Source organism: Pseudoalteromonas sp. AS71 (genome assembly GCF_038900275.1).
In the GTDB taxonomy this organism is placed as follows: Bacteria; Pseudomonadota; Gammaproteobacteria; order Enterobacterales; family Alteromonadaceae; genus Pseudoalteromonas.
Window position 1 is genome coordinate 57672 of record NZ_JBBMQZ010000010.1, and the last position, 57671, is coordinate 115342.

Consider the following 57671-nt stretch of genomic DNA (forward strand, 5'->3'; position numbering starts at 1 on the left):
TTTGCATATTTCAACTTAAATGATTGTTCGAAGGTGAGTGTCTACTAACACAAATGCGTTATCCCAAAGTTATCCACAAATAGGGGCAATTATGTCCCTTGCAAAACAACTCAGACCACACTATCTTGTGATCTCTAAATTGAACAACACCAGATATTGTGGCCAAATGTTATTCAATTAAATTCGTCAATACGGTGAAACCTATAATAAATGAGTATGTACCTTGCTTCGGCGAGGTATAAAGCATTGGTCAAAATACATAATTCCCAAGGAATACAGGCAAATGAACCAACAGTTATCTGTAAGCAAACGTGACGGGCGCAAAGAGCCACTTGATCTGGATAAGATCCATCGCGTTATTGAATGGGCCGCCGAAGGTTTAAATAACGTTTCGGTTTCGCAAGTTGAATTAAAATCGCACATTCAGTTTTACGACGGTATTCGTACCAAAGACATCCACGAAACCATCATTAAAGCAGCAGCGGATCAGATTTCAAAAGAATCGCCTGATTATCAATACTTAGCTGCACGTTTAGCTGTATTCCATTTACGTAAAAAAGCGTATGGTCAATTTGAACCACCACGTTTATTTGACCACGTAACAAAAATGGTTGGCGATAAACGCTACGATGCTCACTTATTAGTAGATTACACAGAGCAAGAATTAGACGAGCTTGATGCATACCTTGATCATTCTCGCGATCTTAACTTTAGCTACGCAGCTGTAAAACAGCTTGAAGGCAAGTACCTCGTTCAAAACCGTGTATCGGGTGAAATATACGAAAGTGCACAGTTTTTATATATTTTAGTAGCAGCAAGCTTATTTTCAGACTACCCACGTGAAACACGTACTGATTACATCAAACGTTTTTACGACGCGGTATCATTATTTAAAATATCTCTACCAACGCCAATTATGTCAGGTGTACGTACGCCTACTCGCCAGTTTAGCTCGTGTGTATTAATTGAATGTGGCGACAGCCTTGATTCAATTAACGCTACATCGTCTGCAATCGTTAAATACGTATCACAACGCGCAGGTATTGGTATTAACGCTGGTCGAATTCGTGCTTTAGGTAGCCATATTCGTAACGGCGAAGCGTACCATACAGGTTGTATTCCTTTTTATAAGCACTTTCAAACAGCCGTTAAAAGTTGTTCGCAAGGTGGTGTACGCGGCGGCGCTGCAACTTTGTTCTACCCGCTTTGGCATCTAGAAGTAGAGAACCTACTTGTACTTAAAAATAACCGTGGTGTAGACGACAACCGCGTTCGTCACCTTGATTACGGCGTACAGTTTAATAAACTAATGTATTCTCGTTTAATTAAAGATGACTACATTACATTATTTAGCCCATCAGATGTGCCTGGCCTTTACGATGCATTTTTTGAAGACCAAGCTGAGTTTGACGCACTTTACGTAAAATACGAACAAGACGAGTCTATTCGTAAAAAACGTATTAAAGCCATTGAGCTTTTCTCTATGTTTGCGCAAGAACGTGCAAGTACAGGTCGTATTTATTTACAAAATGTTGATCACTGTAATACACACAGCCCATTCATTTCTAAAGTTGCGCCAATTCGCCAATCTAACTTATGTTTAGAAATTGCATTGCCAACTAAGCCACTTAACAACGTAAATGACGAAGAAGGCGAAATTGCCCTTTGTACACTGTCTGCGTTTAACTTAGGTGCAATAGAGTCACTTGATGAGCTTGAAGAGCTAGCTGAACTTGCAGTACGCGCACTTGATAACTTACTTGATTTCCAAGACTACCCTGTACCGGCGGCTAAAAATGCAACTATGGGTCGTCGAACGTTAGGTATAGGCGTGATTAACTACGCATACTACCTAGCTAAAAACGGTAAGCGTTACTCAGATGGCAGCGCAAATGCATTAACACATAAAACCTTTGAAGCTATTCAATACTACTTGATGAAAGCATCAAACGAGCTTGCTAAAGAGCGTGGTGCCTGTCCTAAGTTTAACGAAACAACGTATTCACAAGGCATTATGCCAACAGATACGTACAAACGTGATTTAGATAAAATTTGTGATGAGCCACTTCACCTTGATTGGGATACACTACGTGCAAATATTAAAGAGCACGGTATGCGTAACTCAACACTAAGTGCGTTAATGCCATCAGAAACATCGTCGCAAATCTCTAATGCAACTAACGGTATTGAGCCACCACGCGGACATATTAGCGTTAAAGCAAGTAAAGACGGTATTTTAAAACAAGTTGTTCCTGAGTATGAGCGTTTAAAAGATCAGTACGAGTTACTATGGGACATTCCATCAAACGATGGTTACTTGCAGCTTGTTGGCATAATGCAAAAATTTGTTGACCAAACAATTTCTGCAAATACGAATTATGATCCAAACAAGTTCGAAGGCGGTAAAGTACCTATGCAAGTCTTATTAAAAGACTTACTAAGCGCGTACAAACTAGGTGTTAAAACCTTGTATTACCACAATACTCGCGATGGCGCCTCAGATTCACAAGAAGATACTCCAGAAGTGGAAGATGATGATTGTGAAGGCGGCGCGTGTAAAATATAACTGCTGATTTTTATTTTAAGCGGGCATTTAGCCCGCTTTTTCTGATAGTTTTTTGAGTGATAAACATGTCTTATACTACTTTTAGCCGAAACCATAATAATCAAATGCAAGAGCCAATGTTTTTTGGCCAAACTGTAAACGTATCTCGTTACGACCAACAAAAATACCCAATTTTTGAAAAGTTAATTGAAAAGCAACTGTCTTTCTTTTGGCGTCCTGAGGAAGTAGATGTAAGTAAAGACCGTTTAGACTTTCAAGCATTACCAGATCACGAAAAGCATATATTTTTAAGCAACTTAAAATACCAAACACTACTTGATAGTGTACAAGGTCGTTCGCCAAACGTGGCTCTACTTCCAATTGTATCACTACCAGAGCTTGAAACATGGATAGAAACGTGGGCGTTCAGTGAAACAATTCACAGCCGCTCATACACGCATATTATCCGTAACGTAACACAAGCCCCTGAACTTATTTTTGATGACATAGTTAGCAACGATAAAATTAGCGAACGTGCTGATGCCGTAACTAAATACTACGATGACTTAATTAACTCTGTTTCGCTTTACAACTTATACGGTGAAGGCAAACACGAGATTAACGGTAAAACAGTTATCATTAATTTATTTGAGCTTAAAAAGAAACTTTACCTTGCAATGATGTCGGTAAATATTCTTGAAGCGATTCGCTTTTACGTAAGCTTTGCATGTTCGTTTGCTTTTGCTGAGCGCGAGCTAATGGAAGGTAACGCTAAAATCATCAAGCTAATTGCACGCGATGAAGCACTTCACCTTTCGGGTACTCAGCATATTTTAAACATTATGCAAGACGGTAAAGACGACCCAGAAATGGCGATTGTTGCTGCCCAGTGCCGCGATGAAGCTATTAAAATGTTTGTTGACGCAGCAGAGCAAGAAAAAGAGTGGGCCGAATACTTATTTAAAGATGGTTCGATGATTGGCTTAAATAAACATATTTTATGTCAGTACGTTGAATACATTACCAATGCACGTATGACTGCGATTGGCTTGCCTGCACAGTTTGAAAATAACAGTAACCCTATCCCATGGATAAACTCGTGGTTAGTGTCTGATAACGTGCAAGTAGCACCACAAGAAGCAGAAATAAGCTCATACCTTGTTGGTCAAATAGACTCGCAAGTTGATGCATCAGAATTTGGTGATTTTGATTTATAATGCGTGACAAGTCTACTGCAAGTGTAACACTTGCAGAAAACAGCCAGTGTATAGAGTTTACCGCTGACTGCCCTTCTCTTTTACACTGCTTAGAATCCATGAAAATAGACGTTGCATTCCAATGCCGTGAAGGCTATTGCGGCGCTTGTAGGGCAACGTTAGTATCAGGTAACGTTGAGTACAACGAAGAGCCACTTGCGTTTGTGCGCGAAGGCGAAATATTGTTGTGCTGCTGTAAACCCAATGGCAATGTAAGTATTAATCTGAAATAAAATTAATACTTACATATACCGTTTATTAAGCGCATCAATACTGTGGAACAAACCGGTAATGCCCTGTAATTTTGTAATCAAAAAGCATGTCACTTTTTTGCGGCCCACGCCCAATATTATGCACAATAAGCGGATTACCTGTATCTTGAGATGATTCATTAATCACCATGCCTATATGAGGTAAATTACCTGGTAACATCCACGTTACTATATCGCCGGTTTTATAATCACTCACTTTGTTGGATTTACTTAACACGTTTGCATGGCGCTCAAAGTAAGCTTGTAAATTTGGAACACGTCGGTGATCTATATTTTTATCAGGCTTATTTAAACCCCAAATACGTTTAGATGGATACAGTGTAAAGTTATTTTGCATGTCTTCATGCACGAGTTTCTGTAAATCGATGCCTAACTTTCTGTAACTTCTAATTATTACATCGGTGCACACACCTACATTCTCAGGTACATCACCACCAGGATAGCCAATAGAGTGATAAGACCCATCGTAGGTAACGTTATGTGTTGTTCTTTCAAGTAACGCAGCCACAATATCGTCATCAAACGATGCCGCATAGGCATTTACACTAAGTAAGCTCAGTAAAAAAACAGTAAAGCGTGTCATATGCAATCCTTTGAAAATGTTAATTAACTACAACGCTTGAACCACGTGTTCAGGCACGTTTATTTTATTGCCATTATTTGTAAAGTGCTTATCAAGACCATACGCCATTACTTCAAGTGGCGCAGCCGCATAACCAACCTGCTGAATTTCGGTTATGTAACGTAACATAAAAGCCTCGGCGCCAAGTTCACTCCATTGGGCTACGTGAACAAGTTCATGAAAATGCACAGCTAAATTATCAGCTACGTAAGGAAGCATGTAATAAGTGTTTTTATATGTAGTACCTGCGGCATCCATGTCAATAAAATCGTCTAATCCCATTTCACGCAAAAAAGGAAAGTTAGGTTTGGGTATTTCATCGACAATAACGTAAAAGGCATTTTTTAAAAATTCGACAGGATAAAACCCTGCAAACTCACTAGCAAATTTCTCACAGCTAATTCTTTGGGTTTTATATTTAATATTTGTTGCATCAATCCATTGTTCTATTTGTTCGAGCACGTCCTTTCTCCAAAATACTAACTTAACATTGTATAATGTGTTGTAAGCCAACAACTCAATTGTAACAAAAGTAAATTAACGAATCTCTTTTTTAAATTACAAAAAGCTGCTAAAAACCACTTACCCTCTAATCAACTATATATTTGGTAATGTGCTTTAAAAACACAGGTATTGTTACTGTGTCCTTATTAGTAGTACTTGTAATTATTAACTGAATGCAATTGTGTAAATAACGGGTCTGGTAAATTAATAAAGCGTCATTGCCAAAAATAACGAGTTTACTTATGCCCATAGATATACAAAAAAATCTTAAAGTAAAACCTGCTCACATAGTCTCATTTATTGTGTTTTTATTAGTTTCAATATCTACACTTACCGCTAAAGTGTACGCCGCTGATGCTGTATGGCCTTCAAAAACCACCTACAAATATGCAAATGTAAACGGTAAAAAAATATTTTACCGAGAAGCTGGCATGCAACATAAGCAGACCATTGTGCTTTTACATGGCTATCCGTCATCTTCACACAGCTACCGAGAATTGATCCCGCTTTTATCAGGTCGTTATCATGTAATTGCACCCGATTATTTAGGCTCTGGTTATAGCGCACGCCCAAACCCAGAAACTCAAAAATATACTTTTGAATTACTAGCTCAATACCTTGAAGGGTTACTAAAAACGCTTAAAGTAAAGCGCTACAGCCTATATATACAAGACTTTGGAGCACCTGTAGGCTTTAGAATGTTGTTAAATAATCCTAATAAACTTAATGCACTTATTGTACAAAATGGTAATGCATATTTAGAGGGGCTAACCGTAGCGAGGCAAGCATTTTTTAAAGCCGCGAATGAGGATAAATCAAAAGCGCAGAGTGATAAAATTTATTCGTTCACGTCTGATAAAGCCATTATTAATAAGCAGTATTTACGAGACGTACAAAGTAACCCAGAAGTGATGAGCCCAGATAGCTGGACGCATGATCTTCACTTTTTACAAACCAAAGCCGATAGAGTAATTCAAGTGCAATTGCTACAAGATTACTACAACAACCTTCTCGACTATCCAAAGTGGCAAGCTTATTTACGCAAGTACCAACCACCAACGTTAATTGTATGGGGTAAAAACGACCCTGCGTTTATAGCCGCAGGCGCTAAAGCATACTTAAAAGATGTACCGAACGCTGAACTACATTTACTCGATTCAGGGCACTTTAGCGTTGAAGAAAAACCAGTAGAAATTGCAAAGTACATTGTCGATTTTATGAATAAGCTAGCTCAATAGTAAGCCTTTTCTTTTGGTTTAGTATTTATAGCGAACATAAAAAAGCGCTGAGGGTATAAACCATCAGCGCTTTATTAAGCTCAAGCTAAATCCACAAAAATCACATTCAATATGGATAAGTTATGCTTTTATGTATTTAACCTTCTTCTTCAATAAGCGACTCTAGTAGGTCGTGTATTTCAGCTTTAAGCTCTTTGTCTTCAATTTTATTGGCGCTGACTTTAGCATTTTGAAGGTTTTTAATGGCTTCATCTTTTTGGCCAAGCTCAAGTTGTAATGTGGCCATTGAAAAAGAAACCGACGACATGTGATCTTTGTTATTAATCGCAATCGACTTTTCTAATGCTTTTTCGTAAGTCGTGATTGCCTCTTCTAACTCTTCGGTAAAATCAGCTAAGGTTTCCCATTGTACAGGGTGATCTTTTGAGGTATTTTCGTTTTCAATACAAATAGCTTTTAACTCTGCAAATAACGATTCAAACTTTTCACGGTTATTTTTATTAGCCGCCGCCATTAAATCTTCTGCAAGGTCGTGTACCGCTTTATATACTTTTGTGTTCATCATCACTGGTTATCCTTTAATGCAGCTAAACTCATTTACTCACTCAATTTAGCTAAAATGTATCATTACAGTCATTATAAAACGTATTTAAACAACTGATTTATTTAATTTGGTGTATAGCGTAATAATACATTAATAATGAACATCGCGTAGGCGTTAAACACTCTGTGATTAAACTTTATCGCAATTACTCTTGGTAAACTTACACACTGAATAAACTTGCAACCCAATCCAACGTAAAGATGGTCGTAAACACTTTGAGTGCAATGACAACTATAAATAATAAGATGATTGCCGCTTTGGCTTTGCTACTTTTAAGATTATTCCAGTACAATAACTTTGCATTAAATTCTGTTTTTAACTTAGTGACAGACTCTTTCATAATAACGCCCTGCTTAGGTATCTGCGCTCAGCAACATTGAACAATCACACAATTGCTCAAGCGGGGTTAGTAACATTTTTCGCTACCTTTAGAGTAAACCATTAAATAAAGCCTGTACTATATAAAATGTAACAAGAGGTTTTAACAAGTTATTGTATCTAACTATTGTTTAAACACCCAAAAATTAAAGGATAGGTAAATTCAGTAGAGCGTTAATAATAAATTTGGTGCTACACTAATAACTAACTTAAATTCGTTAACAGCCAACTAAATTAGCCAATTATGAAAGAATGCAACCAGTGTGGTAAATGCTGTATTAAATATGGCGGCGGCGATTTAAGCGCAACGAAAGAAGAAATAGATTTATGGGAGCTTTTTAACCCCGAAATTTATGAATACGTTAAAAACTACGAAATTTGGTTTGACCCAAAAACAGGCTTAAGACTTCAAGTGTGCCCATTTTTAGAAATTGCGCCCAAAAAAGATCCTCTCGCTAAAAACATGTATACCTGCAGCATTTACCTCGACCGCCCAGAAGACTGCCGCCACTACCCTAGCCTTATTTCGGAGATGATCCGCGACGAATGCGAAATGATTGAATCTGTAGATATAACAAACCAGACAAGAGCGCAGCATAAACTAGATGCGATAATGATAGATAGCCGCTATTAAATATATAGATTTACCAGCTAGGGCTATGAGTTATTCGGCCATATGGATAAGTTTTCTATTCACAAACCTATTATTTGAATTTCTATAATATTGGCTTAATCGCCATTTTTAGATTATTCATCGCAAAACACAAGGTTATACTATAACATTGTTGATTCGTTAATTTTGCGGTGTTATATTATATCACAACATAATAACCACGAACCAATATATCCATGACAAAGTTAACATTAATCTCCTCTGCTATTTTTTCTGTTTTATGTTCTCAATCAGCTTTGGCTGCAACTGTTACTGGTAAAGTAATGGATGATAAAAATCAGCCAATTAAAAATGCCTCTATCCATGTTCATGGCAAAAACCAAAGCGTAAAAAGTAATGATGTAGGCGAGTTTGCTATCGAAATCGATGCAAACAGCCAATTACATATTAGTAAAGACAACTACATAGACTCTCGTATTGCTGTTACCGAATCTTCAAACAGTCTGTCTGTGTCACTTAAACCAACATCGGTTGAAACAGTGGTTGTTTATGCCTCTGCACTTCATAAAAACAGCTTAGAAATGATATCGCCAGTAAGCGTGCTCTCAGGTGATGAATTAAGAAATAAATCTAAACCAACACTTGGCGAAACTCTTAAAGGTTTACCCGGCGTAAATGCAAGTTACTTTGGCCCAGTATCATCAAGCCCGATTATTCGCGGTTTAGATGGCCCTCGCGTTAAAATCACACAAAATGGATTAGATGCCAGCGATGCATCGCGTATTGGCCCAGACCACGCGACATCAAGCGACAGCCTAGCGGCAGAACAAATTGAAGTATTACGCGGTCCAAGCACCCTACTTTATGGCTCTGGTGCAATTGGTGGCGTTGTAAACGTGGTTGATAACCGTATTCCTACTAGCAATATCGACGAGCTTACAGGTGCAGCTGAATACAGCCACGATACTGTATCTAACGCAAATACAGTTGCTGCAAAACTTGAAACCGGTAATGAGGGTTTTAACTTTCATTTTGATGGTACAAAACGCAGCGGCGATGATTACCAAACACCAAACTTTACTATCACCGATGATGATGGCGATGTCGAAAAAGAAGATTCAGTAGAGAATACCTTTATTGATAGCGAAACGCTTAACTTTGGTACTAGCTATGTTGGAGAGCACCTAACGGTTGGTTTTTCTTACGGTAGCATTGATACCGATTACGGGATTCCGGGACATGAACATCACCACGAGCATGATCACAAAGGCGAAACTGAAGAAGAACACGAAGAGCATGAAGATGAAGAGGCTGAAGAAGCCGTTTATGCACATTTAGAGCAAGACCGGTGGCAGGGTTTAATAAGCTATGCACTGCATAACAATTGGATTGAAACCATTAACCTACGTGTTGGCTATACCGATTACTCGCATAGCGAAATTGAAGACGGTGCTATTGGTACAACTTTTACCAATAAAACCACTGAAGCACGCTTAAATGTAGAACATAAATTTGCTGATTGGCATGGCATGGTTGGCTATCACTACAGCGACTCTGATTACGATGCAATTGGTGAAGAAGCATTTACACCAGCAAGTGTAACGACAACTAATGCACTTTATTTATTAGAAGAACGTGAATTTGGTGATGTAACCGTTGAACTTGGCGCGCGTATCGAAGATTACAAAATAGAAAGCCAAATTTCGGAAGTTGAGCATGGTCATGATCACGACGATGACGAAGCTGAAGAAGAACACGACGAAGAAACACTTGGTTACAGTCAAAGCTTTACTAATTTAAGTGTATCAGCGGGTGCAATATGGCAGTACAAACCGGGCCATAGTATTGCGACAAGTATTTCTCATTCAGAGCGAGCTCCACTTTCTGCAGAGCTTTTGTCAAATGGTTTACACATTGCAACAGGTACGTATGAGCTTGGCCTTGGTTACAACATTGAAGGTAATGAAGCGCATTTTGAGCCTGAAAATATTAAGCAAGAAACTTCAACTAACTTAGATTTAAGCTTTAGACGTTTTAGCGGTGATTTTGGTTACACAGTTAACTTTTTCTATAACGATATTAAAAACTTCTACTTCCAAGAAAATACAGGTTTAGTTTACGATGAAGAAGATGGTTTAGAATCGGCTATTGGTGCACATGATGATGCCGTTGCGGTTTATCAGTTTACCAGCAAAGATGCAGAGCTATATGGTATTGAATTTGATGCTCACTATCAAATTACATCAAGCGCTATGGTTAAAGTATTTGGTGACTCAACTCGTGCAAAACTTAAAGATGATGAAGGTAACCTACCGCGTATTCCAGCCAATAAATTAGGCTCGGAGCTGCAATATGATTTAGGTGATTTACAACTAACGCTTACAGGTACTCATTACTTTGATCAAAACGATGTAACTGCGTTTGAAACACAAACCGATGGTTATACGTTATTTGACGCACAAGCTAATTACCAACTTGATTTAGGTGCGGTAGATGCACAACTTTATATAAATGTAGATAACATTACCGACGAGTTAGGTTTTGTACATAGCTCATTTATTAAAGATAAAGCACCGTTACCTGGCAGAAACTTTCGCTTTGGTATCCGCGGTTATTTTTAATAGCTAACAAATACCTCTTTACTTTATATATTTAAAAACCGCATTTTATTAATGCGGTTTTTTATTTTTAGCATACATAAAGTTCTTAAATTACAGACACAAAAAAGCCGCGTTCAAATTGAACACGGCTTTTTAAATTCTTAATTAATATTTAAATTAAGAAAGGATTTCGTGTAACTCAACATCAAATACAAGCGTTGAGAAAGGTGCGATTGCAGCACCTGCGCCACGTTCACCATAAGCTAGCTCATGAGGAACGTAGATACGCCATTTAGTACCTACAGGCATCATTTGTAATGCTTCAGTCCAACCTTTGATCACGCCACCAACTGGAAATTCAGCAGGTTGACCGCGCTCGTATGAGCTATCAAAAACAGTACCGTTTACTAGTGTACCGTGGTAATCAACACGTACTGTAGACTCAGCTGTTGGCTTTTCGCCTTCGCCAGTTGCTAATACTTCATATTGAAGACCAGACTCAGTTACTGTGATTTCAGGACGTTTTGCGTTTTCTTCTAAGAATGCAATACCTTCCGCAGAAAGTACTTTTGACTCTTCTTCACGACGAGCTTGAATCTCTTCGTTAATTTTTTCGAATGCAGCTTGGATCTCAGGGATCTCAACTTGAAAAGCGCTACCAGCGTACGCATCTTTCATGCCTTCAAATACTGAATTTAGGTTTAAGCCTTCAAAAGGATTAGACTTAAGTTGCTCACCCATTTGTAAGCCAATACCGTAACTTGCTTTTTCAGCATCTGTAGTAAAATTATCTGACATAATGTGTTTTTCACGTTTTGTTAGTTAAAAGACGCATATATGCTATCACAAAATAAACCGTGTTTGGGGCTAGTTTTTGCTGAGTTTCACCTTAATTAGGCCAACAATGTAGCTACAAAGCGGTAAACTGAATAAAATTCCAGCAAGTAAAGGAATTGCTAGCAATGCTGACTCACCAAACAGTAAATAAGGTACGCCAAGGAGTCCTACACAACCAATAAAAATAGAACCGATTACCGGCCAATGTTTGTCGTATTTGGTAATTAAATGAGCAGCTAAAATATTAAAGCCCACACAATAAACTAAAGCGGTAATAAGAGAATTTTCTGGCTGTGCGTCACTCGCCATTTTGACTAATAAAGTAATGGCACTTTGATAGCAGTAACCAAACACAGTCCATAATAAAACATGCTTTATTAATTGCTGCGAGGTTGAAAGGTTTCTTGCTTTTGTCACTTACTAAACTCCACAAAGCAAAAAACCGCCCATAAGGCGGTTTTTTTAAATAATGGTGGAGAGATAGGGATTTGAACCCTAGATGGGCTATAAACCCATGCCGGTTTTCAAGACCGGTGCATTCGACCACTCTGCCATCTCTCCGCACGGCGCGAATAATATGGCTAAATACGTAACTTGTAAAGAGCTAAATATAAATTAATATAAAATATTAATTTATTGGATGAAATACATCCACTTTGTTATTTTATTAAGCTATTCACTTTAATGAAAGTCTAGTTAATGGACTAAAATGAAACGCATTAATAATATTGTTTTGGTCTGCGAGCAATCCAAGAACAAATTAAACAAGCCAATATACTCAGTGCAGTAAAGGTAACGCCTTGAAAAATTAAATCAAATCGATTTAAATCATCACTTGGTACTACAACAAACATAAAAGCAGGTAGCACACTAAGCGATAAAACGTAGCAGCATACTTTAAATGCACGCCCGAAGTCGAAACGTTTGGACTGGTGCATCCACCATGTTAACAACACAAGCATACCCATTGCTGAACCGGCTATGAAATGTGATGCGTTTGTGCTCATTGCAACATACAGTGTTACAAAAGCACCAATGATTCCCCAAATTGACCATGCTAGCCAATTCTCTTTTTCACGTAAAAATAAATTTCCCATAGTTTTCGTCTTCTTTATCGTTATTTTTATTAAGACTTTCCATAATGTATCAAAAAACAACCGATTAAAAAACAAACTGAAGAAGATTTAGTAAATTTAGTGCTTCCAAGCGCTTCTTACAGCCAAGCCATTAACTTTTGAATAATACTCTTTGTAACCTTAATGAATTATGACTATGTAAATTGCGCAAAGTTCATACTATTTCACAAATTACTAAAATAGTGTTCTGGCTTATGGCGAGGCGACTTTTTACAATCGACTTCTGGTGTACCTATATATAAATACCCTACTATTTCATCTTGCTCATGTAAGTTAAGCGCTTTTTTAACTGCTGCACTTTGTGCAAAGTAGCCTGTACGCCAAACACCACCTAATCCTTGAGCGAATGCAGCTTGTTGCATCGCAAGTACGCTGCACCCTGCGCTTTGTACTTGTTCTATTCGAGGAACTTTTGGGTGTTCTTGATATTTAGCAATTGCTATTACAATCATAGGCGCACGAAGGGGAAGCTCTTTAGCACGATTAATTACTTTTTCTGCCTGTTGCTCTGCTACCGCACTTTGATGGTAAATTTCACCTAGTTTATCGCGTGCATCACCTTGAGCAACAATAAACTGCCAAGGGGCAATACAACCATGATCGGGAACGCGTAACGCTGCTTGCTTAATTATGTCGAGCTGCTCAGGCGTAGGACCCGGCTCTGTTAGTTTAGAGTCTGATTGGCGGGTAAGTAAAAGCTCGATAGCGTTCATAACGATTCCTCAAAATTCAAAACGCTAGAGTAACATTTAAAACCTTAATAAATAAATACTGGGAGTCTAAAACGTAAAACAGCCGCACAAAATGGATTTATGCGGCCTTTTTAAATAGGTTTAGCGCTATTGATTTAAAATATTTCGCTTTAACCAGTAATCAATACTAACAAAGCGCCCTCCTCCCATAAAAAATAAGCTAAGGAGCATTGCAAAGTATATTGCCGAAAACTCTATACCATTATTTAAAATAGAGGGTTTGCCTTTTTCGTAGAGATAATCAGGAAAGCCGTGTTCTTCAACTAAGCCACGAATTTTTCCTATTCGCTCTTGTACTTCTAATGAGTTTTCGAGGCTTTCTTTAGCGCCCGGAATTGATAACCAATCGAGTACTTGTGCAGCACTTGTTTCAGGATTAGTTGGCGCAATTGCAAACCAACCATTATGCCAATGTACTGATGTTGCAGCAACGACCATTGTGAACATAAGCGGAATACTGACCAAACGAGTTAAAAGGCCAAGTAATAAAAACCAACCCCCTAAAAACTCACTCCAACCCGCTAAAAAGGCTAGTAAGTCTGGAAACGGTAATCCTAAACCCCATTCATTATTACCAAACCATTGAACTACATCTGGAGATGCTAAAAAGTTATCGAAAAAACCTTCTGCTTCACCGCTTATAGCAAGTTTGTTATAACCTGCAATGATCATAACCGGGGCTAAAATTAAGCGAAATAGCAATGCAGGTAAACCATCTAAAAATGATAATTTACTCAATATTGCATCGTAAAGGCTGGTTAGTTTATTCATGCGTATCCTGTGTGTTCAATGTTTATTAAGTTATAGACTATAAACAGCAAAGACCGCACGAATTAATAAACTATTTCAACTTGTTTACAAAGCTTAAATACTTCTAGCTACCTGAAGTGCTTCAAAAATAGCGCGTTTGGCATCAATAGCAGCAGCTAGTTTAGCGCCGCCTATAACATGTACCTTTGCGTTATCTGCGTAATTTTCTAGCACTTCGTTATTAGAAACCTGACCAATACAGGCAATAACCGTGTCTACTGGCAGTACTTGAGTTTCGCCAGCAACATTAATAGTAAGTCCGCTTTTATCAAAGCTTTGGTATTGGCAATCAGCAATTTGCTTCACGCCATGCTGCTTAGCAACTTGGCGATGTATCCAACCCGTTGTTTTACCAAGCTCGCTACCAAAACGACCCGCACTGCGTTTTAACATATACAATTGGCGTTCGTCTTTATGTGGTTGGGCTTCACACTCAATACCCCATTGCGTTTTAAACTCGCTAATAGTTTGCGATTTGTGCTCGCTTAAAAACGCAACCATATCAAAACCTATACCACCGGCACCTAAAATGGCAATTGATTTACCAAGCTCTACTTCGCCGCGTATAACTTCGTCATAAGCAAACACACGCTTGTTATCACTACATTTAATTGATGCTTCACGTGGGCGAACGCCAGTTGCAAATACAATATCGTCATAGTTTTTAAGCATTGAATCGTCGTAAGCTTTGCCAAGCTCTACAGTTACTTTTAATCGTTCGAGTTCATTAGTAAAGTAAGTAAGTGTATGGTTAAAGTCTTCTTTACCCGGTATTTGCATAGCTAAATTAAATTGGCCACCCATTTGCGATTTTTGGTCAATTAGCGTGACGTTATGCCCTTTTTGTGCCAAGTAACAACTTGCCGATAAACCAGCAGGGCCTGCACCGACTACTAATACATTTTTAGCTCTGGTTGCTTGTTCTAACGGATAATCTAGCTCAAATGCAGCTTGTGGATTAACTAAACACGTTGCACGTTTATTTTTAAATACGTGATCTAGACAACCTTGGTTACACCCTATACAAATATTAATTTGCTTGGATTGATTATTCGCATATTTATTAAAAAACTCTGGATCGGCAAGTAGCGGCCTTGCCATCGAAATTAAATCGGCTTCGCCTGCATTTAAAATATCGTTAGCAATTTCTGGAGTATTAATTCGGTTAACAGCAATAACTGGCACGCTCACCACGTCTTTTAAGCGTTTTGATGCTTCTTTAAATGCACCCGGAGGTACCATACTCGCAATAGTCGGTACACGCGCTTCGTGCCAACCAATGCCTGTGTTAAAAATATCAACGCCCGCTTTTTCAAGCTCGGAAGCTTGAATGACAACTTCCTCTGGCGTTGAGCCGTTTGGAATTAAATCAATGACCGACAATCTAAAAATAATTAAGAATTGTTCAGATACTTTTGCTCTTACAGCTTTCACTATTTCAAGCGCAAGTCGCATTCTATTTTCTAAGCAGCCACCAAATTCATCTTCACGTTTATTGGTGTGCGGCGCCATAAACTCATTAATCAAATACCCTTCAGAACCCATAACTTCAACGCCATCGTAGCCGGCTTTTTCAGCCATATAGGCAGAATGCGCAAAGTCTTTAATTGTTTTTTTAATCGAGCCAAGCGACATCGCTTTAGGTTTGTAAGGATTAATCGGTGCTTTTATTGCACTTGGTGCTTGATTGAATGGATGATACGCATAACGTCCAGCGTGCAATAATTGCAAACAAATTTTTCCGCCGTGTTTGTGCACAGCATCTGTGTAAGCGCGATGTTTGAATACATCGTAATAGCTATTAAATGAAGATGAAATAGGTGTTAATTTGCCACGTAAATTAGGGCTATATCCACCCGTAATTAACATTGCGGTGCCGCCTTTTGCACGTGCTTCATAAAATGCACGTAAGCGTTTGCGGTTATGCCAGCCCTCTTCAAGGCCTGTATGCATTGAGCCCATCACTAAGCGGTTACGTAATTGTGTGTGTTTTAATTGTAATTGTTGTTCTAACATCCTGTGCCCCGTTAACTGGTCTAACCTGTATACCTTAGCTAATTCTGCTTTAATGGCAAGCAATAAGCAATATGTGCCTTCATTTAATTAAAAAAAGCCGTAAAACCATGTATTAATAGCACCTCATAAACACTTCGTTACGATTTAGCAGTTAAATTTATTTTTATTCTAGGCTAAGATGGAACTAATGTATTAACTGTACCAAATTAAGGAGCTATTTTGATAGCAAAGGTATTTAAAGGTATTTGGGCTGGAATTAACTTTTCTCGTCGTTTAATACTCAACATTCTGTTTTTATTACTGGTAATTGTTTTCTTAGTGTCACTCTCAAGTGACGACGATAAAATAATAGTTGAAAATGGCTCTGTGCTTAGGCTTAACCTAAATGGCCCTATTGTTGAAGAAAAAACATACATAGACCCGGTCGAAGCTGCAATTAGTGATGCGACTTCTGGTTCTGAAGCGCCAAGCGAAATATTACTCGATGATATTGTTGAAGTAATAAACGAAGCAACTAAAGACGATCGCATTACGGTGATACTGCTTGATTTACAAGAAATGCCTAAAGCGCATTTAAACAAACTTAAGCAAATTACCAATGCTATTGATGCATTTAAACAAGCTGGCAAAAAAGTGATTGCATCGGGTTATTACTATACCCAAGCACAATACTATATTGCATCACATGCTGATGAAATAGCTATGCACCCATACGGTAGCGTAGGTATTGAAGGTTACGGCATGTATCCGCTTTACTTTAAAGATGCACTTGAAAAGCTTGAAGTAACGCAGCATATTTTCCGTGTTGGTACCTTTAAGTCAGCAGTAGAACCTTTCATTCGTAACGACATGTCTGAAGCAGCCAAGGAAGCTAACCGTGTTTGGTTAGGTGCTCTTTGGAGCGAATACAAACAAGATGTTGCTGCGGTTCGCCCATTTGATGAGTCAAATTTTGACGAGACAATGGACGTATATCTTGCAAAAATGAAAGCTGCTGATGGCGATGCAGGTAAATATGCACTTGACCACCAGTGGGTTGACTCTTTAAAAACAAATCAACAAGTTCGCCAACAGTTAATAGACTTAGTAGGCGCGCAAGAAGATGGCAAAACATTTAAGCAAGTTTCATTTCGTGAATATTTAAGCTTGGTTAAACCACCTATTGAATTTGATAACCCTATTACCGAAAAAGTCGCCGTTGTTATTGCTAAAGGTACGATTGTTGATGGCGAGCGTAAAGCGGGCGAAATTGGTGGCGACTCTACAGCAGCTCTACTTCGTAAAGCACGCCTAGATGACAAAGTTAAAGCGGTTGTACTACGCATTGATTCAGGTGGCGGTAGTATGTTCGCCTCTGAAGTTATTCGTGCAGAAGTATTAGCGCTTAAAGCTGCTGGTAAGCCTGTTATTGCTTCAATGAGCTCTGTAGCTGCATCAGGTGGTTATTGGATTGCCTCTGCTGCAAACGAAATTTGGGCAGCACCAAGTACAATTACAGGCTCAATTGGTGTATTTGGTACGTTTATGACATTTGAAAAAACTTTATCTAAGATTGGTGTTTATTCAGATGGTGTTGCAACAACCGAAATGGCTGGCTTTTCAATCACCCGACCTCTTAACGAAAAAATGGGTGAAGTAATTCAAATGAGTGTTGAAGAAGCATACGGTCGCTTTTTAAATGTTGTTGCTGATGCACGTAATATGACGCCTGAGCAAGTTGATAAAATTGCCCAAGGCCGCGTATGGATTGCATCTCAAGCACTTGAACTAGGTTTAGTAGACAAACTTGGTGATAAACAAGATGCTATAAAAGCAGCTGCTGAACTTGCTAAACTTAATCATTATGAAGTTAAAACCATTAAACAAGATTTAAGCCCGCAAGAAAAAATGATTCAAGACATTTTTGGTAACGCGTCTATTAAATCTATGCTTGGTTTACAAACACAAAAAACATCAGTGCTGGCAACGCAAGCTAACTTGCAAAGCGTTATAAACCAATTAAGTACTGAAGTAGAAAACCTTAAAGATTACAACGATCCACAAGGCGTATATGCTCGCTGTTTAGTGTGTAACGTTGCACAATAAAAGTGCATAGCTTCACCTAATCAGCTGTATTTAAAGTTACTTAACGTTATACTAACCCCAGTTTTTTTACTGGGCTTTTTTTTATGAAACGTAAACGCATTTATATCGCTTATACTGGCGGTACTATAGGGATGAAAAAATCGAGCCGAGGCTATATACCGGCTGAAGGTTTTTTAACAGAAACAGTGGTTAATAACGCAGAATTTAACCGTGATGAAATGCCTTTATTTGATATTCACGAATATTGCCCGCTTATAGATTCTTCAGATATGTCTCCTGAGCATTGGCAACTTATTGCTGATGACATTAAAAACAAATACCAAGATTATGATGGTTTTGTTGTGCTTCATGGCACCGATACCATGGCATATACAGCCTCAGCGCTATCGTTTATGTTTGAAAATTTAACTAAACCTGTGATTGTAACTGGCTCACAAATACCACTTTCTCAATTGCGATCTGACGGGCAAGTCAACTTACTCAATGCCATGTATTTAGCAGCCAACTACCCTATTGCTGAAGTAAGTCTATTTTTTAATAACCAACTGTTTAGGGGTAACAGAGCAACTAAAGCCCATGCTGATGGTTTTAATGCATTTGCCTCCCCTAATCTTGATCCCTTAGCGTTATCGGGTATTAATATTCAATTGATTAAAGGCCAACTTAGTCCTTATGTTGAAAATGAGCTTCAAGTTACCCCCATCACACCTCAAGCCATTGGTGTGCTTTATTTATACCCTGGTATTAGTCAAGAAGTGGTTAAAAGCTTAGTCAACGGCAATATTAAAGCCTTGGTGTTACTTAGTTTTGGTGTAGGTAATGCACCGCAAGATCCTAACTTTTTATCAATACTTGAAGAAGCAAGTAAACGTGGCGTCGTTATTATTAATTTAACGCAGTGCTTAAAAGGCCATGTAAATATGGGCGGCTACGCGACGGGTAATGCACTGTTAAATATTGGTGTTATTAGTGGATACGATATGACCCTTGAAGCATGCTTAACTAAATTACATTATCTATTTAGCCAAAAATTAGAGGTCGAAACTATTCGTCATTTAATGCAAGACAATTTACGCGGTGAATTAAGCCGTTAAATTTCGCAGGACTAAAATACAAAAGGCACGCTAAATAGCGTGCCTTTATCGTTTTAAACAACTGTTTATTATCTAACTTTAGCGTCTATATCCACTAGGTCAGTTAAATGGCATGTTTCACCGCTATGGGTTTTAACGCCGTGCTCACCAAAGTAATCACGCTGGGCTTGAACTAAATGCCCATTACTCGGTGTAGTTAATGTTGCTAAATACGTTTGTGTAGCTCCCAATACAGGGAATGCTAAACCAGTCATTATTGCTTGACCGGTAATTTTACGCAAAGAGTTAGACTCTTTCTCAAGGGTATCAATAAATTCAACACCTTGTGCAACGCTATCGAGGTAGTCAGCACGAATAATACAACCCGCGCGCCATGTTTGAAGCGTTTTAGATAAATCAACTTTCCACTGATGAGTACGTGATGCACCTTTAATTAATGCTAAACCTTGGCGATACGCTAGTAAGCTTGCAAGTAAGAACGCTTCTTTTAGTTCTTCTAAATCAATTTCAACATTGTTAGTTGATTTAGATGCGTACGTCATCTCTTGTGCAGCCGTTGTATTACATGCATTAGTTAAATGACGAGCTTGTACAGCAGCAACAAGTGAAGGCACAGCAATACCAAGTTCTAGTGCATTTTGCGCAGTCCAAAGACCAGTACCTTTAGCGCCAACTTTATTATCAATTAAGTCCGCAAGCGGTACATTATTATGATTTTCAAGTGACAATATGTGGCTAGAAATAGACAGTAAGTAGCTATTTAATTGACCTTCTGACCAGTCATTAAATATCTCAGCCACTTCTTTTGGAGAACGATTAGTACCTAAACGAAGTAATTGGTACACTTCTGCAATAAGTTGCATAAGTGCGTATTCAATACCGTTATGAACCATTTTTACAAAATGACCACTTGCTGATTGACCAACACGTGCAAAACACGAGTCGCCATTATAGCTAGCAGCTACTTTTTCAAACCATGGCTCAATACGTTCCCAACCACCTTCAGAACCACTTGCCATCATTGCAGGACCATGGCGAGCGCCTTCTGCACCGCCAGAAATTCCCATAGTGGCAAATTCAAATTTATTTTGGTATTTAAGCTTACGCGTTATACCGTCTTTATAATTACTATTACCGCAATCGACAATCATATCGTCACAGTTAACGCCGGCCTCTACAAGTTCATTACAAACTGTATCAACTAACTCACCGGCAGGAACAAGTAATAAAATAGAACGAGGTGCCTCTAAACGCCTTACCATGTCTCTTAAATCAGAGACAATGTGAAGCCTATCAGCCATGCCTTGAGATTTAGCACAACTTAGTAACTCTTCACCCGCATGTGGGTTTTTGTCATAAGCGACTAGCGTTATCCCTTTTTCAATCAAGTTTAGGGCAAGATTTTTTCCCATAACGCCTAACCCTACTAATGCAACTTGCATCTAGTGTCCTCCTCGGTAACAACTATTTGGTTAGAAAATTCAGTGTATAAATTAAATAATACCGCGTGCATTATACTCATACAGTCATAAAATACTAATCATGAGCTAATACAATATGCTTTTTTATTACAGATAAATAAGCTACGTAATTATATCAAACATCAATGGTCTCGGGGTGACTAAAAGCAAAGCTAATTGAAATTAAGATCATTGACGCATTCTGACACCGGTGTCATAATGATGACACAATAGTTTTGTATAAAATAGTGGCAAACCTTTGAAGTTTGCACATAACTAAAATATTTTATTCTAATATAGATATTTTAATTCAACAAAATAACGTCAACATGCTTTCACCAAGCAAACAGGAGAAATTGATGCTAAGACGCACTAAAATAGTCGCTACCCTTGGACCTGCTACCGATAGAGATAACAACTTAGAAAAAATTATTATCGCTGGGGCTAATGTAGTACGTTTAAACTTCTCACATGGTGTTGCCCAAGATCATAAAGACCGTGCACAAGCTGTACGCGATATTGCAAAAAGATTAGGCAAGCATATTGCTATCCTTGCTGACCTTCAAGGTCCTAAAATCCGCGTTTCTACTTTTAAAGAAGGTAAAGTAACGCTTGCTGTGGGTGCAAAATTTACCCTTGATGCAAAAATGGAAAAAGGCGAAGGCGACATAAACTCTGTAGGTATTGATTATAAAGAATTACCTAACGATGTAAGCCCTAACGATTTACTACTTCTAAACGATGGCCTTATTCAATTAAGTGTTGATGAAGTAGCTGGGCATTTAGTGCATTGTACAGTGACTGTTGGCGGTGTTTTATCTAACAATAAAGGTATTAACCGTTTAGGTGGTGGTTTAACTGCTCCAGCATTTACTGAAAAAGACAAAGAAGATTTAATAACTGCCGCTGAAATTGACGTAGATTACATTGCCGTATCATTCCCACGTAGTGGCGACGATATGCGCTACGTGCGCTCGCTTGCTGAAGCTGCTGGTTCAAAAGCACAGTTACTTGCTAAAATTGAACGTGCTGAAGCCGTTGAAACGCAAGAAGCTGTTGATGACATCATTTTGGCGTCTGACGCTGTAATGGTTGCTCGTGGTGATTTAGGTGTTGAAATTGGTGATGCTGCTCTTATGGGCAAACAAAAACTAATTATTCGTCGTGCTCGTTCATTAAACCGTACTGTAGTAACAGCAACGCAAATGATGGAATCGATGATCGATAACCCTATGCCTACACGTGCAGAAGTAATGGATGTTGCAAATGCTGTTCTTGATGGAACAGATGCAGTTATGCTTTCAGCTGAAACAGCTGCCGGTGATTATCCTGAAGAAACAGTTGCAACTATGGCACGTGTTTGTTTAGGTGCTGAATCGCAAAAAGAAACGCACGTTTCTAAGCACCGTTTAGATAGTCGCTTTTCTAACAATGCTGAATCAATTGCGCTTTCTGCTATGTATGCAGCTAATCACTTAGATTCTGTTAAAGCAATTATCACACTTACTGAATCTGGTAGTACGGCTAAATTAATGTCGCGTATCAGCTCAGGCTTACCAATCTACTCGCTTTCACGTCATGCGAGTACATTAGGTCAAACAGCACTTTATCGTGGTGTTTACCCAGTATTTTTTGATTCTACAAAAACTGAAAAAGACGGTATGGTAAAAGCCGCGCTTGATACTTTAGTTTCTCAAGGGTCTTTACAGTCTGGCGATACAGTAATTATTACTCACGGTGACTCAATGGAAACTGTGGGTGCAACTAACACAATGAAAATTGTAACCGTTGCATAATACCAATGTTTATTAAAAACATGATTATTCTATCGCATTAAATAGCGCTCTCACTGCGTTGAAAATTATTCATATAGAACAACTATATGTCATAATTTTCGCCTTATTATAGCGCTATTTACTTAGCGCTATAATAGATTACTTATTTAACGCAATTGGTATAATTAATTACAAATATAAAAAATGCGAGCTTAGCTCGCATTTTTTGTATCTGTAGTAAAGTAAAGGCACTGGTTTTAACTTGCTAGTGCTGCTTTTACTTTATCACGGTAGCTACGGCTTACTTTTAGCTCTTGTCCGTTTTCAAGTACTAATAAATACTCGCCACTTACCTGCGTAACCAACTTACTAATTTGCTTTGTATTTACTATTGCACTTCGGTGTACGCGTACAAACAACTGAGGGTCCAACTCTTGCTCTAGCTCTTTCATTGTTTTGCGTAAAATATGCGTTTGTCCATCTTCACAGTGTAAACACATGTAGTCACCTGCAGCATCAACCCATTGGATAGTCGCTACTGGCACACGAATAATTTCACCCTGCTCTTTCACTGCAAGTGATTCTGGGTAACGCCTGTCTGTTAGCGTGTCGCCAGTGGCTAATTTTTTAAGTATTTCTTCGCAATTGTTACCAGTAATACCGGCTACAAAACTCGCTAGTTTTTTCTTATGGGCGTTGTCTTGCTGCGTTTTTAAGTAGGTATGCACTTTTTCTACCGCCTGTTTTAGTCTGTTATCATCAACGGGTTTTAAAATGTAATCGAGAGCATGAATTTCAAACGCTTTTACGGCAAACTGATCAAAGGCAGTTACAAACACAATCGCAGGTAATGCTCTTGTACTTTCGCTGAGCGCTCTTGCTACTTCAAAACCATTCATGCCTGGCATTTGAATATCTAAAAAAACCAAGTCGATTTTCTCACTTTGGCACATTTCAATTGCATCAGCGCCTGAACTACATAATTTAATTACTTCAATATCAGAGTATTCTTCCAGCCTTACCGCTAAACCCTTTCTTGCTAACGGTTCATCATCAACAATGAGTGTTTTTATTTTAGTCATTTTTCACAGCCTTCTCAAAAGGTACTCGCAGATTAACTTTTAATCCACTTGGCGTATTATGTGATAATACAAACGAATAATTATTTTCATACAACGTTTTTAATCTATCTTTAGTATTAGCGACACCTACACCTTGAGCGTTAACTAATTGACCATCAAGTATGTCAGTACCTGGGCCGTTGTCGCCCACTTCTAGTAATAATTCATTCGCAAATACTTGTGCTTTTATATCAATTACCCCACCTTCTGTTAGATGGGCAATCGCATATTTAATCGCGTTCTCGATAATTGGTTGCAAAATTAAGCTCGGTACTAAAGCCTCTTTAGCTTGCTCACTTATATCTACATTTACCTTTAATCGCTCATCAAAACGAACACGCTCTATTTCTAAATAAAGCATGAGCGCATGTAGCTCTTGCTCTAGTGGTACTTTTTTAATTGGATCGGTATTTAATGTATAACGTAAAAAGTCACTTAACCTTGCTACCATTAAGTTAGCATCTTTGTTTTCTTTAACCAAAATTAAAGTAGAAATAGCGTTGAGTGTATTGAATAAAAAATGGGGATTGAGCTGATACCTAAGCATTTTTAATTGCGCTTCGTGTGCCATAGTTGTGGCTTTGAGCGCTTTTTGTCGCTCGCTTTGCAATAGTTGGTAATATTTAACGCCAAAGTACAGACCACTCCAACATAAAATAATATAAACAGAATCTAAACCTTGCTGCAGGTAATAAAACCACTCTTCGGGTCTATAACCATGGCGGTATATTTCCCACAAATTAAACTTTTGAACGACAGCCCATAAAGTACCCGTTACATAAGAGGCACCAAATACTACAATCATTAATACCCAAGGCGAGGCATTCCAAATTTTACGGTAAATATACCTAAGCGGTACTGTCATTAAGCAACCAGCGTAAGCATTTAATAAAATAACAAATACGTATATATCACGCATTTCAAATACTTTAGAGCCAATATAATTTACTAACGCATAACCAATCCAGCCTGCAATTTGCAAAAGCCAAAAAAAACGTTGTCTGTTATCGACTAAAGATTGCCAGTTCAAAATAGATGTTTACTCCGTATAGTTAAAGACTAATTCCATAGAATAGGCGCTTGTTATTCATTATTATTTTACCTATGTAGGGCTAATTTTCATAAAATTAGATAATCTTATTATATAGATTTATGAGTTTGCATAGCACTACAGCCTACCTTGCTTTTTAAGAGTCTTACCGCAAACCAATAGTCGAGACACTAAAAAAGCGAAAGGTTATTCACCTTTCGCTTTTTAAATATAAATAGCTTTGTGTAAATTAAGCTAGTTTGTCTGATGCTACTTTGTATGTTGGATCTTCAATCACATTCACTTCAACCAAATCGCGTGCTTTATGCAGCAACTGCGTACAGTCTTTACTTAAGTGACGTAAGTGAAGTTGCTTACCTGCTTTTGTGTACTTATCAGCAAGTGTGTCAATTGCTTCAATTGCACTGTGATCAGATACGCGGCTATGTTTAAATTCAACAATTACATTTTTAGGGTCATTTTTAACATCAAATAACTCTGCAAAGTTTTTAACTGAACCAAAGAAAAGTGGGCCATGTAACTCATATACTTTAGCGCCTTCTTCATCTATATAGTTAGTTGTGTATATGTGCTTAGCATGCTGCCAAGCAAATACTAATGCAGATACAATAACACCTACACATACTGCAATAGCTAAATCGGTAATAACCGTCACACCCGATACAAGTACTATTACGAACGCGTCTGATAGAGGCACACGCTTCATCATTTTAAAGCTAGCCCATTCAAACGTACCTAGTACAACCATAAACATAACACCAACAAGTGCAGCTAGTGGGATCATCTCAATTAAACTTGAAGCGAATATGATGAATGCAAGCAACATCAATGCGGCACTAATACCCGATAAGCGAGAACGGCCACCTGAGTTAATGTTGATCATTGATTGACCTATCATAGCACAACCACCCATTGCACCAAACATACCACAAGTAATATTTGCAGCGCCTTGCCCTATACACTCTTTATTACTATGACCACGGGTTTCTGTAATCTCGTCAATTAAGCTAAGCGTTAATAAAGATTCAATTAAACCAATAGCCGCTAAAATAAGCGCATAAGGAAAAATAATTTGTAGCGTTTCGAAAGTAAACGGTACCATAGGAATATGAAACTCAGGTAAACCGCCAGCAATTGTTGCAGCTTCGTCGCCTGTCATTCCTTTTAAGAAATCAACTACAGTATGCGCTTCTAAATCCAAACCAATAACTAAAGCGGTGACTGTAATAATAGCGACTAATGTAGAGGGCACAGCCGTGGTCAGTTTTGGTAAAAACTGAATAATAGCCATAGTTAAAGCCACTAAACCAAGCATAATGTATAGCGGATTACCCGTCATCCACTCTTGTCCGCCCATACCATCAGGCACTTTAAATTGTCCTAATTGGGCTAAAAATATAACAATAGCTAAGCCGTTTACAAAACCAAGCATTACCGGATGAGGAACCATGCGGATAAACTTACCGAGTTTAAATACACCCGCGAGTATCTGCAGTATGCCCATGAGCAATACGGTCGCAAATAAATACTCAACACCATGATCAAGCACTAAACTTACCATAACAACAGCTAGTGCACCGGTTGCACCTGAAATCATACCAGGGCGGCCACCAAATATAGCCGTAATTAAACCAACGATAAACGCGGCATATAGACCAACTAAAGGTTCTACATTTGCAACAAAGGCAAACGCAACAGCTTCTGGCACTAGGGCAAGCGCCACAGTTAATCCAGATAGAATATCGTTTTTAGCAGAGCTAGGCGCCCTACTGAGTAAGTTAAACATTGAGTTCCTCAAATGGTGTTATGGGTATAAAAAAAGCGCTAAATTCTAACAAATTAGCGCTCAGTTAACAATTGTCATTATGTGGTTAAGCTAAACTAAAAGAGGTTTAGCTTTTAAAGAAGTGCTTTTATAAAGGAAGAGATGTACTACGTTTTACACATGTCATTGTTACATTAGAATGTACTTCTTGTACGTATTCCAAGCTTAGTAAATTATCGCGTACAAAGTGCTCATAACCTTCTATACCTTGTGAAATTATGCGTAGCATAAAGTCCATTGTTCCGGCCATGGTGTAACACTCTGTTACTTGATCATAACTCATTATAAGTTTTTCAAATTCAGCAAGGTTCTTTTTACCGTGATTTGATAAACGCACATGTGCATATACAAGCATATCAAAGCCAAGTTTTTTCTCATCTAAGAGAGCCACTTTGCTTTTTATATAACCATCTTGCTCTAGCTTGGCAATTCGACGCCAGCATGGAGATTGAGACAAGCCTACTTTATCAGCAATTTCTGCGGTTGATAAACTAGCATCTTGTTGTAAAAGTGCCAATATTTGGCGATCTACGTGATTTAGAGACATTTTATTTCTTATTTATCAAATAAACTGGTTAAATTATACAACCATTTTAAAACTCAGTCTGCTTATTTTTAATTTTTATGCAGTTTGCCAAACTTAAAATAAGTAACTTAACCAAACTTACCACTCACAAAAGGATTTGTTTGTTTTTCAAATCCAACCGTAGTGTCGCCCCCATGCCCTGCCAATATTTTAGTATTATCAGGTAAGGTTAGAATATGCGTCTTAATCGACTCTATAAGTTGTTCGCTGTTCCCCTTAGGGAAATCAGTTCGCCCTACTGAGCCTTTAAAAATAACATCACCTACAATAACGCATTCATAGTCTTGTTGATAAAACACAATATGACCAGGTGTATGCCCCGGACAATGCTTCACTAAAAAGCTAAGTTTACCTACGCTCACGGTGTCGTTATGGTTTAGCCAAATATCCGGATAAAAAGGCTCAATGGGTTTAAACCCGAACATTTGTGCTTGCATAGGTAAGTTTTCAAACCAGAAGTACTCATCTTTTTGTGGGCCAATAATTTGTACGTTAAATTGATTACGTAAAATATCAGCCCCACCCACATGGTCTAAATGCCCGTGCGTTAACCAAATAGCACTTAACTCTAGTTTATGCTCATTAAGGGCTGCTACTATTTTATCAGGGTCACCACCTGGGTCTATGACTACGGCTTGTTTAGTTTCACTACACCAAATAATACGACTATTTTGTGCAAATGCAGTGACGGGTATGGTTATAATTTGCATATTAGATTTCTTTATTTTTTTGATCCGGGATAACAACTTCTTCTTCGAATGACATCAGTATTGGGTACTTTAAATACGCTTGATCATAAAATGGGCTTTGCTCATATAACCAGTTTAATCTCGCTTCAGCGTCGCTTGCGAACAATTTATCTTTAAGCTTTTCATCAAACTTAAGCGCTAGCTTTGGATTATCTTTTAGCATTTGGCGTGCAAACGGAATTAGTGCATAGTTTTCCATATACTCAGTACGCTGGAAAATAGTATTAAATTCCCCCCATGCAAAAAACGAATCGGGTGCTTCAGGATGCAATAAATGCACAGCAAGCTCACCTGCTTTTTGTTGAGTATTGACTTGATACCAACCATCTAAATCTACATTTATAGCGGGGACATAATCGAAACTTGCTGACACTCTAAAACGGCCTTCAAATGGTGCTTTATCAAACGTGTAGTCTGCCACCTTTGCTACTTTTAAAGGCTGTGTGTTTGCCCCTTCAAGTTTATTAATAGAGACACCGTGTAACTTTAGTTTCTTAATAATATTGCGATATACAGGCGGAATAAAAAAAGCTTTAGGTACTTCAACTGTATGTTGTACATCTTTTTGCCAATAAATAGGTAAGTCGATATATGTATGTGCTTTACCCAAATACTTCACTTCATTTTGGCCCGAGAGTGCACTCATGCTTGATGAATATTCAATACCTTTAAACTGCGCAATCGTGTCAGCATGCTTGGCATAGCCACGCTTTACTATTAACTGTTTAGGAACAAATTCTTGCTCTTTTTTTACTGCATTAGCTAACTCATGACTATGCTTTGATAGCGCAGTAATAGCACCATCTAAAAACACGTAAGTTCCTAATACACGTTGCTTGTAAGGTTTTAATGAATGATTTTCAACTAAAATAGTCGGTAATGACTTTAAATCACCCCAACCATTTGAAAAGCGCGGTGTAGCAACCCACCCCGCTAATCCTTTTTTAAAGTCACGCTTATCCATAACAAAAACAAGTGGCCCTGGCGTGTGGCCTTGTTCAGCCAGCTTATCGTCAATCAGAGGTTTAAAAAACTGGTTTAAAGCGTCAGATACCGCAGGCGATTCGCTTGAAAATACCGGATTGTAGCCATAAGTCACATCGTATTGGTAATCTGCCCCATCGGTAACATGTACATCAATGTATAAATTTGGGCTGTAGTCGTTAATAACCTTTAAAACACTTCTAACTTCTGGCGTATCAAGTTTAGTAAAATCGCGATTTAAATTAAGGTTGTTTGCATTTGTTCTAAAGCCCATTTTTGCAGGGCCCCGTTGATTGATGCGATTGAATGCACTACTACGTTCGTGTCCATCTACATTTAAAATAGGAATAAATAATATGTTTACCTTTTTTAAAATGTCACGGCGCTTACCTGTTGCTATATCTCTAAGCAGCATAAACATGGCATCTTTACCGTCTATTTCACCAGAGTGTATTCCTGCCTGAATAAAAATAGTTGGCTTAGTGCTATTAGCCATTTGCCTTGCTTCAAAAAAGCCTTGCTCACTGGCAATCAGCATTTTAATTGCACGTTTGCTATTACTATAGCCGATGGTTTGAGATTGAAACTGAGTAGGGTTTGCAGCAACTAACCTATCTACAAATGCCATTGTATTTGCATAATCGGGTGACGCTTCACCTGCTGACAACTCAAAATCAGTAGTTAACGGCCCTTGTTTTTGTAAAAGCTCTACGCTTTTCCCCTGCCACTCAATTAATGGAGGTAAGTGTGCGCCATACGCAACACTTGCAGATAAAACTAGTAAACTTGCAAACATAAAATTCTCTAACAAACGCCTCAATTATATAAATTATATCAACTAATTTTTTTATAATGAGGAAACTGCGGTGATTCAACAAAAAAATGCAGCCAATTACATATCCCCTATTTACAGCTGTATTTAGGGGCTTTATAAACTTATTAAGTCTAGGGCGTGTTGTTCTTTGTCGATTGAAATTCGTTCAATCTAGGGGAGGTTTGATCGCGGTGCGAGGTTTGTACCTGTGGGCTCGATAACTGCTCCTGCATTATTCTACTGGGTTATATCCATTTAAGAATAAGTAAAAGCCGAGCAACAAAGGGTTAATCGTCCCAACATCGGGCTCAAAGGGCAGCATATATTTGGTATTTGCTTTGCTTAAAAGCCAAGCATACTACTGCAAATTCAACACGCCTTGGCAGCTCAATACATTACTATTTATAAGCTTAATTCCAAAAAATGTAAGTTACTAAGTAATAGGCACAAAAAAAGGAGCCATAGGCTCCTTTTTAATACTTATATAAAAAAGCTTAAGCGGCTAGGCCTTCTTTTGCTTTTTCTACAAGCGCTGCGAATGCAACTTGGTCGTAAACAGCGATATCTGCAAGGATCTTACGATCGATTTCTACAGATGTCTTTTTAAGACCATTGATAAAACGGCTGTAAGACAGACCATTTTGACGTGAAGCAGCATTGATACGTGCAATCCATAATTGACGGAAAGTACGTTTCTTCGCACGACGGTCACGGTAAGCGTATTGACCCGCTTTAGTAACAGCCTGGAAAGCTACGCGGTAAACACGTGAACGTGCTCCGTAGTAACCTTTTGCTTGTTTTAAAACTTTTTTGTGACGTGCACGTGCGACAACGCCGCGTTTAACTCTTGCCATTTCTAAAAACCCCTATTAAGCGAACGGTAACATACGTGAAACTAGACCATGGTCATTTTTATGAACCATCATCTTAGGACGTAGGTGTAACTTACGCTTAGAAGTTTTCTTAGTCAGAATATGACGAAGATGCGCTTGTTTACGCTTGAAACCGCCAGAAGCAGTCTTTTTGAAACGCTTAGCAGCGCCACTGTGACTTTTTAGCTTATAAGCCATTGGAATAACTCCAAATTGTATTGCTTTTAAATTAGTAAGCAGGCGTGAGATATATTTCTATAGCTCCACTTTTAGGCCTAACTTACTGCCATGTTCCGGTGAAGACCCAACATAAATGCCGCAATCTTACTTTAATACCGGTTAACTCAGGTGAATATTCGCATATTACTTGCAGACCTGAGCTAATTTCGGTGCGTATTATCGCTTAAAAATTATTTTTTAGCAACAGGCGCCATCATCATAACCATTTGGCGACCTTCAACACGATTTGGGAAAGACTCAACTACTGCAAGTTCTTCTAAATCGGCTTTGATACGGTTTAATAATTCTATACCAATTTCTTGGTGAGCCATTTCACGGCCACGGAAGCGGATCGTAATCTTAGCTTTATCGCCAGCTTCTAAGAACTTACGTAAGTTGCGAAGCTTAACCTGATAGTCACCTTCATCCGTACCAGGACGGAATTTGATTTCTTTAATCTGGATTTGCTTTTGCTTCTTTTTCTGCTCTTTTAGTTCTTTGCTTTTTTCAAAGATGAACTTACCGTAGTCCATGATTCTACAAACAGGCGGCTCAGCGTTTGGACTGATCTCAACAAGATCAACACCCGCTGCATCGGCCATAGTTTGCGCGTCTTGTAATGACTGAATTCCAGCTTGTTCGCCTTCAATGTCAATTAAACGAACTTCTTGCGCTGTAATTTCTTCGTTAATACGATTTTTTTGAGCTGTTTGTTGCCCTTTCTTGCCGCCTCTAATAGTACGTTCCTCCAAGAATATCAATAATATAAGCGTGTAATTGGCTGTTTGTTAATGCCTTACACGCTCGATTTTTACTGTCGATTTTTAATTTCTTCGCTAATTTTAGCTACAAAATCATCAACATTAAATTTGCCTAGGTCTTCACCTGTGCGAGTACGCACTGCTACTTCTTGTTGTTCAACTTCTTTATCGCCAACAACAAGCAAGTATGGAATACGCTTCAGTGTATGCTCACGGATTTTAAAGCCAATCTTCTCATTTCTCAAGTCAGCAGCGGCTCTAATTCCAAGTTTATTTAATTTTTGTACAACTTCTTTAACATAAGGAGCCTGTTTATCGGTAATATTCATAATTACCACTTGCTTTGGCGCAAGCCACGTTGGGAATAAACCAGCGTACTCTTCAGTTAAAATGCCAATAAAGCGTTCGATAGAACCTAAAATAGCACGATGTATCATTACAGGTGTACGACGTTCGTTATTTTCTGCTACATAAGTAGCCCCTAAACGACCCGGTAATGCAAAGTCTAATTGCACTGTACCACACTGCCACGCTCTGTCTAAACAATCGTATAAAGTAAATTCAATCTTCGGGCCATAAAACGCGCCTTCACCCGGAAGATAATCAAATTCAATATCGTTTAGCTTAAGTGCTTCGGCTAAAGCAACCTCTGCTTTATCCCACATATGGTCTTCACCAATGCGTTGTTCTGGGCGAGTAGATAGCTTAACTACAATCTTCTCAAATCCGAATGTCTCATATGTATCATAAACCATCTTAATACATGCTGAAACTTCATCCATTATCTGCTCTTCAGTACAGAAAATGTGAGCATCATCTTGTGTAAAGCCACGTACACGCATTAAACCGTGTAGTGCACCTGATGGTTCATTACGATGACAACAACCAAATTCAGCCATACGAAGTGGTAAATCACGGTACGATTTTAAACCTTGGTTAAAGATTTGCACATGGCCTGGGCAGTTCATTGGTTTAATTGCGTATTCACGCTTTTCAGACTCAGTGGTAAACATTGCTTCTGAATACTTTTCCCAGTGACCTGATTTTTCCCAAAGTGAACGGTCCATCATCATTGGACCTTTTACTTCTTCGTACTCATATTCACGTAATTTTTCACGTACAAACTCTTCAAGCTCGCGGTAAATACTCCAACCATCGTTGTGCCAAAATACCATGCCTGGCGCTTCTTCTTGCCAGTGCCATAAATCAAGCGCTTTACCAATACGACGGTGATCGCGTTTTTCAGCTTCTTCAAGGCGTTTTAAATACGCTTTAAGTTGCTTTTTATCGCCCCACGCTGTGCCGTAAATGCGTTGTAGCATTTTGTTTTCTGAATCACCGCGCCAATATGCACCCGCCACTTTCATTATTTTGAAGTTTTGGCAAAATTTCATGTTAGGCACGTGAGGTCCACGACACATGTCTACATATTCTTCGTGATGATATAACCCTGGGCGGTCATCTTTAGCGATGTTTTCGTCCAAAATTTCTATTTTGTATGTTTCGCCACGCGCTTCAAATGTATCGCGTGCTTCTTGCCAGCTTACTGTTTTTTTCACTACGTCGTAGTTTGTTTTTGCAAGTTGCAACATACGCTTTTCAATTGCTTCAAGATCATCTTGTGATAATGAATGTTCCATATCGATATCGTAGTAAAAACCATTGTCAATAGTAGGACCAATTGCCATTTTTGCGTCTGGGAAAAGTTGCTTAACTGCATGACCAATTAAGTGAGCACAAGAGTGACGAATGATTTCAAGGCCGTCATCGTCTTTTGCGGTGATGATCTCAAGGCGAGAGTCTTCACTAATTAAGTCACATGCATCAACACGGTCGCCATTAACACGACCTGCAATGGTCGCTTTAGCTAAACCAGGACCAATATCGTTTGCAACATCAAGCGTACTTACAGGGTTTTCAAAACTACGTTGACTTCCGTCTGGAAGAGTAATAACTGGCATTATAAATCCTTACTACAGTGGTGACACCTACAATGTATCACGTGTATTTTTATTAAATTAAATGAGAATGGCTCGACAACGCTTTTACGAATAAGCATTGACTAATTAATGTAGATGACGAGTCTGTTCAACTACAAGGATATATTGTCGCGTGCTGTGCATTTAATTACAAGTTTAAAGGGGTGAAATCCTCCCGTTTTGAGCACTAAATGCAGCTTTTAGTGCAAAAAAAATCATTTAGTTAAAATATAAAAGCATCAACGCGCTAATTACGCACCTACAACTATACCTACACTCGCATTTTAATGTGCGTTGCGTATAATACTGCGTAATTAAGTTATTTTAGAGAATAGACATGAGAACATGTGGTGTAGAAATTACCGGTAGTGATGTACTACTTTGTATTTTAAGTAAAGATAATGACGTATTTGATATTCGCGATGTGCGCCAAACACGCTTTACCTTAGGTAACGGTAACGACACTGAAGTAATGCGTAAATTTCAATTCGATTTTGCAAAACTAATGCAAGATTACCAAATTGATTCTGTTGCAATCCGTGAGCGTCAGCCTAAAGGTAAATTTGCTGGCAGCGCGAAGGGATTCAAAATGGAAACTGCGATTCAATTAATCGAAAATTTAGATGTACGTTTGTTTACCACAACTGAAATTAAAGAACAGGTAAAGCGTAATCCTATCCCTATTGATTTTGAAGAAACAGGCCTTAAAAAGTACCAAGAAAATGCATTTGTAAACGCTTACGTTTACATCATGAAAAAAACATACCGCAGCGACGAAATGTAAACTCATTACTCGTTAAAAAACGCGTACTTACATTGTAAGACGTGTTTTTTTGTGTCTAAAAAGTAGTATTAGCTTTTATTAATCTAATAATACATTAGTCTAACTGCACTTCTCTTTGTCGACAATATGTGTTTATTTTAACTTTTTAGTTTACATAACTCACACACATTTTCATGGAGAGAGCAATGCACACACACACTATTGCGGTAAAAGAAGTAGAACAAATAAATCACTTACCGTTATCGCAAAGCTATTTTAAAGGTATACAAAGCACACCTTTAACAAATTCAACCATTGGCGAGTACTTTGACTTTATTGTCGACAAAAACCCAGAGGCGTTAGCTGTTGTAGTTCATCATCAGGGTATTCGTTTAACGTATAAGGAATTTCAAAAAGAAGTTAATCAACTCGCTATGGGGTTGCTGGCACTTGGCGTGAAACCTGGCGAACGTGTTGGTATTTGGTCTCCTAATAATATTGAGTGGTGCTTAACCCAATTCGCAACAGCTAAAATTGGCGCAATAATGGTGTGTATTAACCCTGCATATCGCCCTAACGAATTACAATACGCCTTAAATAGTGTTGAATGCTCCACCTTAATTACAGCATCAAACTTCAAAGGCAGTGATTATATAGAAATGCTTAATTGTTTAGCGCCAGAACTTGCAACTTGCGATAAAAACAAACTTAATTTAAAAGCACTGCCCACTCTTAAAAATATAGTCCGCATTGGCGATGAAGCATCTCCTGGTATGCATTCTTTTAATGATGCTATTAACTTGCCAACAGCAGCACATGAGCGTGAATTAAAAGCAATAGGTGCGCACTTAAATGCTGAGCAAGACATCAATATACAATTTACATCAGGCACGACAGGCAACCCAAAAGGCGCAACGCTCACTCATAAAAATATTTTAAATAATGCGCGATTCGTCGCCGAATCCATGCATTTTACAAGCAATGACAAGTTATGCATTCCGATCCCGCTGTATCATTGCTTTGCTATGGTACTAGGTAGCTTATTATGTGTAAGTAAGGGTGCTGCAGCCATTTACCCAGGTGATTCGTTTGATGCAAAAACAACCCTTGATGTAGTGCAACAAGAAGGCTGTACAGCGCTACATGGGGTACCAACTATGTTTATTAGTGAGCTTGAACTAAGTAATTTTAACGATTATGACTTAAGTACTTTACGCACGGGTGTAATGGCAGGTTCAACGTGCCCTGAGCAAGTAATGCGAAAAGTACAAACACAAATGAACATGCATCAAGTGCTCATTGCTTACGGACAAACTGAGTGCAGCCCCATAAACAACATTACCGAAACAGACTCTTCAATAGAGCGCCAAGTAACGACTGTTGGCCGTGCGCTTGCACATACCGAGGTTAAAATTATTGACGAGTTGGGTAACATTCAACAAATTGGTCAACCTGGCGAAGTGTGTAGTAAAGGTGCAGGTATAATGCGCTGCTATTGGAATGACGAATCTAAAACAAAAGCCACAATAGATGACAGCGGTTGGCTGCACTCTGGTGATTTAGGTGTTATGGATACTGAAGGGTTTGTCACTATAGTCGGGCGTATTAAGGATATGATTATTCGCGGCGGCGAAAACATTTATCCGCGCGAAATAGAAGAAGTGCTTTACACCTACCCAGGCATTCAAGATGCAGCCATATTTGGTATAACAGATGAAAAGTATGGCGAGGAAGTGTGCGCTTGGATCCAACCAAAAGAAGATGCAGTGCTGGATGAGCAAGCAGTTCGTGAGTTTTTGAAAGACAAACTAGCCTACTTTAAAATGCCACGACATATCCGTTTTGTAGAAAACTACCCAATGACAGTAACAGGTAAACTGCAAAAATTTAAAATGCGAGAGCAAATGCAAGAAGAGCTAAGCGATAAGGCTTTCTCTTAATTTCTCTTCTATGGAAAACCTGTATTGCGAATAATAAATTTACCTCAAGCAACTATTAAAAAGCACAGCCGATTGGCTGTGCTTTTTATGTTTTGAATTTATTATAAATCCAACATTCTCTTTTTTAAACGCTCTAAATCAATCGCACTTGAGCGTACTGTTAATTTAATATGGCTGTATTCATATTCTTCTTTAACAACACTCATACTCGATCGAATTTCGCCCACGATACCTTTGGCTGTGTACGGTATAACAATCTCTTCTTCAATCATGTCTTCTTGAGCAATATCAACAATATATTTATGTAGTTTACTAATATCATCAGGGTTACGCGTAGAGGTCATCATTGCATCAGGAAACTCATCCATTAGCGATTGCTGCTGCTCAGTACTTAATTGGTCTGATTTATTCAGCACTAATAATTTTTTGCTGCCTTCCACACCAACTTCTGCCAGTACTTTATGTACTACTTCAAGCTGTGAACGAAAAGAAGGGTCTGATGCATCAACCACATACAAAAGTAGCGACGCATCATGTGCTTCAGCGAGTGTTGAGTGAAACGAAGCAACCAAATCGTGTGGTAACTTTTTAATAAAACCAACTGTATCAGATACGAGTATACGAGGCTGTGTAATGGGATATAACGCACGAACTGTAGTATCTAGCGTTGCAAAAAGTTTGTTTTCGCCTTCCACATCACTGCCTGTAATTGCGCGCATCATTGATGATTTTCCCGCATTGGTGTAACCAATTAAAGCTACTGAAAATAGCTCAGAGCGCTGCGTTCGTCTGTCCATCATTACATCTTGAACACTAACAAGCTCACGCTTTAATTCTGCTAATTGATCGCGCACCTTACGGCGATTTAGCTCAAGGGTGGTTTCACCCGCCCCTTTACCCATTTGGCGTTCTTTATCACCTGTTGATGTTTCACGAAGTCGTGGCGCGACATAATTAAGGCGAGCAATTTCAACTTGTAATTTTGCTGTTTTAGTTCGCGCATGGCGGCTAAATATTTCAATGATTATGCCTGTGCGGTCAAATACTTCTACACCTAATTGGTTCTCAACATTACGTAGCTGAGAAGGCGTTAGATCGCAATCAAATACTACAACATCGGCACACGCAAAATCTAAATCGTCTGATGGGATTTCTGACGGCATGTCAGATAATGGATCGTCATCAAGAACATTTTCATCTTCTTGCTCATCTGCAGCAGACCCTTTATTACCGGTAAGGTGCGCTATTTCTGCTAGTTTGCCTGAGCCAAGTACATTAACCTTTTGGGTAGAACTTTGCTTTTGCGATTGAGTACCTACTACTTTAAACCCTAAAGTAGTGACCAAGCGCGCAAGTTCTGCAAGCGACTCTGTAGCTTCGTCTCCTTTAAACTGTGGTGTGCTAATAGAAATAAGTAAGGCGTTTGGAAGTGATGCTTTTGCAGTTGTTTGCATAAATTTTTGTGTTAATGCACTAAGGTGCAAACCTATTTTTCATTCGAAAGTAAGTTGATCCTACGCTGTTATAGCTCAGCTTTATAGAGTTATAATTAACTAATCACGTTTATAACTAAATCTAGCCACAATTAGATATAAATTTATGGCTAAATTTGGCACTCAATCGTATTTTTTATACTACGCCTTGCTCAATCATTGCATCGGCAACGCGCCTAAAGCCTGCAATATTAGCACCCAATAAAAGGTTTCCTGGCTCACCAAATTCTGTAGCGGTATCGTTGGCTGTCACAAATATATTTTTCATAATTTGCTTTAGTTTCTCGTCAACCTCTTCAAAGGTCCAACTTTGCATACTCGCATTTTGTGCCATTTCTAATTGGCTTGTCGCAACGCCACCGGCATTGGCCGCTTTGCCTGGTCCATACGCAATTTTTGCAGCAATAAAGCAATCAATAGCCTCTTTTGTTGAAGGCATATTTGCGCCTTCACTTACTAATAAACAACCGCCAGATAATAATGCGTTAGCGTCTGCCTGTGTTAATTCATTTTGTGTGGCGCACGGAAAAGCAGCGGCAGCATTAAAGCGCCAAACAGCATGCCCATCTTTAGGGTAGTCATTTACAGCAATATAAATAGCATCAGGATGAGTTTGTTTGTATACGCTCAAGCAATCACGCGATTGCTCTTTCAAACATTTAATAAGATTTAAATCTATACCCGACTCATGATACACAGTGCCACGAGAGTCGCTGCAACTTACAGGTGTTGCACCCATTTGATAAAGTTTTTCCATAGCATAAATAGCAACATTACCTGCGCCCGAGACTAAGCAGCGCTTACCTTGTAGGCTATCACCGCGTGCTTGCAGCATGTAGTCAGCAAAATAAACAGCGCCGTATCCCGTAGCTTCTTTTCGAACAAGCGATCCACCCCACAATAAGCTTTTACCTGTTAAAACGCCTTCATAGCGACCAGTTAAACGTTTATATTGACCAAACAAGTAACCTATTTCTCTCGCCCCTACTCCAATGTCTCCAGCAGGTACGTCGGTTGTAGGGCCAATATGGCGATAGAGCTCGCTCATAAATGATTGGCAAAAACGCATTATTTCAGCATCTGAGCGCCCTTTTGGATCAAAGTTTGCCCCGCCTTTACCACCACCGATTGGTAAACCTGTCAAAGCATTTTTAAATATTTGCTCAAACCCTAAAAATTTAATTATGCTGGCATTTACACTTGAGTGAAAACGTAAGCCTCCTTTATAGGGGCCAAGTGCAGAGTTAAACTCAATTCTGTAGCCTTTATTTACCTGAATATTGCCTTCGTCATCAACCCAAGGAACTCTAAACATAATTTGGCGTTCGGGCTCTACTAAGCGTTGAATAATGGCATTTTTTTTGTATTTTTCTGAGTTTTCTAAGATCGGTTCGAGTGATTCAAGCACTTCTTCAACAGCTTGATAAAACTCGCATTGTGCAGGACTACTATTTTTTAATTGTGCGATTGTGCTATGGATATAATTCATATTTATTCTTCCGTGTTAATAATAAAAGTATTTATCAGATGTTAAAGTAAACGTGATCAAGTTTATGACTCATGCTTTAAGGTCTTAATTTAATATAATTAACTGTTACCTTAGCATGGAAAGTTAAGATATTTAACGTGCAGCACTTGAATTATTTTTGATTGGAAGATTGATTTTTATTTATTAAAGATGAATTTAAATTCACAGCTGTACGCTAATATTCGTACAAGCTAAATTGTAATGTTTTTAAAAGGGAATTTTAGAAGTATTAGATTAGGTGTGGGTTTGTTTAAAAATATAAAAATTAATGGGCTTTATACTGCATTGCGCTCGCAAAAAACCCATTAACTAAAAGCTAATTAGCTAAAACCAGTTACTCAGCAGACTCTTCTGGACGGTGCTGCTTTTGTACGCCAGTTAAAAACAAGCGTAATATTTGATCGTTACAAACACGGTAATGTTTGTTATCTACTTTTCGAGAAAACGCGCTTAACTCATGTTTACTTAAATCAAAATCAACAAGTGCAAGTGTTGCTATAACATCTTCTGCTTTCATGTTTAAAGCAATACGTAGCTTCATAAAAATAATATTGTTGTTTAGCTTTTTCTCAGGCTCTGGTTGCTCACCTTCGCGTTTGCCACGTTGGGTATTAATAAATCCATTTAAAAAGCTAGCAAACTCAGTATCACTTATTGGGGTAAAAGCCTCTTCACCTTCTTTAGTTAACCATGCAATTACTTGCTCTTTGGTAACAGCATGCTCTGCTGATGCAAAAACATTGACCATAGCAGTATCAGTTAAGTTAAAAGTGTAGCGAATGCGGCGTAAAATATCGTTATTAGTCAAAGTAAATCCCAAAGTGAGGTATAGCAACCAAGCAGTTATTGCTTAATTTTAAATAAGCACCTAGTTTAACAGGTTTACTAATACCACCCTATTAATTTTTATTTAAGCTTTATATACCTAGTTACCTAGCACCTTGGCAGGATCTACGCGCGTTGCTTGCCATGCAGGATAAATAGTGGCAAGTATCGCAAGCACAAACGTAACAATTACTGTAATACCAATGTCTTCAAGTACTAATTTACTTGGTAAAAACTCTATAAAATAAACACCTTCAAGCGGATTGGCTCCAAATAATTGGCTTATCCACGTAAAAAGCTCACTTATATTAAGCGCTAACACCACCCCAATTAGTGTTCCTAGTGCCACGCCTACAAATGCTTGCATTAAGCCCTGCATTACAAAGGTGGCTAAAATAGTGCTGTCTTTCGCGCCCATGGTTTTTAAAATAGCAATATTGCCTTGTTTTTCGCGCACTTCCATCACCAAGGAAGACACAATATTAAAACTAGCTACTGCAATAATTAAAAACACCACAATATAAACAATGGTACGTACCATTTGAATATCTTGATACAGGCTGCCTTGCGTTCTAAACCAACTAGAAATATACACATAGTCGTCAATAGTTTGGCCCACTTTTAACGCTATTTGATGCGCTGAAAATACATCATCAACACTTAATCGCAGCCCTGTGACTTGAGTCTCGTCGTAACCCAATGCTTGCTGCGCTTTGTTAATATGTATAAACGCAGCGGTACTATCAATCGGCCCGCCCATTTCTATAACACCTGCAAGATTAAGTGTTACGCGTTTCGGCGCTAATAACGACTGACCTTTTTGACTAATTTGCGGAATAAGTAACGTAATGTTGTCGCCTACTTTGGCATCTAACTGTTTTACTATTTGCTTGCCTAAGATAACGTCATCAAAGCCTAACTGGCTCACTAATTTACCACTGGTAAACTGGTTTACCGCCGATACATTACTCTCGAGCGATGGCTCTACACCACGAATTTCAACTGCTTTTAACTGGTTTTTATATTGCGCCATCCCATTTACAGCAATAAATGGCGCAGCCCCTGTTACATGCGGTTGTGTTTGTAAATCCTCAACCTTTTGCGACCAATTCGCGATGGGTCTACTTGGTGCTACATATTCAACCTGCGGTACAACACTTAGTAAGCGGTGTACTAGTTGCTGCTCAAAGCCATTAATTACAGACAGCGCCACAATTAAAACCGCGACACCTAATAAAATACCAATAGTCGATGCTTTAGCGATAAAACTAACAAAGCCGTTTTTTTCGTCTTTATGGCCTGAGTAAGCTCTAAAGCGTTTACTTAAAAATGCACTAAGCAACATACTGCGACTCTTTAATAGCTAGTTTTCCATCATCTAAATACGCTATTTTACCCAGCTTATCGGCAAGCTCTAAATCGTGTGTAACCACTACAAAACTCGTATTTAAACTTTGGTTTAGCTCGTTAATTAAATCGTAAATTTTAATCGCGTTTTGTTTATCTAAATTACCGGTTGGCTCATCAGCAAGCACAAGCGCAGGTTTAGTAACCAGTGCACGGGCTATTGCCACGCGTTGGCGCTCTCCACCAGAAAGTGCAGACGGTTTATGTGAGCAGCGATGTGCAAGGCCTACTTTTTCGAGCATATCGAGTGCTTGTACTTTAGCCTCTTTTGCACTTAAGCCTTTAATTAATAATGGCATAGCTACGTTTTCTAACGCGCTAAACTCCATTAATAAATGATGAAATTGATAGATAAACCCTAAATTTTGGTTTCTAAATGCGGCTTGCTCTGTTCGCGAAAGTTTTGCAACTTCTTGGTTTTTAATTTTAGCGCTACCCGAACTTGCGGTATCTAATGTGCCAAGTATATGTAAAAGCGTACTTTTACCAGAGCCTGAGCTACCCACAATCGCGAGCATTTCGCCTTGCTGCAAAGCTAAATCAACGCCTTTTAATACTTCAACTTGGTTGTTGCCGTCTTGATAAACCTTACTTAAATTTTCACAACTAATAACTAAATCATTCATAACGTAATACCTCTGCTGGTTTTACTTTTGCGGCTTTACGCGCAGGATATAAGGTAGCTAAAAAGCTCATAGCAATACTGGCAAACGCTATTATTACTAAACTCAAAATATCAAATTTTACCGGAAGCTCTATACCTGCAAGTAAGTTTAAACCCACTAATGCAAGTAACTCATTTATATACAAACTAAATATAACACCTAAAAACGCACCTATTGCAGTACCTATTACACCGTTATATAAGCCTTGTACCATAAATACTTTTTGTACTTGCGAAGGAGTTAAACCTAACGTTTGTAGTATGGCTACCTCGCCTTGTTTTTCACTCACCATCATGGTTAAAGCCGATACAATATTAAACACAGCCACCAATACAATAAGTGCAAGCAACATCGACATAATGCGTTTTTCCATTGCAACGGCTGCAAATAAAGTCCCTTGAGTACTGCGCCAATCACTATAATTATGATCGTTTAAAATACGCTGGCTGGCTTCAATAAATTCATCTAGCTCGAACGGTTCGTGCAACGAGATACTTAAATTAGGGGCGGTGTTTTTATCGAGCTTAAGCACGCGTTGCAGCGAAGCGCCGCTGGTAAACGCAAGTGCCATATCGATTTCAGAGCCGGTTTCGTATATTGCGGCAACTTTAAATAAACGCTGGCTAGGTACTCGCCCAAGTGGTGTATAAGTTGAAGCATTAGGCATAATAACGCGCAGCTTATCACCAACGCTAACGCCTAATTTACGACTCAAATAACGGCTTATAGCAATACTGTAGTTTTTGTTAAGTACGGTTTTCCAATCGCCTTGCACTATTTTGTCGGTAATTTTATATAAAGAGCCGTTATCGTCGTAAAGGCCTTGCAGTAACACGCCGTGTAAATCTTTATTAGTTTGTAAAATAGCTTCTCCGTGGCGATATAAGCTTACATGGTCAACATAGGGAGATTGTTCGAGATCGGTTTTTAGGTCATTCATTTGTGTAGCGGTATGTGCTTCCGCTTTTATTTCAACGTGAGGAATAAGCCCTAGCATGTTCGTTTTTAAGCTATTTTCAAAGCCATTCATTACACTGCTGACCGTAAATAAAGCCATTAAACCAATAGCGATACCGGCAATAGAAAAAAACGATATAAAGGATATAAACGCATTTCCCTTAGAGGAGCGACTGTATCTAAGCCCAATAAATAAGCTAACCGGTTGAAACATATTATTTTTAACACTTATCCTAAAAGTATTTAGCAATAGTAGCACGAAAAAAGTGCCTTTGGGTATGGCGTAAAATGTAAGAAATAATTTAAAAATCTGATACTTGGCTATATTTAAAGCAATACATGTTTAACCATTAATTCGCGGTTAAGTTTTAAGCCCTTTAACTAAATAATCGAGTAAAACGCGTACATTAGTGGCCACAAACTGCCTTGGTGGGTACACGCCCCACACCCCTTCTTGCTGTGGTTGATAAGCTGTTAAAATAGGGACTAATTCTCCAGAGGAAATTTCGTTGCCAATGTAGTAGTCGGGTAACTGTACAATACCAAGCCCTTTTTTAGCGCCATCCACCAGCGCCCAACCACTATTGCACTGTAATCGCCCCGCTATTTTGATGTGTTTATCGCGCCCATTTTCGTTTACGCGCCAGTAGCTACTATTACCAATTAAACATTCATGGCTGTTTAGCTCGCCTAAAGTATGCGGCTCACCAAATCGAGTTAAATACTGTGGTGCCGCGCACATAATAAAGCGCCTTGCACTTAACCTGCGTGCTTTTAAGCTTGAATCTTTTAGATGCCCTAACCTTATTGCTAAATCAAAGCCGCCTTCTAGCAAGTTTTCTTGCTCGTTGCTTAATGTGGCAACAACTTCTACCTCAGGATGGTCATACATAAAGTTATTCACTAAAGGCATTATGAACGTTTCCCCGTACATAACCGGAGCAGTGAGTTTAATTTTACCCTTTGGTGTAGTTTGGTGCGTGGCAAGACCTTGCGTTGCTTCATCCATAGCATATTGTAAATGCTTTATTTGATGTAAATACGCTTCACCCTCTTTGGTCAAAACGACTTTACGGGTTGTACGGGTTAAAAGTTGAGTATTTAAACGTTGCTCAAGCGCTGTAACATGGCGGCTAATATGCGCAACCGAAAGCCCTAGCGTTTTAGCAGCTGCGGTAAAGCTGCCCTCTTCACCTACCGCTATAAACTCATCTATCCCATCCCAACGCGCCATTATTACCATACTGTAAAAGTGTTTTAATAAATCAGAGATTATCATTGTTTGAGAAACAAATACAATACGCGCATCACCCAAGCAATTTGGGTCTACAATTATTTTTTAATAGCCAGTTAAAGGAAATAAAAACATGTCTGAATTTATTAAATCAAAAGCTGCCATTGCTTGGGGTCCTAATCAACCACTTAGTGTTGAGGAAGTTGATGTAATGATGCCTAAAAAAGGCGAAGTAATGGTAAAAATTACCGCTACTGGTGTATGTCATACCGATGCATTTACATTATCGGGTGAAGATCCTGAAGGCATATTTCCTGCTATTTTAGGCCATGAAGGCGCTGGTGTTGTCTATGCCGTTGGCGAAGGCGTAACCAGTGTTGAAGTTGGGGACCATGTTATTCCTCTATACACTGCTGAATGTGGCGTATGTAAAATGTGTACTTCAGGTAAAACTAATCTATGTTCAGCTGTACGCGAAACTCAAGGTAAAGGCCTAATGCCAGATGGCACAACACGCTTTTTTAAAGACGGCCAACCAATTTACCACTACATGGGTACATCAACGTTCTCTGAGTACACTGTATTACCAGAAATTTCACTCGCTAAAGTAAATAAAGAAGCCTCTTTAGAAGAGATTTGCTTACTAGGCTGTGGTGTAACAACAGGTATGGGTGCAGTAACAAATACAGCTAACGTAAAACCTGGTGATACGGTTGCTATATTCGGCTTAGGCGGTATTGGTTTATCAGCCATTATTGGCGCAAAAATGGCTGGTGCGGGTCGTATTATTGGTGTTGATATAAACACCACTAAATTCGATTTAGCAACAAAACTTGGTGCAACTGATTTAATTAATCCAAAAGATTTCGACAAGCCAATTCAAGAAGTTATTGTTGAAATGACTGACGGTGGCGTTGACTACTCGTTTGAATGTATTGGTAATGTTGATGTTATGCGCTCAGCGCTTGAGTGTTGTCATAAGGGCTGGGGCGAATCGGTAATTATTGGTGTAGCCGGTGCTGGCCAAGAAATATCAACCCGTCCGTTTCAACTGGTAACTGGGCGTGTATGGCGTGGCAGTGCGTTTGGTGGCGTTAAGGGCCGTTCACAACTACCTGAAATAGTAGAGCGTTATATGGCTGGAGAATTTGCTCTTAACGACTTTATTACCCATACAATGGGCCTTGAAGATATTAACGAAGCATTTGATTTAATGCACGAAGGTAAAAGCATTCGTACAGTAATTCATTACTAATATTTGCTTAAATACGTTTAATAATGAGCCGTAATACTTCTAAGTTTACGGCTTTAAGGATTAAGTATGTTAGAAAATATTTCAAGTGTAAAAGTGTCTGGCGGTTGGCATAAACAATATACTCACAGCTCGCAAAGTACACATTGCACTATGCGCTTTGCCGTATTTTTACCACCTGGTGCAAGTGAAGCAAACAAAGTACCGGTACTTTATTGGCTATCAGGTTTAACTTGTACTGACGAAAATTTTATGCAAAAAGCCGGCGCATTTAAAAAAGCTGCCGAGCTGGGTATTGCTATTGTAGCACCTGACACTAGCCCACGCGGCGAAAACGTACCCAACGAAGACAGCTACGACTTTGCTCAAGGCGCAGGCTTTTACGTAAATGCTACGCAAGCTCCTTACAATACCCATTTTAATATGTACAATTATGTTGTTAGTGAGTTACCAGCACTTATAGAACAACATTTTCCGGTAACAAGCACAAAAGCAATTAGCGGTCACTCTATGGGAGGGCATGGTGCATTAATGGTTGCACTTAAAAACCCAACTGCGTTTGTAAGTGCCTCGGCTTTTAGCCCTATCGTAAATCCGATTGAATGCCCTTGGGGTGTAAAAGCATTTACTGGTTATTTAGGAAATGATAAAGCGCTTTGGTCACAATATGACAGCTGCGAGTTAATGAAAAGCGCAGAGCAAGCTAATTACTTACCCATGTTAGTGAGTCAGGGTGATGCTGATGGCTTTTTACAAGAGCAACTTAAGCCAGAAAACCTAGTCGCTATTGCTGATAAAAAAGGCTACCCGCTTACACTTGAAATGCAAGCCGGCTACGATCATAGCTACTTTTTTATAAGCAGCTTTATTGACCAACACTTATTATTTCATCATCAGTTTTTAACTGCTTAGATTCAGTAGTGTGTAGAGATGACTTTTCTACCTCTACACACTCTTTCAATACTTTACTCACTTGCCTGCATACTTGTACCGTATTGTTATTGCCCTTACCTTTAATAAATTCAACTATAGCCATATCGGCTTCAACACCGAGTTTAGTAAAGCTAAATCCCTCTTTATCTTTTACAACAGGCCCCGCATTTACTGGGCCAGGTTGAGAGCGCGCTGCCCCATCGAAAATTATACCCGCAGCAGCGCAACCAATTAATACATTTGAAAATAAAATAATCAATAAAGTACGCATTATTAACCCCACCAATATAATTACCTAAATTATATACAATTTTAAAAATAGCATTGTAAAAAAATGTAAGCCTTAGTGCTTAAATTCACGTATGAACTCTTTAATAAAACCCACCAGCTGTAAAATAAAAATAATCAAAAAAGGAAGCGCGCCAATAATAGCAACGCTTCTGTTTAATGGTTCATTGTTTTGTACTAACAAAACAAAAGCGCATAACCCTAGTGCAAACGACCAAGCATACAAACTCCATGTTTGAGCTTCACTTGCACCACTTAACTCACGAATTACCAAAACAGCTGAGTCTGCTGATGTGGCTACAAAAATGAGTAACAGCAATAAACTTGACCAAATTAATAAACCACCTTGCCACCCTAATTGCTCGAAAAATACAAATAGCCCTTGTGTATAATCAGCTTTAATAGCCGCTAAAATACCTGCATTATGCGTTTGATCCCAGGAAATTGCAGAGCCCGAAAACACACTAAACCATATAATAGTCACAAAGGTTGGTACAAATACAACACCTACAATATATTGCCAAACCGGCCGTCCTTGGCTAATTTTTGCCAAAAACACACCAACAAACGGGCCCCAAGCTAACCACCAAAAATAGTAATTGTATGTCCAACCTGTTGCCCATGCAGGGTCATTAAGTACGCTTTCAAACTGCCATGTACCTGTGGTTATAAGCTGAATGTAATCCCATGTACCGCCTATCGCTATGTCTATAATTGGCTGTATAGGCACAAAAATTAATAGCCATGCTATAAGTGCAAAGGCTAAAAACATATTAAACTTACTAAGAGTCTGAATGCCTTTTTTAAGCCCCAACTTTGCAGAAATGGTATAAAGCAGTGCAATTAAAAAAATAATAATAAACCCCGAAAGTAAAGCCGATTCAACCCCTAGCTCAAGCTCAAGCCCTTTACGCAGTAATAAAGTTGAATTAGCAATTGTGCCCACTACACCAAAAAATATTGCAAGTATGGCAATTAATTTAATGCTAAAGCTCAGCTGTAACTGCCAAGCCCGATTAATAACGCCTTTAGCTGCACTGATCACAGGCGCACTAATATCGCCCGCTTTACCACTATTACGAGTAAGCCCACCTAATAACAAGCCAAATACTGCATAGAGCGCCCATGCATGCGCGCCCCAATTAACTAAGGTAAGCGCCAAACCACTTGTTTGGTGGTTGGGATACAAGCTTTGCTTTAAAGGCGAGTTAACCGTGTGTAGTGCAGGCTCTGCTACTCCCCAAAATATAAGTCCTGAGCCCATCCCTGCTGCAAACAACATAGAAAGCCAACCAAAGGTACTAAACTCAACAAGTGCTTGCGCTCCTCCTATTTTTCGTTGCCCTAATGGGCTTATAGCAATAGCTATTACAGAAAAAAGTAACAAGTTTACCAATATAAAAAATGGCGACCCTAAATAACCTAAAATTTTATTAATAGCGGGTTGTAAGTGCTCTGTGAGTAATTCAGGAAATAAAAAAGCAATAACAGATAACCCAACGCAAAATAGTAAGGCAGTTTTTTCAAGCTTAGTGGGTGTGCTTAATGTTTTATTTAAAGGCAAGAGATTCACATAGGTGTCTTTTAGTCTGGATAAAAGAATACGAGGCTTTAAAACTCAGATCAAATTAACTATTGCGTAAAATAGTAATAAAAACATGTAAAAGTTTCTTCAATAATTCTTATTAAATGCAGATATCAAAAATAAGCCATTGATTATTAAGCATTTATACCATGGCTTGCTGTTTGCTTATTATTAACAAAATTAACCAGCACAGGCTCAATAATGGAAATTGATTTACAGTGGAATGAAATCATCGATAATTTAATACATTTAGGTATTGCTTACCTACTTGCACTACCCATGGCTTACGACAGAGAGCGTAGTCATGATGGCGCAGGGCTTAGAACCTTTCCGCTAGTTGCGGTAGCATCATGCGGGTATGCACTTATTGCTATGTCGGTTTTAGATGGTGCAGAAGCTCAATCTAAAATGTTGCAAGGTATAATTACTGGTATTGGTTTTATTGGCGGTGGCGCAATTTTAAAAAATAACCGTACGACCTCAGGCACTGCAACCGCAGCCAGTATTTGGAATATGGGCTTAATAGGTATTGCTGTTGCGTACAGCCGTTACGAAATAGCCATTTTACTTGCCATTATTAATTTTATAACGCTTAGGTATGTAAAAAAGTTTAAGTGATAGTTTTTTAATAAGTATTGCAGCAAAATTTCAATGCATTGTTTGAATAGCCAATACTTATTAATACGATAACTCCCCATAATTTATATGTGGGGAGTTACATTTTTATAAAAAACTTTCACCGCTTTGCTTAAGTGTAATTGTTTGTGCTTGAGCGCTTTTTATTAATAATCCACAACGTAAATCATTTTTCGAAATAACAATTTTATCAATTGTATTAGTGTCATAGTCAACGACTTTGTTTTCGCATCTAAGTTGCACTTTGCTCAGTGGTAATTCTGATTGTAATTTAACCTCAGACTTCGACATCATAGGCATTACAGCTTGCTCTGAAGCTAAACTAAATTGTTGTTCAATATCTCCCGAGTTTTTATAAATATCGTTCACTTGGGTTAACAACTGTTCCTTATTTTGATCTGTAAAAGTTATAGATTCAATATTGCCTAGTGCATCTATTGCATCATAGGCTCGTACATAATCTTGCTTTGATATAAACCACTGTAAAGCATTTTTAATCACACGTTTTTGAATTTGATCAGGTAAGTTACCTCTAAATAAGAACGCTTCGTTGATATGCTGATCAAAGCTCTTCCAATCTTGTACAAAATAACTGTGCTGGCTTTTAAGCCACGCAAGTAAAACAATTTCAACCGTATTTTTGGTATGTTCATTTTCTAGTTCATCAATAAGGCTTTTAGCTTCATCGTATTTCTTTTCATCGATTAATTTACTAGCTTGCTCATAATCATTAAAAAAGCCACGCGATGCCTTATCGTTTGAAAACCCAACATGTAAATTTTGTGAACTTACAGTAATAGTTTTTGCTACAGGTATAGTCTCACCATTTAATTTTGCGCTTTTGTAATTTAGTTTAGATACGTAATCCATTACTTCTCTTTGGTACTTTTTTTGCCCGACCGTAGCTACAATTTCTATATCACTAACCTGCCCGCTTTTATCGACCACGTAACTGCTTAAGTTAATCCCCTCTAACCTCGAAGCGCGCGAGGAAGTATTAGTGAGCTGATCGTAGTTTTTATTAATCACTTCTGCAGGAACAAAGTCGTCTGCAAAAGCAGGAAGTTGAGTAAAAGCAGAAGTTAAAGAAAGCGCTAATATGAGTTTTTTCATCGGTTTTATCCATCCTAGATAGTGTTTATATAATAGAAACAAACGATCAACATAAAAGCAAGTATAAACACAAAAAATAAGTTCAATTAATAAGCTAAATTTGGGGGGTAACAAAAATAATCTAATAGCTACATATATTTTAGGCATTAAAAAAGGCGCTTAAAAAGCGCCTTGCTAACAAGTATGTGTGCTTAAAACATATCTTGATAGGAATTTGTTGTGCTAAACGTAATTGCTTTTTCAAAGCCTGGTAACTGAATACTTTGCTCGTCTATTAAAATGTCATTGTCATCAATAAGTCCGTCGCCAAAGCGGTAAATTAGCTCATACTGGCCTAAATCAGCTTGAGCTTGATACGTTTGTTGCGCGGCTTTAATTGCCACGTTTTTTTGAGCGTAACTAGTCATAACGTCATCGCCGTGGCGCTTAGCGAGCATTTGCATTGTCACTTTTGGTGAAAGTACTATTGCTGTTGCATTGTTACCGCCAAAGCCTTTTGAATTTATAAAAGCTATATCCATTTCACTGCATTCGTAATGGCTGTTACGAATATCAAGATGATCGGTGTAAACATCATCAGCCACTTTATCAATTGTGGTAATGCCCGGCATAATGTTGTGACTAAATACACCGAGAGCTATCGCTAATTGGTCGCCACTTGCAGGAGCTATAGTATGACCAACATAGGCTTTAGGCGCTGTCACTTTCCAATTATCAATAGCGAACGTTTGTGCCACTTTGTGATATATCAGCGACTCTGTTACGCGGTTTAACGGTGTACTTGAGCCATGCGCTAAAATAAAGCTACGTTCTTGCAAAGCTTCTTTGCCTAAAAGGCTCGTTGCTAAAGCAGCCGATTTAGCCATGGTAATGTAGTTACCAGGACCAGGTGACGTAATTGATTTTTTTATACCATCTGCATTTACAAATACATCCGGCACAGAGCCCATTATGTCAGCGCCTAATTCAAGGGCTAATGCATCGTCCATTAAAATAGCAACTTGTGCGCCTTCACCTAATGTAAAGCCGCAGTTATCCCCAAACGGGCGGCTACTTTTGCGATAATCTGGTTCTTCATCATGTGATAAGTTATCTAAGCGACGCAAACCTTCAACATTTGCAAGTGCGCTCATGTTACCAAAGCCTTCAATCACTTCGGGTGTAATAGCACACTCAACACTTGCGACAACCGCAACGCGTGTACGCCCTGCTTGTATGTCGTTTACTGCTGCACGTAAGTTGTATAAAAACGTAGCACAGGCGCCCGAGGTCGAAAACGTAGTTCCCACATTGCCCGTAACATACGCGTTAATAAAATCGGTAGACATTGTATTTAAGCCCAGTGCTAACTGCTTAGTGCTAACACGGTCGCCTTGTTGGCGCGCCTTTACTAAACCGCCTAGGCCTTTGTCGTCCATTTGGCCAATTACCGATGCTGAATAGGTACCAATTTTATCTGGCTCTACGCTATTCATAATGTGTTGCCAATCAAGCCCTGTTGATTTAATCGCATCGGTAGCTGCAAAAATAGTCGCTTGCAAACCACGAGGCTGATAGCGGCTGTTATACATAACAGACGGATCAAACCCAGTCGGAAATTGCCCTGCAGATTTAATTGGGTTATCACGCGTTGAGTCATGCTTAATATCTAAATCGGCTGCAATAGTTACTTTTACTTTTTTGCCTTCAAGTTCTTCAACTTGCCAGCTAGCTGGAACAGGTACCGGTAAGTCGCGAGCGCGAGTTTCAAACACAATAGCGTTATCGCTTGATGCGTTTAGCGTCATTTTTTGCTGCCACGGTGTGGCATCTGCATCAAAGTGTTCTTTTTCAATTTTACGAATAAGTGTACCGGCAATAATTTGCTCACCAAAGCGTGCTTCTATGTCGCTTTGCTCAACATTATTACCTTGTGTATCTTGTAATTGGCCGTTTACAACGCTTACTAGATTCATCAGTGTGGCGAGGCCTAAAAATGTTTCACTGCGATCTTTAGCGTTTAAACTATCTAACACGATACGGCGATAACCTTGATGAAAAGAAGTACGGCCAGCGGCGTTAATGCCACCCATGCCTACTATAACGGGTAATGCAGTCATAATTTACCTTTAAAAAACGTGTTATAAGATGAACACGCAGTTTAAATGGATTACGCACCATACATTGTGCTTTAATAGCCAAATATTCAGCACAAAAGGCCAAAAAGTACTGGTCGGAGCATTTACATGACTGAAAAAAACACTAATCCACCATTAAACATTGCTATAGCGGTTTATCCGCATTTATTAGTGACTAGTTTAACGCTACCTATTGAGATGTTAAGAGCCGGCGAGGCCTTTGCTAAAGGCCATCTTGATAAGCAAAATTTTAGACCGCTTGCTATAAATTTAGTGGCTAAAAGTGCAGAATCTATAGCTACTCGCGCAGGCCTTGCGATAGTTCCTGATTGCATAACAACTAATGCGCCCTACAGCGATTTAATTATAGTCCCGGGTATTTGGCGAAACCCGCGCCCAGTAGTGCGTACAAATCAAGACGTAGTTGATTGGCTAAGCGAAAGCTTTAGCGCAGGCAGTCATATAATTGGTGTAGGTACTGGCAACTGCTTATTAGCTGAGGCTGGCTTACTTGATGGGCACCCAGCTACCACACATTGGCACTACGCCAATCAATTTAGCCATGACTATCCGTTAGTGCGTTTAAAACCCGACTTTTTTATAACCCAATCAGAGCGTATGTATACCGTAGCGAGTCTTAATGCCCTTGCAGATGTGATCGTACATATTATTAGTCAGTACTATGGAAAAGCCGCAGCTCAGCATGTAGAGCGTAATTTTTCGCACGAAATACGTAAACCCTACGAAGATCAACGCTATTTAGAAGGTGCAGTAGATCGTCACCCCGATGAGCTAATTGCGCAAATTCAGTTTTGGCTAAAAACCAATTTAGCCACCGAGCTAAACCTGCAAGAAGTCGCTGCCCAATTTAGCTTGAGCTACCGTACTTTTACCCGCCGTTTTAGAGCAGCCACTAATCAAAGCCCTATTGAGTATTGGCAACAATTACGCGTAGAAGGTGCGAAGGAGTTATTAGCATCATCAAATTTATCAATTCAAGAAGTGGCTTTAGAAGTGGGATATAACGACCAAGGGCATTTAACACGCGTGTTTAAAAAAGTATTAAGCCAAACACCCAGTGGTTACAGAAAAGTAGTTAGACGAAAGTTATTTGGATAACCAGCGACGGCACTCTAAATTGGCATTTTTTTATACATAAATTATACTCTTATCAATAATATAATTTATGTCATACCAAGGTAACTGCATGAAAGATAAACTTAGTAAGCACCTTTTTGATCCACAAAGCGATGCTTCTATTGAATCAAAGTTATTAAAGTTACTTTCACTCGTACGAAAACATTTGAGTATGGAAGTCGCGTTTATTTCAGAATTCACCAATAATGATCGCGTTTTTAAAGTGGTAGATAACCAAACTACAAATACCTGCGTATCCGTGGGTAATTCAGATCCAATTTGCGAAACTTACTGTAAAAAAATATCCGATAACGAGCTAGAACAAATAATCCCTAATACTCTTGAGCACCCTATAACCCGTAACATGCCAGTTACAGAAAAGCTAAATATTGGCTCTTATATAGGTGTACCTATTGTGTTATCTACAGGAAAAGTTTATGGCACTTTTTGCTGTTATAAAACCATATTAGATAATACCTTGAACGACAAAGATTTGTCATTTCTTAGGTTAATTTCTGAAATAGCTACAGAGTTAATCGAAAAAAATGTCCAATCTAACATTTTAAATAATGAGTCAAAATCGCTTATTGAAAATATTATAAAAACAAACGATATTACGATTTATTTTCAGCCCATATTTAATTTATCAACCAATCAACTTTCGGGTTATGAGTCTCTGTCACGCTTTTTTATTGAACCCTATAAAACACCTGACATTTGGTTTAAAGATGCTGAAAAGCTAGGTCTAGGAGAAGCATTAGAGATACTTGCTATACAAAATACATTACATTGCTTGGATAAATTTGATGAAAAAGCTTATATCACTATCAACACTTCACCTCAGCATATTTTATCAGGCTCAATAGACAAAGTATTACAAAGCATCGATTGTAATAGAATAATTTTAGAAGTGACTGAACATTCACCTATTTTAGACTACCAAGCGATGCTAACCGCACTTCAACCATTAAGAAACCGAGGTGTAAAACTCGCTATCGATGATGTAGGTGCTGGATTTTCATCTTTTCAGCATATTTTAGAATTAGAGGCAGATATCATTAAGTTAGACATAAGCCTTACTCAAAATATAAATACAGATCGTAGAAAGTTTTTATTAGCTAAGGCACTATGCGGATTTGCCAAAGCAATTAATTGCTCTATAGTTGCAGAGGGAATAGAAAATCAAGAAGAATTAAGTACGCTGAGAAAGCTGGGCGTTGATAACGTGCAAGGCTACTTTATAGGCCGCCCTGCCCCGCTTGAAGACGCTATTCAATTTCAAACAGTCAGGCTTTAATAAAAAACGCCACTTTTAGTGGCGTTCTGAGTCGTTAAATTCTTTTCGATAATAGCGTTTTTGATAGTTTTTTACTTTAGTGTGTACGCCTTTGCTTAAGCTTTTAAATTTAGCCTCGAGTACGTCTACACCGTATAAAATACCGACCACCAGCACCGAGAGCTTTATTGCAGCGCCAAGGTTTTCGGTCGCTATCATAACGCCTATTGATGCAAGCACCCAGATGGTTGCAGCAGAGGTTACACCAACTACCGCACCATCTTTTGCGAGCATAACACCAGCCCCTAAAAAGCCAATACCTGTAATTATTTGCCCAACTACACGAGAATGATCTATCACATCCCCTTGTAAATTAAACGCGGTCGATAAAAACAAATACGTACCCAAGGTTATTAACGCAGAGGTACGAATACCTACAGGTTTGCCGCGCAATTGGCGCTCTATACCAATAATGGCACCGCAAAAAGCTGCAGTACCAATAGCTGCCCACGAATACGGGGCTACATCAATTAAATCTAAAAAAGTCACTGTTAACCCTATATTTTATTAGCTATAGCCACCGCCGTTCGTAAACGTTGGCTACCAAACGCTGACATTTTACTAAAATCACTTCGCGCAATAGGTACATATTGGCAATCTATTGCGAGCTGTTTATCACTGCCCGGCTCACAAAACGGATCGTGAACATACACGCAGTGCTCATCAAGGTGCGTAACACACACCCAGTGTGGCGATTTTTTACCATCAAAACTGTATGTACTAATTAATAACAGCACACTAAAGCCTTTACTTAACCACCGCTCAATATGTTCAAGCTCTACATCTTTATGCGTAAGCGGTATATTTGCCTGTGCAATGCCATCTACAAATTGTTGATGCACGGTGGCAAGTACCAATTTTTTGTTTTCGTTACGTACGCCATCTAAAAACAAAGGCTCGGTGGTATTAACCATTACCTCGCTTTTAAAACCACGCTTATTAGCGGCAAGTGCCAAACCAAACGGATGGCAACCACCATGACCCGATGTCATAAAAATGGTGGTACCTTCACGCCAAAGTGCTAACTCATGTGATTGGCTAAGCTCAGTTGTTGGCTCAAGTGCCCCCATTGCCATTAATAGTGCAGCAGGTCCGCATGTAAACTCGGTAGTTTGCTGATACCACGGCGTTAAACGCGCCACTTTTAACTCACTGGTTTGTCGAATGTTTTTTTGCATTCGTAGTGCATCACTGTGGTCATCGTAATAATCGCTATATTGGCCAAACACTCTGTAACCTAAACTTTTATAAAGCCCTATCGCACCTTCGTTATTTACAGCCACTTCTAAACGAAGGTAAATACGCCCGCGCTCACACGTTTCTTTTTCAAGGCTAGTAAGCAGTGCTTTTGCAATCCCCTTACCTTGCATTGTGGGTTTTACAGCAAGCGAATATAAGCGCGCTAAACGAGTCCCTTTATGGCACCACACTAGCCCATAGCCGCATATTTGCTCGCCATTTTCTGCAACGAGTAAAATACCGTGCTTAGCACTTAGCCAGCGCTTTAAACTGCGCGGGCTCAATTTATCGTTATTAAAGCAGGCGTTTTCAACGTCAATCAATGCGTTTAAATCACTGCCAAGCGCCTTTCGAATAACAAGGTTGCTCATGTTATTACCCACGGCCTCGTGCTTCTAAGCGTTGTTTAAACTCATCCATAATGATCATGTATAGCTCGTCGCCTAAATAGCCGTCTTCTACTTTGTGATCAATACTTGGGTTGTCGTTTACTTCAAGCACGTATGCTTTGCCTTGGTGCTCTTTAACATCTACGCCATATAAACCCCTGCCCACTGTTTTACATGCTTTTAATGCGGCATCTAATACCGTTTTTGGTAACTCAAAGGTTGGCAACGTTTCAAAGCCACCAGAGAAAAACCGTTTAGCATCGTGGTTATAAATTTGCCAATGGTTACGCGCCATTAAATAACGACATGCATAAATTGCACGGCCATTTAATACACCCACTCGCCAATCGTATTCGGTATACATGTACTCTTGTGCAAGCACTAATGCGCTAAACTCAAACAGCTCTGTAAGCTTAGCTTCAAGCTCATCACGATTTGAAACTTTAAACACACCTTTTGAGAAAGATCCTTCAGGCATTTTTAAAACAAGCGGATACGTAAACGCTTCTTCTAATTGCTCAAGCGTTTCACTTGATTGATCAGCCACTACAACCGTTTTTAAACTTGGCACTTTTTGATAATTAAACGCATCGTGTAAATACACTTTATTACAACAACGTAAAATAGACTCAGCGTCGTCAATAACCACTAAACCCAGGCTTTGCGCTTTGCTTGCAAGGCGATACGTTGGATGGTCAATCGCTGTAGTTTGGCGAATAAATAACGCATCAAACTGGGCAATATTGTCAATTTCGTCAAAGCTTAATGCTTGTGCATAAATGCCGTGTTTAGCGGCGGCTTTAATAAAACGTGCAATGGCGTCTTTATCACTCGGCGGTACTTTTTCGTTATGATCAACAAGTATTGCCATGTCCCATCTAAAACGACGTTGCACTGAGCCAATACGCCACTGCGTTTTAGTAAAGTTATCTAGTTTGGCTACAAATTCGCTGTACTGCTGCTCACTTAAAGACGATAAAGACCCTTGTTGCAATAAGCCCTGTTCATCAACAAATAAAATAGGCGCTGGGTATTGTTTAAATACCGACTTAGCCGCTTTTGATTGTAAATCGTTTTGTGCATTACCAAAATAAAGTGTGCCATCTATTTGGCCCACATTTAACATAGGGGCTTGACCACTACGCAATGCATTTATGGTTCTTACACTTGGCAAAACTTGGTGCTTGCGCGCCTCAGCAAGTAACGAGCAATAGTAACCTTTGCTCAAGTATTGGCTTGAGTCGCACAGATTAATAATGCGTGTTTTTGGTTCATT

Annotated in this window: 51 protein-coding genes and 1 tRNA gene (1 of these 52 only partly in view); 16 read left to right on the top strand and 36 right to left on the bottom strand. The window is 38.9% G+C overall.

Going from position 1 to position 57671, the window contains the following annotated elements:
- Nucleotides 1–283: 283 nt before the first annotated feature.
- The 3 genes from nrdA to yfaE all read left to right on the top strand — a co-directional run bounded on the left by nrdA (nucleotide 284) and on the right by yfaE (nucleotide 4034).
- The gene (gene nrdA, locus WNY98_RS09420) at nucleotides 284–2566 is read left to right on the top strand and encodes a class 1a ribonucleoside-diphosphate reductase subunit alpha (RefSeq protein ID WP_182733173.1); all 2283 of its coding nucleotides are present in this window, start codon (nucleotides 284–286) and stop codon (nucleotides 2564–2566) included.
- A gap of 65 nt (nucleotides 2567–2631) precedes the next feature.
- Nucleotides 2632–3762, top strand: a complete 1131-nt coding sequence (nrdB, locus tag WNY98_RS09425; RefSeq protein ID WP_002961159.1) for a class Ia ribonucleoside-diphosphate reductase subunit beta — start codon at nucleotides 2632–2634, stop codon at nucleotides 3760–3762.
- A complete protein-coding gene (yfaE, locus tag WNY98_RS09430; protein WP_342877748.1) occupies nucleotides 3762–4034 on the top strand; it encodes a class I ribonucleotide reductase maintenance protein YfaE in 273 nt (90 codons plus the stop codon). Before nrdB ends, yfaE begins: the two co-directional genes overlap by 1 nt.
- 34 nt (nucleotides 4035–4068) lie before the next feature.
- On the opposite strand, the gene WNY98_RS09435 is transcribed toward yfaE, so the two are convergent.
- Both WNY98_RS09435 and WNY98_RS09440 read right to left on the bottom strand, forming a co-directional pair.
- Nucleotides 4069–4656 (bottom strand): DUF1287 domain-containing protein, encoded by a 588-nt coding sequence (locus WNY98_RS09435; protein WP_342877749.1) that lies wholly within the window; start codon nucleotides 4654–4656, stop codon nucleotides 4069–4071.
- Between the two features lie 27 nt (nucleotides 4657–4683).
- A complete protein-coding gene (locus WNY98_RS09440; RefSeq protein WP_342877750.1) occupies nucleotides 4684–5157 on the bottom strand; it encodes a hypothetical protein in 474 nt (157 codons plus the stop codon).
- A gap of 284 nt (nucleotides 5158–5441) precedes the next feature.
- On the opposite strand from WNY98_RS09440, the gene WNY98_RS09445 reads away from it, so the two are divergent.
- A complete protein-coding gene (locus WNY98_RS09445; protein WP_342877751.1) occupies nucleotides 5442–6437 on the top strand; it encodes an alpha/beta hydrolase in 996 nt (331 codons plus the stop codon).
- A gap of 136 nt (nucleotides 6438–6573) precedes the next feature.
- Here the strand turns inward: WNY98_RS09445 and WNY98_RS09450 are convergent, their stop codons facing one another.
- Together WNY98_RS09450 and WNY98_RS09455 are read right to left on the bottom strand one after the other, a co-directional pair.
- Nucleotides 6574–7002, bottom strand: a complete 429-nt coding sequence (locus WNY98_RS09450) for a hypothetical protein (RefSeq protein WP_024600261.1) — start codon at nucleotides 7000–7002, stop codon at nucleotides 6574–6576.
- 199 nt (nucleotides 7003–7201) lie between these two features.
- Nucleotides 7202–7381, bottom strand: coding sequence for a hypothetical protein (locus WNY98_RS09455; protein WP_024600262.1), 180 nt, complete (start codon nucleotides 7379–7381; stop codon nucleotides 7202–7204).
- A gap of 282 nt (nucleotides 7382–7663) precedes the next feature.
- Between WNY98_RS09455 and WNY98_RS09460 the strand changes: the two genes are divergently transcribed.
- Together WNY98_RS09460 and WNY98_RS09465 are read left to right on the top strand one after the other, a co-directional pair.
- Nucleotides 7664–8053, top strand: a complete 390-nt coding sequence (locus WNY98_RS09460) for a YkgJ family cysteine cluster protein (protein WP_182736467.1) — start codon at nucleotides 7664–7666, stop codon at nucleotides 8051–8053.
- Nucleotides 8054–8268: 215 nt separating this feature from the next.
- The gene (locus WNY98_RS09465) at nucleotides 8269–10653 is read left to right on the top strand and encodes a TonB-dependent receptor (RefSeq protein ID WP_342877752.1); all 2385 of its coding nucleotides are present in this window, start codon (nucleotides 8269–8271) and stop codon (nucleotides 10651–10653) included.
- A 156-nt stretch (nucleotides 10654–10809) separates the two neighbouring features.
- On the opposite strand, the gene WNY98_RS09470 is transcribed toward WNY98_RS09465, so the two are convergent.
- The 7 genes from WNY98_RS09470 to WNY98_RS09500 form a co-directional block, all read right to left on the bottom strand.
- Complete coding sequence (locus WNY98_RS09470; protein WP_024600265.1) at nucleotides 10810–11430, bottom strand: FKBP-type peptidyl-prolyl cis-trans isomerase; 621 nt, start codon at nucleotides 11428–11430, stop codon at nucleotides 10810–10812.
- A 69-nt stretch (nucleotides 11431–11499) separates the two neighbouring features.
- Nucleotides 11500–11886 carry a hypothetical protein gene (locus WNY98_RS09475; protein WP_342877753.1) on the bottom strand — a complete coding sequence of 129 codons (387 nt, stop codon included), beginning with the start codon at nucleotides 11884–11886 and terminating at the stop codon, nucleotides 11500–11502.
- A 53-nt stretch (nucleotides 11887–11939) separates the two neighbouring features.
- Nucleotides 11940–12030 (bottom strand) — tRNA-Ser (locus WNY98_RS09480).
- 158 nt (nucleotides 12031–12188) lie between these two features.
- Nucleotides 12189–12566 carry a hypothetical protein gene (locus tag WNY98_RS09485; protein WP_007582705.1) on the bottom strand — a complete coding sequence of 126 codons (378 nt, stop codon included), beginning with the start codon at nucleotides 12564–12566 and terminating at the stop codon, nucleotides 12189–12191.
- A gap of 203 nt (nucleotides 12567–12769) precedes the next feature.
- A complete protein-coding gene (locus tag WNY98_RS09490) occupies nucleotides 12770–13318 on the bottom strand; it encodes an NAD(P)H nitroreductase (RefSeq protein ID WP_170070976.1) in 549 nt (182 codons plus the stop codon).
- A 126-nt stretch (nucleotides 13319–13444) separates the two neighbouring features.
- Complete coding sequence (locus WNY98_RS09495) at nucleotides 13445–14128, bottom strand: DoxX family protein (RefSeq protein ID WP_024600268.1); 684 nt, start codon at nucleotides 14126–14128, stop codon at nucleotides 13445–13447.
- 93 nt (nucleotides 14129–14221) lie between these two features.
- A complete protein-coding gene (locus tag WNY98_RS09500; RefSeq protein WP_342877754.1) occupies nucleotides 14222–16183 on the bottom strand; it encodes an NADPH-dependent 2,4-dienoyl-CoA reductase in 1962 nt (653 codons plus the stop codon).
- 219 nt (nucleotides 16184–16402) lie between these two features.
- On the opposite strand from WNY98_RS09500, the gene sppA reads away from it, so the two are divergent.
- On the top strand, nucleotides 16403–18268 hold the full coding sequence (sppA, locus tag WNY98_RS09505) for a signal peptide peptidase SppA (RefSeq protein WP_342877755.1): 1866 nt from the start codon (nucleotides 16403–16405) through the stop codon (nucleotides 18266–18268).
- Between the two features lie 83 nt (nucleotides 18269–18351).
- A complete protein-coding gene (gene ansA, locus WNY98_RS09510) occupies nucleotides 18352–19362 on the top strand; it encodes an asparaginase (protein ID WP_024600271.1) in 1011 nt (336 codons plus the stop codon).
- A gap of 68 nt (nucleotides 19363–19430) precedes the next feature.
- Here ansA and gndA read toward each other — a convergent pair whose 3' ends face one another.
- A complete protein-coding gene (gndA, locus tag WNY98_RS09515; protein WP_010554474.1) occupies nucleotides 19431–20804 on the bottom strand; it encodes an NADP-dependent phosphogluconate dehydrogenase in 1374 nt (457 codons plus the stop codon).
- A 377-nt stretch (nucleotides 20805–21181) separates the two neighbouring features.
- Here gndA and pyk point away from each other — a divergent pair, with 377 nt between their 5' ends.
- Nucleotides 21182–22618 (top strand): pyruvate kinase, encoded by a 1437-nt coding sequence (pyk, locus tag WNY98_RS09520; protein ID WP_007582689.1) that lies wholly within the window; start codon nucleotides 21182–21184, stop codon nucleotides 22616–22618.
- A 236-nt stretch (nucleotides 22619–22854) separates the two neighbouring features.
- Here the strand turns inward: pyk and WNY98_RS09525 are convergent, their stop codons facing one another.
- From WNY98_RS09525 to thrS, 10 genes are all read right to left on the bottom strand, one after another.
- A complete protein-coding gene (locus WNY98_RS09525) occupies nucleotides 22855–23679 on the bottom strand; it encodes a LytTR family DNA-binding domain-containing protein (protein ID WP_294113798.1) in 825 nt (274 codons plus the stop codon).
- On the bottom strand, nucleotides 23672–24748 hold the full coding sequence (locus tag WNY98_RS09530) for a histidine kinase (protein WP_007582687.1): 1077 nt from the start codon (nucleotides 24746–24748) through the stop codon (nucleotides 23672–23674). Before WNY98_RS09530 ends, WNY98_RS09525 begins: the two co-directional genes overlap by 8 nt.
- A 250-nt stretch (nucleotides 24749–24998) precedes the next feature.
- A complete protein-coding gene (locus tag WNY98_RS09535; protein WP_008169027.1) occupies nucleotides 24999–26555 on the bottom strand; it encodes a SulP family inorganic anion transporter in 1557 nt (518 codons plus the stop codon).
- A gap of 127 nt (nucleotides 26556–26682) precedes the next feature.
- Entirely contained in the window at nucleotides 26683–27141 is a 459-nt protein-coding gene (locus WNY98_RS09540; RefSeq protein WP_007375323.1) for an Lrp/AsnC family transcriptional regulator, read from the bottom strand.
- Nucleotides 27142–27248: 107 nt separating this feature from the next.
- The gene (locus WNY98_RS09545) at nucleotides 27249–27890 is read right to left on the bottom strand and encodes an MBL fold metallo-hydrolase (RefSeq protein ID WP_096793003.1); all 642 of its coding nucleotides are present in this window, start codon (nucleotides 27888–27890) and stop codon (nucleotides 27249–27251) included.
- A gap of 1 nt (nucleotide 27891) precedes the next feature.
- On the bottom strand, nucleotides 27892–29709 hold the full coding sequence (locus WNY98_RS09550) for a M14 family metallopeptidase (protein WP_342877756.1): 1818 nt from the start codon (nucleotides 29707–29709) through the stop codon (nucleotides 27892–27894).
- Between the two features lie 512 nt (nucleotides 29710–30221).
- Nucleotides 30222–30581: a 50S ribosomal protein L20 gene (gene rplT / locus WNY98_RS09555; RefSeq protein ID WP_002960711.1), complete on the bottom strand. Its 360-nt coding sequence runs from the start codon at nucleotides 30579–30581 to the stop codon at nucleotides 30222–30224.
- Between the two features lie 15 nt (nucleotides 30582–30596).
- Entirely contained in the window at nucleotides 30597–30797 is a 201-nt protein-coding gene (gene rpmI, locus WNY98_RS09560; RefSeq protein ID WP_002960713.1) for a 50S ribosomal protein L35, read from the bottom strand.
- A 212-nt stretch (nucleotides 30798–31009) separates the two neighbouring features.
- Nucleotides 31010–31570 carry a translation initiation factor IF-3 gene (gene infC, locus WNY98_RS09565; RefSeq protein WP_002960714.1) on the bottom strand — a complete coding sequence of 187 codons (561 nt, stop codon included), beginning with the start codon at nucleotides 31568–31570 and terminating at the stop codon, nucleotides 31010–31012.
- A gap of 59 nt (nucleotides 31571–31629) precedes the next feature.
- Entirely contained in the window at nucleotides 31630–33540 is a 1911-nt protein-coding gene (gene thrS / locus WNY98_RS09570) for a threonine--tRNA ligase (RefSeq protein WP_076923960.1), read from the bottom strand.
- Nucleotides 33541–33895: 355 nt separating this feature from the next.
- Between thrS and WNY98_RS09575 the strand changes: the two genes are divergently transcribed.
- Both WNY98_RS09575 and WNY98_RS09580 read left to right on the top strand, forming a co-directional pair.
- The gene (locus WNY98_RS09575) at nucleotides 33896–34342 is read left to right on the top strand and encodes a DUF3010 family protein (protein ID WP_342877757.1); all 447 of its coding nucleotides are present in this window, start codon (nucleotides 33896–33898) and stop codon (nucleotides 34340–34342) included.
- Between the two features lie 185 nt (nucleotides 34343–34527).
- Nucleotides 34528–36261 carry an AMP-binding protein gene (locus WNY98_RS09580; RefSeq protein WP_342877758.1) on the top strand — a complete coding sequence of 578 codons (1734 nt, stop codon included), beginning with the start codon at nucleotides 34528–34530 and terminating at the stop codon, nucleotides 36259–36261.
- 101 nt (nucleotides 36262–36362) lie between these two features.
- Here the strand turns inward: WNY98_RS09580 and hflX are convergent, their stop codons facing one another.
- The 7 genes from hflX to WNY98_RS09615 form a co-directional block, all read right to left on the bottom strand.
- On the bottom strand, nucleotides 36363–37715 hold the full coding sequence (gene hflX / locus WNY98_RS09585; protein WP_024600276.1) for a GTPase HflX: 1353 nt from the start codon (nucleotides 37713–37715) through the stop codon (nucleotides 36363–36365).
- A 175-nt stretch (nucleotides 37716–37890) separates the two neighbouring features.
- The gene (gene gdhA, locus WNY98_RS09590; protein ID WP_342877759.1) at nucleotides 37891–39243 is read right to left on the bottom strand and encodes an NADP-specific glutamate dehydrogenase; all 1353 of its coding nucleotides are present in this window, start codon (nucleotides 39241–39243) and stop codon (nucleotides 37891–37893) included.
- A gap of 373 nt (nucleotides 39244–39616) precedes the next feature.
- Entirely contained in the window at nucleotides 39617–40090 is a 474-nt protein-coding gene (locus tag WNY98_RS09595; protein ID WP_024600278.1) for a DUF1456 family protein, read from the bottom strand.
- 117 nt (nucleotides 40091–40207) lie between these two features.
- On the bottom strand, nucleotides 40208–41452 hold the full coding sequence (locus WNY98_RS09600; RefSeq protein ID WP_342877760.1) for a lipoprotein-releasing ABC transporter permease subunit: 1245 nt from the start codon (nucleotides 41450–41452) through the stop codon (nucleotides 40208–40210).
- Complete coding sequence (gene lolD, locus WNY98_RS09605) at nucleotides 41442–42140, bottom strand: lipoprotein-releasing ABC transporter ATP-binding protein LolD (RefSeq protein ID WP_342877761.1); 699 nt, start codon at nucleotides 42138–42140, stop codon at nucleotides 41442–41444. Before lolD ends, WNY98_RS09600 begins: the two co-directional genes overlap by 11 nt.
- On the bottom strand, nucleotides 42133–43350 hold the full coding sequence (locus tag WNY98_RS09610) for a lipoprotein-releasing ABC transporter permease subunit (RefSeq protein WP_076923953.1): 1218 nt from the start codon (nucleotides 43348–43350) through the stop codon (nucleotides 42133–42135). The genes lolD and WNY98_RS09610 overlap by 8 nt, the downstream gene beginning before the upstream one ends.
- Before the next feature lie 147 nt (nucleotides 43351–43497).
- Nucleotides 43498–44370 carry a LysR family transcriptional regulator gene (locus WNY98_RS09615; RefSeq protein ID WP_342877762.1) on the bottom strand — a complete coding sequence of 291 codons (873 nt, stop codon included), beginning with the start codon at nucleotides 44368–44370 and terminating at the stop codon, nucleotides 43498–43500.
- Nucleotides 44371–44503: 133 nt separating this feature from the next.
- Here WNY98_RS09615 and WNY98_RS09620 point away from each other — a divergent pair, with 133 nt between their 5' ends.
- Together WNY98_RS09620 and fghA are read left to right on the top strand one after the other, a co-directional pair.
- Nucleotides 44504–45625 carry an S-(hydroxymethyl)glutathione dehydrogenase/class III alcohol dehydrogenase gene (locus WNY98_RS09620; RefSeq protein ID WP_076923952.1) on the top strand — a complete coding sequence of 374 codons (1122 nt, stop codon included), beginning with the start codon at nucleotides 44504–44506 and terminating at the stop codon, nucleotides 45623–45625.
- Nucleotides 45626–45691: 66 nt separating this feature from the next.
- Complete coding sequence (fghA, locus tag WNY98_RS09625; protein ID WP_342877763.1) at nucleotides 45692–46534, top strand: S-formylglutathione hydrolase; 843 nt, start codon at nucleotides 45692–45694, stop codon at nucleotides 46532–46534.
- Here the strand turns inward: fghA and WNY98_RS09630 are convergent.
- Nucleotides 46488–46826 (bottom strand): hypothetical protein, encoded by a 339-nt coding sequence (locus WNY98_RS09630; protein ID WP_294120610.1) that lies wholly within the window; start codon nucleotides 46824–46826, stop codon nucleotides 46488–46490. The two genes, fghA and WNY98_RS09630, sit on opposite strands and share 47 nt — an antisense overlap.
- A 72-nt stretch (nucleotides 46827–46898) precedes the next feature.
- Nucleotides 46899–48416 (bottom strand): BCCT family transporter, encoded by a 1518-nt coding sequence (locus WNY98_RS09635; protein ID WP_342877764.1) that lies wholly within the window; start codon nucleotides 48414–48416, stop codon nucleotides 46899–46901.
- 213 nt (nucleotides 48417–48629) lie between these two features.
- Here WNY98_RS09635 and WNY98_RS09640 point away from each other — a divergent pair, with 213 nt between their 5' ends.
- The gene (locus WNY98_RS09640; RefSeq protein ID WP_024600286.1) at nucleotides 48630–49046 is read left to right on the top strand and encodes an MgtC/SapB family protein; all 417 of its coding nucleotides are present in this window, start codon (nucleotides 48630–48632) and stop codon (nucleotides 49044–49046) included.
- A gap of 105 nt (nucleotides 49047–49151) precedes the next feature.
- Here WNY98_RS09640 and WNY98_RS09645 read toward each other — a convergent pair whose 3' ends face one another.
- Both WNY98_RS09645 and WNY98_RS09650 read right to left on the bottom strand, forming a co-directional pair.
- A complete protein-coding gene (locus WNY98_RS09645) occupies nucleotides 49152–50177 on the bottom strand; it encodes an energy transducer TonB (RefSeq protein WP_024600287.1) in 1026 nt (341 codons plus the stop codon).
- Nucleotides 50178–50368: 191 nt separating this feature from the next.
- Entirely contained in the window at nucleotides 50369–52276 is a 1908-nt protein-coding gene (locus tag WNY98_RS09650) for a beta-ketoacyl synthase (RefSeq protein WP_342877765.1), read from the bottom strand.
- Nucleotides 52277–52402: 126 nt separating this feature from the next.
- Here WNY98_RS09650 and WNY98_RS09655 point away from each other — a divergent pair, with 126 nt between their 5' ends.
- Complete coding sequence (locus WNY98_RS09655) at nucleotides 52403–53413, top strand: helix-turn-helix domain-containing protein (RefSeq protein ID WP_342877766.1); 1011 nt, start codon at nucleotides 52403–52405, stop codon at nucleotides 53411–53413.
- An 88-nt stretch (nucleotides 53414–53501) separates the two neighbouring features.
- Nucleotides 53502–54728, top strand: coding sequence for an EAL domain-containing protein (locus WNY98_RS09660; protein ID WP_342877767.1), 1227 nt, complete (start codon nucleotides 53502–53504; stop codon nucleotides 54726–54728).
- Between the two features lie 15 nt (nucleotides 54729–54743).
- Here the strand turns inward: WNY98_RS09660 and WNY98_RS09665 are convergent, their stop codons facing one another.
- The 3 genes in view from WNY98_RS09665 to WNY98_RS09675 are tightly spaced (at most 8 nt apart) and all read right to left on the bottom strand, a layout consistent with a single transcriptional unit that may run on beyond the window.
- Nucleotides 54744–55256 (bottom strand): MgtC/SapB family protein, encoded by a 513-nt coding sequence (locus WNY98_RS09665; RefSeq protein ID WP_024600291.1) that lies wholly within the window; start codon nucleotides 55254–55256, stop codon nucleotides 54744–54746.
- A gap of 8 nt (nucleotides 55257–55264) precedes the next feature.
- Nucleotides 55265–56377 (bottom strand): GNAT family N-acetyltransferase/peptidase C39 family protein, encoded by a 1113-nt coding sequence (locus WNY98_RS09670; protein ID WP_342877768.1) that lies wholly within the window; start codon nucleotides 56375–56377, stop codon nucleotides 55265–55267.
- Between the two features lie 4 nt (nucleotides 56378–56381).
- Nucleotides 56382–57671, bottom strand: the 3' portion of a protein-coding gene (locus WNY98_RS09675; RefSeq protein WP_342877769.1) for a RimK family protein. It continues 105 nt past the right edge of the window; only the last 1290 of its 1395 coding nucleotides appear in the window; its start codon lies off the right edge, out of view; the stop codon is at nucleotides 56382–56384.

Bases quoted from the DNA above. Each gene is read 5' to 3' on its own strand.
- WNY98_RS09470 (WP_024600265.1), bottom strand. From the start codon at position 11,430: ATGTCAGATAATTTTACTACAGATGCTGAAAAAGCAAGTTACGGTATT.
- WNY98_RS09655 (WP_342877766.1), top strand. From the start codon at position 52,403: ATGACTGAAAAAAACACTAATCCACCATTAAACATTGCTATAGCGGTT.
- WNY98_RS09615 (WP_342877762.1), bottom strand. From the start codon at position 44,370: ATGGCGCGTTGGGATGGGATAGATGAGTTTATAGCGGTAGGTGAAGAG.
- WNY98_RS09465 (WP_342877752.1), top strand. From the start codon at position 8,269: ATGACAAAGTTAACATTAATCTCCTCTGCTATTTTTTCTGTTTTATGT.
- WNY98_RS09490 (WP_170070976.1), bottom strand. From the start codon at position 13,318: ATGAACGCTATCGAGCTTTTACTTACCCGCCAATCAGACTCTAAACTA.
- WNY98_RS09610 (WP_076923953.1), bottom strand. From the start codon at position 43,350: ATGTTTCAACCGGTTAGCTTATTTATTGGGCTTAGATACAGTCGCTCC.
- WNY98_RS09600 (WP_342877760.1), bottom strand. From the start codon at position 41,452: ATGTTGCTTAGTGCATTTTTAAGTAAACGCTTTAGAGCTTACTCAGGC.
- WNY98_RS09495 (WP_024600268.1), bottom strand. From the start codon at position 14,128: ATGAATAAACTAACCAGCCTTTACGATGCAATATTGAGTAAATTATCA.
- WNY98_RS09630 (WP_294120610.1), bottom strand. From the start codon at position 46,826: ATGCGTACTTTATTGATTATTTTATTTTCAAATGTATTAATTGGTTGC.
- WNY98_RS09535 (WP_008169027.1), bottom strand. From the start codon at position 26,555: ATGTTTAACTTACTCAGTAGGGCGCCTAGCTCTGCTAAAAACGATATT.
- WNY98_RS09580 (WP_342877758.1), top strand. From the start codon at position 34,528: ATGCACACACACACTATTGCGGTAAAAGAAGTAGAACAAATAAATCAC.
- WNY98_RS09525 (WP_294113798.1), bottom strand. From the start codon at position 23,679: ATGACTAAAATAAAAACACTCATTGTTGATGATGAACCGTTAGCAAGA.
- WNY98_RS09640 (WP_024600286.1), top strand. From the start codon at position 48,630: ATGGAAATTGATTTACAGTGGAATGAAATCATCGATAATTTAATACAT.
- pyk (WP_007582689.1), top strand. From the start codon at position 21,182: ATGCTAAGACGCACTAAAATAGTCGCTACCCTTGGACCTGCTACCGAT.
- gndA (WP_010554474.1), bottom strand. From the start codon at position 20,804: ATGCAAGTTGCATTAGTAGGGTTAGGCGTTATGGGAAAAAATCTTGCC.
- WNY98_RS09645 (WP_024600287.1), bottom strand. From the start codon at position 50,177: ATGAAAAAACTCATATTAGCGCTTTCTTTAACTTCTGCTTTTACTCAA.
- WNY98_RS09620 (WP_076923952.1), top strand. From the start codon at position 44,504: ATGTCTGAATTTATTAAATCAAAAGCTGCCATTGCTTGGGGTCCTAAT.
- WNY98_RS09485 (WP_007582705.1), bottom strand. From the start codon at position 12,566: ATGGGAAATTTATTTTTACGTGAAAAAGAGAATTGGCTAGCATGGTCA.
- WNY98_RS09455 (WP_024600262.1), bottom strand. From the start codon at position 7,381: ATGAAAGAGTCTGTCACTAAGTTAAAAACAGAATTTAATGCAAAGTTA.
- gdhA (WP_342877759.1), bottom strand. From the start codon at position 39,243: ATGAATTATATCCATAGCACAATCGCACAATTAAAAAATAGTAGTCCT.
- fghA (WP_342877763.1), top strand. From the start codon at position 45,692: ATGTTAGAAAATATTTCAAGTGTAAAAGTGTCTGGCGGTTGGCATAAA.
- yfaE (WP_342877748.1), top strand. From the start codon at position 3,762: ATGCGTGACAAGTCTACTGCAAGTGTAACACTTGCAGAAAACAGCCAG.
- WNY98_RS09460 (WP_182736467.1), top strand. From the start codon at position 7,664: ATGAAAGAATGCAACCAGTGTGGTAAATGCTGTATTAAATATGGCGGC.
- hflX (WP_024600276.1), bottom strand. From the start codon at position 37,715: ATGCAAACAACTGCAAAAGCATCACTTCCAAACGCCTTACTTATTTCT.
- ansA (WP_024600271.1), top strand. From the start codon at position 18,352: ATGAAACGTAAACGCATTTATATCGCTTATACTGGCGGTACTATAGGG.
- rplT (WP_002960711.1), bottom strand. From the start codon at position 30,581: ATGGCAAGAGTTAAACGCGGCGTTGTCGCACGTGCACGTCACAAAAAA.
- thrS (WP_076923960.1), bottom strand. From the start codon at position 33,540: ATGCCAGTTATTACTCTTCCAGACGGAAGTCAACGTAGTTTTGAAAAC.
- WNY98_RS09450 (WP_024600261.1), bottom strand. From the start codon at position 7,002: ATGATGAACACAAAAGTATATAAAGCGGTACACGACCTTGCAGAAGAT.
- WNY98_RS09500 (WP_342877754.1), bottom strand. From the start codon at position 16,183: ATGTTAGAACAACAATTACAATTAAAACACACACAATTACGTAACCGC.
- WNY98_RS09545 (WP_096793003.1), bottom strand. From the start codon at position 27,890: ATGCAAATTATAACCATACCCGTCACTGCATTTGCACAAAATAGTCGT.
- rpmI (WP_002960713.1), bottom strand. From the start codon at position 30,797: ATGGCTTATAAGCTAAAAAGTCACAGTGGCGCTGCTAAGCGTTTCAAA.
- WNY98_RS09575 (WP_342877757.1), top strand. From the start codon at position 33,896: ATGAGAACATGTGGTGTAGAAATTACCGGTAGTGATGTACTACTTTGT.
- WNY98_RS09435 (WP_342877749.1), bottom strand. From the start codon at position 4,656: ATGACACGCTTTACTGTTTTTTTACTGAGCTTACTTAGTGTAAATGCC.
- WNY98_RS09670 (WP_342877768.1), bottom strand. From the start codon at position 56,377: ATGAGCAACCTTGTTATTCGAAAGGCGCTTGGCAGTGATTTAAACGCA.
- WNY98_RS09540 (WP_007375323.1), bottom strand. From the start codon at position 27,141: ATGTCTCTAAATCACGTAGATCGCCAAATATTGGCACTTTTACAACAA.
- nrdB (WP_002961159.1), top strand. From the start codon at position 2,632: ATGTCTTATACTACTTTTAGCCGAAACCATAATAATCAAATGCAAGAG.
- WNY98_RS09550 (WP_342877756.1), bottom strand. From the start codon at position 29,709: ATGTTTGCAAGTTTACTAGTTTTATCTGCAAGTGTTGCGTATGGCGCA.
- WNY98_RS09660 (WP_342877767.1), top strand. From the start codon at position 53,502: ATGAAAGATAAACTTAGTAAGCACCTTTTTGATCCACAAAGCGATGCT.
- lolD (WP_342877761.1), bottom strand. From the start codon at position 42,140: ATGAATGATTTAGTTATTAGTTGTGAAAATTTAAGTAAGGTTTATCAA.
- WNY98_RS09445 (WP_342877751.1), top strand. From the start codon at position 5,442: ATGCCCATAGATATACAAAAAAATCTTAAAGTAAAACCTGCTCACATA.
- nrdA (WP_182733173.1), top strand. From the start codon at position 284: ATGAACCAACAGTTATCTGTAAGCAAACGTGACGGGCGCAAAGAGCCA.
- WNY98_RS09650 (WP_342877765.1), bottom strand. From the start codon at position 52,276: ATGACTGCATTACCCGTTATAGTAGGCATGGGTGGCATTAACGCCGCT.